The following is a 57,671-nucleotide window of genomic DNA, read 5'->3' on the forward strand; positions in this document are numbered from 1 at the left end:
GATGAGGCCGACGAACCAGATGGGGCCCGCGGCGGCGGTGGCGGCGCCGCACAGCAGGATGACGCCCACGGCGGTGGCGGCGCGGATGAGGGGGATGTTGGCGCCCAGGGTGGCGGCCAGGTCGTCGCCCAGGGCGACGGCGTTGAGGGAGGGGCCCAGGCACAGGGTGAGGACGATGCCCGCGATGAGGAAGGGCGCCACCTGCCAGAAGACGTCCAGGTCGCGTCCGACCAGGGAGCCGACCTGCCAGAAGCGGATGCGGTCGAAGACGAACTCGTTGAGGACGAACACGCCGTGGATGAGGCCTTGGAGGACGACGGCGACGGCGGTTCCGGCCAGGGCCAGGCGTACGGGGGTGGCGCTGGAGCGTCCGCGTGAGCCCAGGGCGTAGACGGCGACGGCGGCCAGGGCGGCGCCGACGAAGGCGGGCCAGACGTAGCCGGTGCCGGTGGCGCCGAAGGCGATGACGGCGATGACCACGGCCGCGGCGGCGCCGGAGTTGACGCCGAGGATGCCGGGTTCGGCCAGGGGGTTGCGGGTCAGGGCCTGCATGAGGGCTCCGGCCAGGCCCAGGGCGGCGCCGACGAAGACGCCGATGACGGTGCGGGGGACGCGCAGGCTGCGGATGACGTCGTGGTCGTAGGAGCCGTCGTAGGCGGTCAGTGCGGCCCACACCTCGGCGGCGGGGATGGGTTTGGTGCCGATGGTGACGCTGAGCAGGGCGCACAGGGTGAGCAGGCCCAGGGCGGCGACCAGCCCGAGGGGGCGGATGATGCGCCTGGTGAGTGTGGGGCGCGTGAGGGTGGGGGCGCGCAGGGCCACGGCTTCCCCGTTCGTTGTGGCGTGGGTGGTGGACGCGGCTGCCCTGGTGGGGTGCAGCCTGGGGGCGGCACCGGTGCACTGCGCGCCGCCTCGGACAGGTTAGCCTTACCTTCATCCCGTTCGCACGGAAGGGTGCCCGTTATGCCCGAGTTGTCGCGTCCTGTGCGTGCCCTGGCCACACTAACCGCCCTGGCGGCACTGACCCTGTCCGGCTGCGCCGCCCCGCCCTCCTCCCCCCGCACCGACGACGGGCCCACGCGCACCGTACAGGCCGCCAACGGCGAAGTGGAGATCCCCGCCGCACCCCAGCGCGTCGCCGTCCTGTGGCGCCCCACCCTGGCCGCCGTCACCCTGCTGGGACACGACGTGGCCGCCACCACGGGCACCCCCGGCGCACCCGAACAGGGCCTGGCCCCCTTCCTGCCCCCGGGCGCCGACGGCGACGCCCTGACCCTGGTGACCAACTCCCCCGCCGAGGACGACGTCCAGCTCGAAGCACTGGCCAACGCCGCCCCGGACCTGATCATCGGTGTCCGCACCCCGTCCGGCGCCCAGGCCCAGATGCTGTCGGACCTGGAGGCCATAGCGCCCACGGTCCTGTTGGAATGGGAGGGCACCGGCTCCTGGCAGGCCCACCTGCACCAGGTCGCCGAGGTGCTCGACGCCCCCGAACAGGCCGAGCGGGCCGCGGCCGAGTACGAGACGGCGCTGGAGCGGGCGCGCGAGCAGATCACCGGGGCCGGGGTGGACCCGGCCGCCACCGAGGTCTCGCTCGTGCGGTTGCAGGGTCCCAGCGAGATACGCCTGGAGACGCCCGCCTCCTTCCCCGGACAGGTCGTCCAGGACCTGGGCCTGGCCCGCCCCCGGGGCCAGCACCAGGCCCAGGGCGCCACCGACTTCATCGCCCTGGGCTACGAGCACCTGGAACGCGCGGACGGCGACGCGGTGTTCGTCCTGGCCGGATCGGGCTACCCCGACGCGCCCCGCACCTTCTCCGAGGGGGTGTGGTCCAACCTGCGTGCGGTGCGCGACGCCCGGGTGTACCGCATGGACCACGACGTGTGGGGCGCGGCCAACCACCACGCCGCGCACCGCGTCGTCCAGGACGTGACCGAGGCGCTGACCGGACAGACCGAACCCGCGGTGTGAGGGTCAAGGTCACAGATCGGGCGAACCCGCCGGTAACCCCGGGCGCGCCCGCCATCGTGGACCCACACGCCACGCACTGACCCCGCCCGGCGGGACGACTCCTCGCCCCGCCGCAGCACCGCGCGCGGCACAGCACCCGCCGGGCCCGCGTCGGGCCCCGCCCGCCGAGGGGACCTGATGAGGGACCGCACCGCGTCGATCGAGTCGATGAAGCAGCTCACCCGGGTCTGGCGCACCCTGGTGCTGGACCGCGACCCCCACGCCGACGTGCGCGACCTGCCCGGCCTGGCCGTGCGCTGGGCCGACTGCCGCTTCGCCTTCTGGAACTGCCTCACCCTGACCGGCCTCGATGTGGACGCCGCGGACCTCGAACGCGCCCTGCACCGGGCGGAGCGGGTGATGCGCACCAAGAGGCACCCCGGTTTCCTGTGGCTCTTCGAGGACCTGCTCGACCCGCGGGCGCGCGAGCACCTGCGCGAGGCGGCCCACCGGGCGGGACTGGAGCACGCCTTCGGCGGCGTCGGCATGGCCGCGGACCTCGCCCACCTACCTGAACCCTCCCACCCCGACCTGACGTTCGTACGCGTGAGCACCGACGCACACCTGCGCTCCTACGCCGACCTGAACTCCCACGCCTACGGCTTCACCCCGCAGGAGGGCCGCGACGGGCTCGTGGGATCCACCCTGTGGAAGGACGGCATCCACGCCTACCTGGGCATGCGCGAGGGCGAGCCGGTCACGTGCGCCGCGGCGGTGCGCGCGCCGGACTGCCTGTTCGTCGTGCTGGTGGCCACCGCACCGCGGTGGCAGCGCAGGGGCTACGCCGAGGCCGTCACCCGCAAGGCCCTGCACGAGGGCGCCCGGGCCAGCGGCCTCAGACGCGCCGTACTACAGGCGACCGAGGCCGGAGCACCCGTGTACCCGCGCCTCGGTTTCACCGCCAACTCGCCGGTGCACTTCTACCGGCTGCGCGACTGACCGCACCGCGCGGGGCACGCGCCCCACGCCCCGCGCCTCAGGTGAAGATGTCCCAGCCCATGCGCACGAGCAGGGCGATGACCACCACCAGCAGCACCGCCCGCACGAACCCCGAACCCCGCCGCAGGGCCATACGCGCCCCGATCTGGGCGCCGATGATGGTGCACACCGCCAACCCCAGGCCCAGCAGCCAGTCGATGTGCCCGCCCAGGCCGAAGACGACGAGCGCCCCCAGGTTGGTGCACACGTTGACGATCTTGGCCGAGGCCGAGGCCTCGACGAAGTCCATGCCGACCACGGCGGTGAAGGCGATGATGAGGAAGACGCCGGTGCCCGGGCCGATGAGGCCGTCGTAGAAGCTCACCCCCAGGCCCGCGACGGCCACCACCGCCAGGGCCCGGTTGCGGGTGCGCAGGCGGCGGTCGGAGGCCACGCCCATGGCGGGGCGGAAGTAGACCATGAGGGCGACCCCGGCCAGGACCACCATGATGACGGGTTTGAGCACGTCGGCGGTGAGCGCGGCGGCCATGGCCGCGCCCAGCCCCGAGCCCAGCAGGGCCAGGGCGGCGGTGGGCACGACCACGCGGCGGTCGATCCTGACCTTGCGGGCGTAGGCCAGGGCGGCGGAGGTGGTGCCGAAGACAGCGCCGAGCTTGTTGGTGCCCAGCAGGGTGGCCAGGGGTGTGGTGGGCGCGGCGACCAGCAGGGCGGGCAGCAGGAGCAGGCCGCCTCCGCCGACGACGGCGTCGACCCAGCCCGCTGCGACGCCGACCAGCAGGAGCAGGCCGAGGATCTCGGGGTCCATCTACCGCGCGCGCCCGAGGGAAGAGGTGATCATGGGTTCTTTTCGTGGCGGGGATGGCTGACGCACGCAGCCTACTCTTCGCCTCGGGGCGGGTGTCGTCCCAGGGTGTCCTTCGCCTGTGGCTTCGCGCCGGTGCGCGCGACCGGGAGGGGGTGGCGCGGGTGCCGGGGGCGGGTTCACGAGGGAAGGGGTGAACCCGCCGTGCGTCGCTGCGCCCGCCGGGCCCCGCTCCCGGGACGTCCGCCCAGGGGAGGGACGACGTCGTGGGCGCCCGGCGAAGGCGGCGCTCAGGCCCGCGGGGCCAGCGCTCAGACGGTGATGGTGATGTTGTCGATGATGTCGTCGAGGAAGCCCTCGTCACTGAAGAAGTGCAGGGGGCGGGAGAACCCGGTGGACACGGAGTCCGCCGAGGCCGGGGCGGCGCCGACCAACAGGACGGTGGCCAGGGCGGCACCGGCGGCGGCACCAGCCAGGGCACGTTGCGTCAAGCACATGAAAACCACTCCATGTCACGTTGGGTGTGCATTTCGCTGCCGATGGTATCCATTTGGTGAGTGTCGCGCTGACTTTTTCGCGATCAACAGCAGTACACGGCCCACGACGTGCGAAGCGGCGACGCCCAGGGACAGGGGGCGCCGCCGCGGTTTGAGGAAAAGCGCAGGTCAGAACCGTGATCGAGCGAACCAGTCGCGGGCCCGCTCCAAGACCTGGGGCGCCACCTGATGCCCGCCGGGGTGCTCCTCGGCCCGTACCCGGGCCCCGCGTTCACGCAGCTGGTCGGCCAGCAGGCGCGCCTGGTCCACGGTGGTGATCGGGTCGGCCGCGCCGAAGCCCAGGAACACCCGCACCCCCGACAGGTCCACCGGGTCGGGCCGGCGCCCCTGGAGCGGGGCCCCGGCCGCGAACAGGGCGGCGCCCCGCAGCAGGTGCGGGTGGAGCAGCAGCAGGGCGGCGCCGGTGTTGGCCCCGTTGGAGAACCCGCTGACCACGACCCGCTCCGGGTCCAGGTCGTAGGCGCGCACGGCCTCGGTGACGAAGGCGGCCAGGCCGGCGGTGCGCTCGATGAGGTCCTCGACGTCGAAGACGCCCTCGCGCACCCGGCGGAACCACCGGTTCATCCCGTTCTCGTCCACCGTGCCGCGCGGTGAGAGCAGGGCCGCGCCCGGGGCCAGGGCCCGCCCCAGCGGCAGGAGGTCGTGCTCGTCGGCGCCGGTGCCGTGGAGCAGCAGCAGGGTGGGCGCGTCCGGGACGGTGGCCGGGGTGAAGACGTGGACGAGGTCGTCGACGCCGCTCACCGGCCGGTCTCCAGGGCGGGCAGGTGGGCGGCGATCTGCTCGCGGTCGGGCTCCAGCCACGGCGGGAGCCTGAGCGATCGGCCCAGTTCCAGCAGCGGCTCGTCGTAGTCGAACCCGGGGCCGTCGGTGGCGATCTCCAGCAGCACGCCGCCGGGCTCGCGGAAGTAGATGGAGGTGAAGTAGCAGCGGTCGCGGACCTCGGTGACGCCCACGCCGTCGGCCTCCAGGCGCTGGCGCCAGGCCTCCTGGACGGGACCGTCCGGAGCGCGGTAGGCCACGTGGTGGACCGTCCCGGCCGCGACCAGTCCGCGCGGCGCGCGGGGGTCGGCCACCACGTCGACGATGGTGCCCACGCCCCGGCCGGAGGCGTTGGTGTGAAAGCGCGTGCGCCCCCCGCTCTCATCCGCCAGGTGGAAGCCCAGCTGGTCGCCCAGCATCTGGACGGTGCCCTCCACGTCCTGCTCGGTCAGGGTCACCGCGCGGATGCCGCGGATGGCGTGTTCGGGCGGCACCGCTCCCCCGTCCCAGGGGTCGGTGTCGTGGTGGTCGGCGCTGGCGGCCAGTTCGATGACCAGGCCGTCGGGGTCGCGCAGGCTCAACACGTCCTCCTCACCGCGCTCGGCGGGGCGGGTGGCCTCCACGTCCAGGGAGGCCAGGTGCCGGGCCCACCAGCCCAGGGAGCCCTCGGGCACGGAGAAGGTCGTGGTGGTGGCCTGGCCCGCGCCCACGCGTCCGCGGGGCGCGCCGGGCCAGGGGAAGAAGGTCATGATGGTGCCGGGGTTGCCCGCGCGGTCGCCGTAGTAGAGGTGGTAGGTCTGGGGCGAGTCGAAGTTGACCGTGCGCTTGACCATGCGCATGCCCAGGGCGCGCAGGTAGAAGTCGGCGTTGGCCTGCGGATCGCTGGCGATCGCGGTCACGTGGTGGATTCCCGCGGGGCGCACGTCCATGTCCCTCACCCTTCGTCGAGTTCGCCGGGGCACCTGCCAATGTAGTTTAAATTTAAACTACCACGGTGGTGTGCTCCCTCCCCACACTCCCCCCAAGACGGCCCCGGGGACAAGCACACCGCCCGCGCGGCGCCAGGGCGCGGCACCGGGCGGTGACGGCCCCTACCGCAGACGGCGCAGACGCAGACCCGCCGCCGCGGCCGCCCCGCACAACACCAGCGCGAAGACCACCGCGCCACCCCAGCCCACGGCGTCGTAGACCAGACCGCCCAACCAGCCGAACAGGCTCGACCCCAGGTAGTAGGCCAGCGTGTAGACCGCCATGGCCTGGGCCCGCCCCCGCACCGCGCGGGTACCCACCCACGCCGAGGCGGTGGCGTGCGCACAGAAGAAACCGAAGGTCATCACCAACAGGGCGGCCAGCAGACCCGGCAGGGCCGTGGCGAACATCCCGCCCAACCCGGCGGCCATCGACACGGTCGCCGTGGTGAGCACCGCGTACCCGCCCCAGCGCGCGGTGGCACCCCCCGCCACCGCCGAACCCAGCATCCCCGCCGTGTAGGACAGGAAGAGCAGCGAGGCCGCGGCCTGGGAGAGCCCGAAGGGCTCGGCCATCAGACGAAAACCCAACAGGTTGTAGACCGTCATGAAGGCGCCCATGAGCAACAGGGCCTGGGCGTAGAGGGCGATGAGCCCGGGCGTGGTCACCGCCGCACGCAGGCGCCCGCCCATCCCGACCCCGCCCGACCCCCGCGACGGCGACGCCTCACCCCGCACGGCGGCGGTACGCGGAACGCGCGGTCGGCGGGGCAGGACCAGCGCGAACACGGCCAGCGCGACCAGGGCCAGCAGGGTGTTGGCGGCGACCCCCCACTGCCAGCCGCCCAGATCCGCGGCGAACCCGGCCAGCAGACGCCCGCCCATCCCGCCCAACGGGTTGCCCGCGATGTACAGGCCCGTGGCACGCGAAGCGTCGGCCGGGTGGATCTCCTCCGACAGGTAGGCCACCGCAGCGGCCGGCACCCCGCCCAGAGCCGCACCCTGCAACGCGCGCAGCACCAGCAGCGGCCACAGATCGGCGACGAAGGGAATCACACAACCCAGCAGCGTCGCGGCCACCAGGGAGACACCGATGACACGGGCACGACCGAAACGGTCGGCCGCCCCGCTCCAGACGAGGGTGAACCCGGCCAGACCGCCCGTGGCCAACGACACCGCGAGCGCGGCCTGGGAGGCCGAGGCACCGAAACCCTGCGCGATCGCGGGCAGGATCGGCTGGACCGCCCACAACTGGGCGAAGGTCGCCACGGCGGCGGCCACCAGCGCGATGACCGTACGCCGGTAGGCGCCGGTCCCCGCACGGGGACGGGTGTCGCAATCAGGCGGCGAGGCACTGGTCAGGCTCATACCGTCCACGCTAGAAAGACCGGTTTCATACGTCCAATGCATGCTTTGGCGTTGACCCATACTGGAACGCATGGAACGCAGTGAACACGACGACACCGACGCCCTGGCCCAGGTCCTGGCGCCCCGCCTGCGCATGGTGGCCGCGGTGGCCGCCACCGAGCACATCACCCAGGCCGCCGAGGCGCTGGGCACCCCCCAACCGACCCTGAGCCGGGCCCTGGCCCGAACACAGGAGGAACTGGGCATGGCACTGGTGGAACGCACCGGACGCGGAGTACGGCTGACCCGCGCCGGAAGACTGCTGCTGCCGCACGTGGAACGAGCCCTGGCCGACCTGCGCCAGGGCCTGGCCGAACTGACCGGAGCCGAGGAGGGCCGGGTCGCGCTGACCTTCCTGCCCACACTGGGCGTGGAGGTGGTCCCGGCACTCCTGCGGGACTTTCGCGCCCAACACCCGGGAGTGCGCTTCTCCCTGACCCAGGAACCGTGGTCGGAGTCCCTGCACAGACTCACCGCCGGCGGCGCGGACCTGGCACTGACCTCACCACTGCCCTCGGGGCAGGGACTGGCGGCGGCCACACTCCACACCCAGGTACTGCGCCTGGTGGTGCCCGAACAACACCCGCTGGCACAGGAACACCACATACCGGACGCCGGGGCGACGGGCGAAGAAGAGAGCGCGACCCCACCCCCGGTGGCGGTGACCGCCGCGGCACGCGAGGAGTTCATCCTGCTCAAACCCGGGCGGGGCGTACGCCACCTGACCGACCGCATCGTGGAACAGGCGGGATTCACCCCCCGCGTGGCCTTCGAGGCCGACGACATCGCCACCGCACGCGGACTGGTGGCGGCGGGACTGGGGGTGTCCGTGCTCCCGGCCCGCCCCAAGGGACCGCTGAGCGGGACGGTGGAACTGGACATCGAGGGCGTGGACGCCCGCCGCCCCATCGGCGTGGTCTGGCCCCAACAGGGGTCGGGCGGCGGCTACCACCCCCCCGCGGTCACGCTGTTCCGCGACCACGTGCGGCGGGTGGGCCCACGCGTGATCCCCGACCTGACCGGGTAACCGGGTAAGGGCGCACCCGCCCACCGCCCCCACCACCCGGCGGCGACCCCGCCCGGACCCGCGCTCGCGCGAAAACCACTGGTGCGCGGCGGGGAAGCCGCGCGAGCATCACCCCATGACGCGCACACCACCCTCCCACCCGCCCCGCCCCGTCGCCCTGGTCACCGGCGTGGGCCGCACCATCGGCATCGGCTCCGCCGTCGCCCGCCGCCTGGCCGCCTCCGGATGGGACGTGGCCTTCACCCACTGGAACGCCTACGACGCCCGCATGAGCTGGGGCGCCGAACCGGACGCGACCGGCACCATCCTCAACGCCCTGACCGAGCACGGCGCCCGCGCCGTGGCCATCGAGGCCGACCTGGCCGACACCGCCACCGCCGCACACGTCTTCGACACCGCCCAGGAGCGGTTGGGCCCGGTGAGCGCACTCATCATGTGCCACTGCGAGTCGGTCGACTCCGGACTCCTGGAGACCACCCTGGACAGCTTCGACCGCCACTTCGCGGTCAACGCCCGCGCCACCTGGCAACTGGCCCGCGAGTTCGGCCTGCGTTGCACAGCAGAGCACGGAACCGGGCGCATCATAGCCCTGACCAGCGACGACACCGTGGGCAACCTCCCCTACGGCGCGAGCAAGGGCGCCCTGGACCGCATCGTGCTCTCCTGCGCGCGCGAGCTGGCCCACCTGGGGGTGAGCGCCAACGTCATCAACCCCGGCCCCGTCGACACCGGCTGGATGTCACCGCAGACCAGGGCCGACTGCCTCCAGCACACCCCGCTGGGGCGCCTGGGCACACCCCAGGACACCGCGGACCTGGTGGAGTTCCTGTGCTCACCCCGCGGGCGGTGGATCAACGGCCAGCTCCTGACCAGCGACGGGGGCATCTCCGCCTGACCCGGCCCCCGCTTCCGGGCGCGGACCCCCGCGCCCGGAAGCGCCGGGAAGGGACGACGACACCGACCAGGACCGGCCCCGGACTCAGCCCCAGAAACCGAAGCTGTACAGCAGACCGTTGGTCGCCGCGATCGCACCCAACGCCAACACCGCACCCGTGACGAACGACGTACGCAACGACCTGACCAGGTACTCCAACGACACCAGGTTGTTCAAGATGAAGTACCCCAGCATCATCGCGTGCCAGAAGGACTCCCACCGGAAGGGCTCGAACGCGTACGGCGCCCCCGTCCACACCTCGGTCTCGGTGGTGAACCACGCCCACGCCAACGCCGCCCCGTACCCCAACGGCACCTGGATCAGCGGAATGATCAGCAGCGGCAACAGCTTGACGAAACCCCACAGGCCCGGCTGGTCGGCATGGCGCGCCTGGTCCTGGGCGCGGCGCGCGGCCTCCTGCTCGGCCCGCACCCGCTCACGGTGGGCCCGCTCGGCCTCCTGACGGCGCCGGTGCTCCAGCCGCTGCTCCTCCGCCCGCCTGCGCTGCTCCTCCTGGTGGCGCTGCTGCTCCTGCATCCGGCGCTGGCGCTGCTCCTCCTGCTGACGCAGCTGCTCCTGCTGCTGGCGACGCGCGTCCGCGGCCGGGTCACGCCGATCGCCGTACAGGTCGGCGTAGGCGTCCTCCTGGCTGGGCCGGTCCGGCTGCCGGTGACCCGAAACCTCCTCCCGCCCGTGGGGAGCACCGCCCTGACCGTGAGCCGCCCCCTGGCCGTAGGCCGTGGCGCCCTGACCGTACTGGGCGGTCGGCGGAACCTGCTGCCCCGACGGGAATCGGGCCGTGGCCCCATACCCCTGCTGCTCACCCCACACCGAGGTCGCACCGCCCTCGTGCCCCGGCGCCTGCGGCGTGACCCGGGTGGCCGCCTCATCACCGAACACACCCGCACCGGCCGCAGCTCCCGCCGCACCGCCCACAGCAGCAGCACCACCCTGCCCCAGCACCTGCGTGCGCTGGTGCTGACCGGTGACACGCCCATCCCCGTCCGCGGCCGCCAACGCCCCGTTGACCTTGGCCACCTGCTCCTGAACCCCCCGCATCACCGCCGCGGGCAACCAGGTCGGCCCCGTGGCCACATCACCCAGGTAGTCCAGGATCTCCCCCGGCCCCGGACGGCCCTGCGGATCCTTGGACAAACACGCCGCCACCAGATGACGCAACGACTCGGGCACACCCGACAGATCCGGCTCACGGCTGATGATGCGCATGACCATGGTGGGCATACTGCCCTCACCGAAGGGACCCGTCCCCGCCGCCGCGTAGGCCAGCACCGCACCGTAGGCGAACAGGTCACTGGCCGGGGTGAGCGTCTCCCCCTGCACCTGCTCCGGACTCATGAACCCCGGCGTACCGATCACCGACTGCGTGGCCGCCGTACCGTCGGTGGCACGGGCGATACCGAAATCGATCACCCGCGGCCCGTCCTCGGCCAACAGCACGTTGCCGGGCTTGAGGTCACGGTGGATCAACCCCACCCGGTGGATGTCGGCCAACGCCTCGGCCAGACCCGCCGCGAGCACCCGCACACTCGCCTCCGGCAGCGGACCGTGATCGTGCACCGCAGTATCCAACGGCAACGACGGCACGTACGAGGTGACCAGCCAGGGCACCTCGTCATCGGGACCCGCGTCGATCACCGGCGCGGTGAACGCACCGCTGACCTGACGGGCGGCGTTGACCTCACGGGCGAAACGCTCCCGGAAGGAGGCGTCGGCGGCCATGTGCGGATGGATGCGCTTGACCGCCACCGCACGCCCCCCGGCCGAGCGGCCGAAGAACACCTGGCCCATGCCGCCAGAGCCCAAGCGGCCGATCAGCCGGTACCGGCCGATACGTTCCGGGTCACTGGGATCGAGCCTAAGGGACACTACAGCCTCCACACACGACGTTCCGCCACCCCCGGGTGCCAGAGGATGACCACCGCCTCCCCCGGTGCCCGAGCACCCGCCGGAAAGACGCCTGCCCCCAACCTATCGGCGGGCGCACCCCCAGCCTCCCCCGCGAACCCCGGCGTGTGCGCCGATACGCGCCCCCGCACCCCCGACACCGCCCCGACCCGCACCCGTGACGCCCCGCCCACCCCCGGGCTCACCCCACCCCGACCACCCCACACCCGCACAACCCCGACCACCTGCGACAACCCCACCACCACACCCCACCCGACAACGCCGCACCCCAACGACGAACCACCCCGCAAAGTTCCCCCCTGACCGCAGGCGGCCAACTCACCCACCCGCATGACCAGGCACCCCCCACCCGCCTAGGGTCGAAAAAACACGCGACAGGAGAACACGCCATGCACATCCCCGACACCCTGCGCACCGACGCCCACCTGCGCCTGGCCCACGCCGCCTCCTGGACCGCCGCCCAGACCGGCGACCACCCCAGCAGACTCCTGCACTACCCCTGGCGCGACAACCCCTACCCCACCTACCAACGCCTGCGCGACCAAGGCCACTTCGCCACCAGCAAACTCGGCTTCCGCACCGCCAACACCTACCAAGCCGTCAGCGCCCTGCTACGCGGACGCGAATTCGGCGTCCAACCCCCCGACGGCACCACCCCACCCCAACAATTCGACATCCTGGACCTGTCCTTCCTCATGAAGGACCCACCCGAACACACCCGCCTGCGCCGACTCGCCCGCCCCGCCTTCAGCCCCCGCCGCATGGGCGAGTACGAAACCCACATCACCAAGATCACCCACGAACTCCTGGACAGGGCCACCGCCAAGGGCCGCTTCGACCTCATGCGCGACTTCGCCCAACCCCTGCCCATCGCCGTCATCAGCCACCTGCTCGGCGTCCCCGCCTCCCAGGACGCCGAGTTCGTCCGCATCGGCCACGCCCTCGGCAGCGCCCTGGACGGCGCCCGCTCGGCGCGTCACCTGCGCGGCATCCACCAGGCCACGGCACAATTGGACCCGCTGTTCACCCGGCTCATGCGACAGCGCCGCGCCGACCCCCGCGATGACGTGGTCTCCACCCTGGTCACCCAGGCCGACGACGGCCACCTCACCGCGACCGAACTGAGCACCATGTGCCGCCTGCTGCTGATCGCCGGGTTCGAGACCACCGTGAACCTCATCGGGAACGGGGTGATGGCCCTGCTGCGCCACCGCCACCAGTGGGAACGCCTCGTCGCCGACCCCGACCTGGCCCCAGGCGCCGTGGAGGAGATCCTGCGCTTCGACTCACCCGTCCAGATGACCAGCCGCTGGGTCCACACCGACACCACCGTCCAACGCCAACCCCTGCGCCGCGGCGGCTACGCCATGTGCCTCATCGGAGCCGCCAACCGCGACCCCGCGCGCTTCACCGACCCCGACCGCTTCGACATCACCCGCCCCGACGCCGCCGACCACCTCTCCTTCTCCAGCGGCGTCCACTACTGCCTGGGCGCACCCCTGGCCCGCCTCGAAGGCCGCATCGCCCTACGCGCCCTGGCCGAACGCCTCCCCCACCTGCGCCCCACCGCCCCACCCGTCCGCCGACCCACCACCGTCGTACGCTCCCTGTCAGCCTTCCCCGTCACCACCGGCACCCGGTAGAAGGTGAGAGCCGACCAGATGCCCAGCACGGCCTCCTCACCATGGCGCCCGCTCACCCGCGGACGCGGAGCCCTGCTGACCGCCGCCGCCCTGTGCGCGATCATCCTCCTGGTCACCACGATCCTGGCCCTCACCCTGCCCGCCCAACCAGAATCCGCCGGCGCCGGCCAACTCCCCCACCTGGCCCGCCAGAGCGACATCGACCTGGGCGTCGCCGTGGCCGTCAACCCCCTCGTCCACGACCGCGAGTACCGCTCGGTGGTCACCGAGCACTACACCTCCCTGACCGCCGAGAACACCATGAAATGGGAGTACGTCCAACCCCAACGCCACACCTTCGACTGGAGCGGCCCCGACACCGTCGTCGACTTCGCCGAACGCAACGACCTCACCGTGCACGGCCACACCCTGCTCTGGCACAACCAACAACCCGCCTGGCTCGCACAAGGCACCTGGACCCCCGACGAACTACGCCAGGTCATCCGCGAACACATGCGGGCCCTCATGGGCCGCTACCAAGGACGCGTCACCTCCTGGGACGTCGTCAACGAACCCTTCGAGGACAGCGGCCCCCGCCTACGCGACAACCTCTGGCACCAGGTCCTGGGCGAGGACTACATCGCCGAGGCCCTCACCATGGCCCACGAGATCGACCCCCAGGGCCGCCTCTACATCAACGAGTTCGGCATCGAAGGCGGCGGCCCCAAGACCGACGCCCTCCACCGACTGGTCACCGACCTGCTCGACCGCGGCGTCCCCCTGCACGGCATCGGCTTCCAGAGCCACCTCATCCACGGCCACGTCCCCGACGACCTCGCCGAACAACTACGCCGCTTCACCGACCTGGGCCTGGAGGTCAGCATCAGCGAACTCGACGTACGCATCCCCGAACCCGTCCCCAACGGAGCCCTCCAGGACCAGGCCCGCGAATACGCACAGGTCGTCCAAGCCTGCCTGGACGTACCCCGCTGCGTACGCGTGTCCGTGTGGGGAGTCAGCGACCAGCACTCCTGGATCCCCGAATGGTTCCCCGGCTACACCGCCGCACTGCCCTTCGACGACTCCTACGCACCCAAACCAGCACTCAACGCCATGGTCCAGACCCTCTCCCGCCGACACCCACGCCCTCCGGCGCACTGAGCACACACCCCACCCGCTACCGTCGAACCCCACAACCGACAACGAACGAGGTGTTCGGTATGCGTTAGACCCGTGGCCCCCCGGCGCTCCTTCGTCACCAGCCGAACCACGACGACGAAGGACACACCACATGCACGACGACACTCCCCCCATCCGCGTCCCCGAAGCCCTCGCACCCCTGCTGGACCGCTACTTCGGACCCCAGTGGACCCAAGGGCTGCCCGAACTCACCCGACGCCAGCTCAGGCGATGGGACCTGCACCCCGTGGGCGCGCCCATGCACGGCATGGTCGCCCTCGTCGTCCCCGTACGACTCCCCCACGGGGACTCCGCCGTGCTCAAGATCCAGCCGGTGGACGAGGAGAGCCGGGGCGAACCCGACGCCCTGCGCACCTGGAACGGCGACGGCGCCGTACGCCTCCTCCAACACGACCCCGACACCGGCGCCATGCTCCTCGAACCCCTCGACCCCACACGCACACTCGACCCCGCCCCCATCGACCAGGCCCTCACCACCATCGGCACCCTCCTGGCCCGCCTCACCGCCCACCAGGCACCCCAGGGCATGCGCACCCTGGCCGACACCACCCGTGCCCTGGTCACCAGGGCCCAGCACCTGGCACCACGCCTGCGCACCGCACACGAACGCGACCGCGTGAACGCACTCGCCGCCCGCGCCCGCGAGATGGCGCCCGAAGCCGGAGACCGGCTCCTGCACTGGGACCTGCACTTCCAGAACGTGCTCGCGCCCCTGCCCGGCACCGACCGCGAACCCTGGCTCGCCATCGACCCCAAACCCCTCGCCGGAGACCCCGGCTTCGACCTCTTCCCCACCCTGCACAACCGCTGGGACGAAGCCCTCGCCACCGGCGACCCCCGCAAAGAAACCCGCCGCCGCCTGGACCTGGTCACCGAGGCCGCCCACATCCCCCGCGACCGCGCACACGCCTGGACCCTCGTCCGCGTCCTCCAGCAATGCGTCTGGGCCGTCGAGGAAGGCGAACCCGCCCTACCCCGCGTACCGGTGACCATCGCCGAAGCCCTGGGCGCATAACCGCCACCACCCCGGCCGTCCCCGACGCACGAGGTCGTCGTCGGGGACGGCCGGGGCGGACCAGGAACACCACCGCAGCACACCCCGCCGTATGGCGGCACACACCCGCCACACGGCACTGCCCCGCACCCACACCCGCCCCCGACAATGGTGACGCGCGACACACCACCAACGGAAGGCACCCGTGACCACACCACCCCGCCCCGCCCTCGACCCCGAACTCGCCGCCGCCCTCACCCTCCTCGGCGACGAGATCACCCCCTCCATCACCCCCGACATGATCCCCGCCCTACGCCAACGACGAGCCCGCCTCCTGCCCACCGACACCACCCTCCACCCCGCCTACACCGAAACCCCGCACCACGCCCCCAGCCACGACCACACCCCCATCCCCCTCATCCACTGGCACCCCACCCACACCACCACCCCCACCGGCGCCCTCTACTGGATCCACGGCGGCGGCATGATCATGGGATCCCACCGCGGCACCGAGATCCCCGGCCTCCTCGAAACCGCCCACGAACTCGACCTCGCCCTCATCTCGGTCGACTACCGCCTGGCCCCCGAACACCCCCACCCCACCCCCGTCGAGGACTGCTACGCGGGCCTGACCTGGATCACCGACAACGCCGCCGACCTCGGCCTGGACCCCACACGCATCGTCATCGGCGGAGGCAGCGCGGGCGGCGGCCTCGCCGCCGCCACCACCCTGCTCGCCCGCGACCGCGGCGGCCCCGCCCTCCAGGGACAACTGCTCATCTGCCCCATGCTCGACGACCGCAACGACACCGCCTCCTCCCACCAGATGGCGGGAACCGGCGTATGGGACCGCACCTCCAACGCCACCGGCTGGGCCGCCCTGCTCGGCCCCCACGCGGGCGGCCCCGACGTCTCCCCCCACGCCGCACCCGCCCGAGCCCAGGACCTGTCCGGCCTACCCCCCGCCTTCCTGGACGTGGGCTCCGCCGAGACCTTCCGCGACGAGGTCGTCGACTACGCCTCCCGCATCTGGCAGGCGGGCGGATCAGCCGAACTGCACGTGTGGCCCGGCGGCTTCCACGGCTTCGACGGCATCGCCCCCCAGGCCGCCCTCAGCCGCAGCGCCCGCGCCCAACGCCTGCCCTGGCTGCGCCGGATCACCGGAGCCTGAACCCGGGCACCATGAAGGCATGAGAGAGCTCGTGGGCAGGATCTCCGCGCTGGACCCCGAAGCGGGCGCCGCCGTCAAGGTGATCGCCTACTTCGACGAACTCGCCGGAGCCGGAATCGAACCCGTCATCCGCGGCGCCGCCGTCCTGACCGGCGCCCCCGCCGGGTTCGCCCACCCCGGACGCGGCCTCGCGCTGCGCGCCGACCCCGCCGGAGAGGTCCGGCGCACCGCCGCCGACCCCGACCCCTCCTGGCACTCCGTCGGGGTCGGCGGCGGCGTGCTGTGGCTGGAACGCGCCACCTCCGGCCCCGGCCCGGTGGAGGCGATGGTCCTCGAACGCGCGGCCGCCGCCCTGCGCGCCCGGCTCGAACACGCCCCGCCCCCGACGGGCGGACGCACGGCCCTGGCCCGGGCCCTGGTCGACGTTGACCTGCCCGAGGAGCAGCGCGCGCGGGCCGCCCGCCGGTACGGGCTCGCCCCGGGGTCCCGGGCCCGCGCGGTGGCCGACCACGGCGGCGGCGTGCGCGTCCTGGCCGCCGCCGAGTCCCCGGGGGCTCGGCGGGCGGGGGTGGGACCGGCCGTGGAGGCGCTGGCCCTGCCCTCCTCCTGGCACGACGCCCGCAAGGCGCTGCGCTTCACCGCCCGGGGCACCGGCGCCGACCCGGGCCCGCGCGTGGTGTTCGCCGAGGAGCTGGGCGGGCTGCTGCTCCTGGCCGACACCGTGCGGCCCGGCGGCGAACCGGTACCGGACGTCGCGGCCCTGGAACGGGTGGCACGCGAGGCCCCGCCGCTGCTGGGGGTCCTGGACGCGGTGGCCTCCTCCCCCAGCCTGCGGGCGGCGGCCCGGGCGCAGGGCCAGCACCACTCCACGCTCCAGGAGGGCCTGGGGCGGGCCGAACGCCTGCTGGGCTGGCCGGTGCGCGAGGTGTCGGGACGGCTGCGCCTGCAGGTGGCACTGGCCCTGCGCCGGTTGTACTGCAATCTCTGATTGTCGTCCTTGTTTTTCTCCCCCAAGTGAAGTGATTGAGAGAAGCAGGCACCTTTACGACGTAGATTCAAAGATGCGAACGACACCCTCGCCGCAGGTCAGCGCACCCCTGGCGAACGCTCCTACTCCACGACGGTGATGCCCAGGGCGGCCAGGATCGCGCCCGCCTGCACCGGACCGATGCTGGCCCCCCGCAGGTACCCGGCCTGCTCCAGGGTGGGCTCCCCCAGATCGGCGCCGCGCAGGTCGGCTCCCGCCAGCTTGACGTTGACCAGGTTCGCGCCGCGCAGCCGCGAGTCCGTCCACACCGTCTCGCGCAGGTCCGCGCTGGCCAGGTCGGCCTCGTCCATGCGCAGCCCCTCCAGGGTCTGCCCGCGCAGCACCAGGCCCTTGCAGCGGGCCAGCATGAGGTTGCAGTGCGCGAAGGTGTAGCCGATCCCCCGCAGCGAGTTCAGCGCGGCCCCGGTCATCCGGCAGCCGGTGAAGGCGGTATCGGTGAGCAGGGCGCCCTGCCAGCGGGTATTGGCCAGGTCCACCCGCTCGAACCTGGTCTCGGTGCACTCGGCGTGCGAGAACACCGCCCCCGAGGCGCTGCCCCCGGTGAACACCGCGCCCTCCAGGACGGCCCGCTCCAGGCGGGCCCCGTCCAGGCGGCAGTCGCGGAAGACGGCGTCGACCAGATCGGCGTCGCGCAGGTCCGCCTCGGTCAGGTCGCAGCGGGTGAACACGCGCGGCGCGTCCAGGGGCCGGGACAGCTGGTCGCGCAGGTCGGCGCCGTTCAGATCGGCGTCGGTGGTCTCGGGGAGAAGGAGGTCGGTACTCATCGCCAGCACCCTAGCGGTGACCCGCGACACGCGTACTCCGGCGCGCCCGCCCCCGACGCGGGCCGCCCGGTGCGGGCCGCTCCCCTCCCCCGCCCGCGGTCCTCCCCCGCACCGGGTCAGTCCCGGAGCTTGAGCGCCAGGAACAGGTCCACCCGGTGCTCCAGGCTGCTCAGATCCCGCCCGGTCAGCTCCTCCACGCGGCCGATCCGGTACCGCAGCGTGTTGACGTGCACGTGCATCGTGGCGGCGCAGCGCTGCCAGGACCCCGAGTGGGCCAGGAACTGCTCCAGGGTCCGCACCAGCTCCGAGCGGTGGTCGCGGTCGTAGGCCAGCAGCGGGCCCAGCAGCCGCTCGCGGTAGGAGGACTGCACCTCCTCGGGGACCGAGGCCAGCAGCAGTTCGTGGGAGTCGATCTCGGCCCCGGCGATCACCCGGGACCGGCCGCCGCGCAGCTCGGCCAGGCGGCGGGCGTGGCGGGCCTCCACGGCGGCTCCGCGCAGGTCGGGCACGCCCCGCACCGCCGAACTGAGTCCGATGGCCAGCCGGTGGTCGAGCAGGCCGCCCTCCAGGACGCGGGCGCGGTGCAGCAGCGCGGCGCGGACCTCCTCGGCGCGTGCGCGGGCGTCGGTCCCGGCCACCGGGACGACGGCCAGGGCGTCCTCGTCGCCGGTGACGACTGCGCCGGGGCGGTCGGCGACCAGTTCGGAGAGCACGCGCCGGGCCAGGTCGGGCACGCGCGGCTCGGGCAGCATGACGGCGCTGACCACGACGTGGCTGCCCTGGCCGCCGGTCGGGTCGGTGCCGCGCAGGAGTTCGGTGACCTCGTCGAAGCGCTGGGCGGCCAGCAGCCGGGGCAGTCCCTCCAGGTGGCGGGCGTCGGTCAGGGCGCGCTCCTCGGCGCGGCTGCGGGCGAGCCCGGCGATGGAGACGAGTTCGGCCACCGACTCGTGCTCCTCCTCGGTCCAGGAGGCGTGGTCGCCCTCGCAGACCACCAGCCAGGTGGCCAGGGGGTGGGACTCGCGGGCCTGGACGGGCAGGAGCGTGAGGGCGCGGTCCTCCCGTTGGGGGGTGCGGACGGTGTGGGGCAGGGTGGGGCCGGTCAGGGCGCGGGCGGCGATCCACTCGCGCTCGTCCCCGGGCAGGGGCCCGCCGGAGGCGGCGATGTGGCGGCCGGTGCAGGACAGGACCCAGGCGGCCCGCCCGGTCTGTGCGGCGGCCTCGGCGAAGGCCCGGGGGAAGTCGGCCCCGGCGGCGACGTCGGCCATGAGGCGGCGGTGGCGGTCGCGGGTCTCGGCGATGGTGGTGAAGCGGTGCTGGGTCAGGGAGCGCAGCACCTCCTCGGTGACCGCGCCGAAGGAGGTCTCCGGGGGCACCTCCACCAGGGGCAGGTCGTGCTCGCGGCAGGCCTCCACCAGGTCGGCGGGGACCTCGCCCAGGGCGGTCCCCGCGCCGAGGGCGACCGCCCCGGCCCCGGCGACGGAGGCCACGAAGGTGCGCGAGTCCTCGGGGCGGGTGCGCCACATCATCCCGGTGAGGACGAACTCGCCGCCGCGCAGGTAGCGGGCGGGTTCGAGCAGGTCGGTGGTGTAGGCCCACCGCAGGGTGCGGTGCGCGTGCTCGGCCCCCGACAGGAATCTCAGGTGCAGCCGTGTGACCGCGAGCAGCTCGCTGATCCGCATGAACGTCCCTCTGTCGCTCGTGTGGGCGGCGGGCGCCCGGGTGGTGAGGCGGTGGATGTTACTCCGGTGACGCCACTTGTAGGAAACGCCCAACGATAACCGTTCGTTCCGCGGGCACTTCATGTCATCACTTGCTGGTAGTGACCGCGCTCCCAGTGGTGTACTTCACAGCATCGGCGAGACCCACCAGGGAAGACGCGACCGACAGACCGCGCCGGGCCGCGAGCGAGCGGCGGCACGACCATGGCGACAAGAGGACCGAGCATGGAGTTCCTGAGCCCCTCCACACTGGAGGAGGCCCTTGAGGCCAAGAGCGCCCTGCCCGAGGCGGTGCCCATCATGGGCGGCACCGACGTGATGGTGGAGCTCAACTTCGACAAGAGGCGGCCGCCCGCCCTGATCGACCTGACCCGGATCCCGGAACTGGCCGAGTTCGGACCGGACGGGGAGCACACCCGTCTGGGCGCGGGCGTGTCCTACACCAAGGTGATCGAGCACCTGTCGGAGCGGGCCCCTGCCCTGGCCAGGGCCTCGCGTTCGGTCGCCTCCCCGCAGATCCGCAACCGCGGCACCGTGGGCGGCAACCTGGGCGGCGCCTCGCCGGCCGGGGAGGCCCACCCGCCGCTGCTGGCCACCGACGCGGTGGTCGAGCTGGCGTCGGTGCGGGGCAGGCGCCGGGTGCCCGCCCGCGAGTTCTACCTGTCGCTGCGCACGACCGCGCGCCAGGCCGACGAACTGATCACGGCGGTGCTGCTGCCCGAGCCGACCGGCCCCCAGCAGTTCGCCAAGATCGGCACGCGCAACGCGATGGTCATCGCGGTGACCTCCTTCTCCCTGGCCCTGGACACCGAACGCCGGACGGTGGGGACGGGCGTGGGCTCGGCCGGCCCCACACCGCTGCGCGCGGAGGCCGCCGAGCGGTTCCTGGCGGCGGAGTTCGACTGGGAGGACGGCCGCCCGCTCGCGGATCCGGTCGTGCGCGAGTTCGGCGCACTGGTGGCCGCGGCCGCCCGCCCCATCGACGACCAGCGGGGCAGCGCCGAGTACCGCAGGCACGCGCTGTCGGTGATGGCGCGCCGCGCACTGAGCTGGTCGGTCACCGACTACCGGAAGGGAGCCACGCGATGCGCGTGAGTTTCAGGGTCAACGGCGAGGACGTCACCGCCGACGACGTGTGGGCGGGCGAGAGCCTGCTGTACGTGCTGCGCGAGCGGCTGGGTCTGCCGGGCAGCAAGAACGCCTGCGAGCAGGGCGAGTGCGGTTCGTGCACGGTCTACTTCGACGGCGTGACGGCGTGTTCGTGCATGATCGCCGCCGGGCAGGCGCAGGGGCGCGAGGTGCGCACCGTGGAGGGCCTGTCCGAGGGCGAGGGGGCCGAGCGCGAGCTGGGCACGGTGCAGGAGGCCTTCGTGGAGGCGGGCGCGGTCCAGTGCGGGTTCTGCACGCCGGGCCTGCTGGTGCAGACCGACGACCTGCTGGAGCGCACGGTGGGCGCGGGGCTGCCCGCGCCGGAGGACGCCGAGATCCGTGAGGCGCTGGCGGGCAACCTGTGCCGGTGCACCGGGTACGAGAAGATCCTCGACGCGGTGCGCCTGGCCGCCTCGCGGCGGGTCGGGAGCGGGTCGTGAACGCGGTGGAGGGCTTCGTCATCGAGGGCGCCCACGTGGTGACCGTGGACGGCGCGGAGTACGCCGGCGGCCACGTGGTGGTGCGCGCGGGCCGCATCTCGGCGGTGGGCGCGGGACCGGCCCCCGGGGCCGAGGGGCTCCAGCGCGTGGACGGGCGCGGGTGCCTGGTCACGCCGGGTCTGGTCAACACGCACAACCACCTCTACCAGTGGGCGACGCAGGGGCTGTTCGCCGACGGCACGCTCTTCGAGTGGCTGGTGGGCTCCTACGAGATCTGGGGCCGTCTGGACGCCGACGTGGTGTCGGGGACGACCTCGGCCGGTCTGGCCCACCTGGCGCTGTCGGGGTGCACGACCGCCTCCGACCACCACTACGTCCATCCTTCGGGCCGCGGCGACATCGTGGCCGCCGAGGTGGAGGCCGCCCGCGAGGTGGGCGTGCGCCTGGACCTGGCCCGCGGGTCGATGGACCGGGGCCAGAGCCAGGGCGGTCTGCCGCCGGACGCCGTGGTGGAGTCCTTGGAGCGGGCCCTGGCGGGCACCGCCGAGGCGATCGACGCCCACCACGACACCGCGCCCGACGCGATGACGCGGGTGGCGGTGGCCCCGTGCTCGCCGTTCTCGGTCTCGCGCGGGCTGATGGTGGAGAGCGCGGCGCTGGCCCGGGACCGGGGGGTGCGGCTGCACACCCACCTGGCCGAGACGCTCGACGAGGAGGAGCAGTGCCTGGAGGAGTTCGGGTGCACCCCCGTGGAGTACGCCGAGAAGCTCGGCTGGCTGGGCCCGGACGTGTGGTTCGCGCACGCCGTGCACCTGTCGGACGCGGCGATCAAGCGGATCGCGTCCACGGGCACCGGGGTGGCGCACTGCCCCACCTCCAACGCCCGCCTGGGCGCGGGGATCTGCCGGGTGCCCGAGCTGCTGGAGGCGGGCGTGCCGGTGGGCCTGGGCGTGGACGGCCCGGCCTCCAGCGAGCTGACGCCGCTGGCCGGTGAGATGCACCAGGCGCTGTTGATGGCCCGCGCCCGCAGGGGCCCCACGGCGCTCAGCGCCCGCCAGGCGCTGGAGATGGCCACCCTGGGCGGGGCCCGGGTGCTGGGCCGCGACGCCGAGCTGGGCTCCCTGGCGGTGGGCAAGCTGGCCGACATCGCCCTGTGGCGGGTGGACGGGTTCGGCTACGACGTGATCGGGGACCCGGTGGTGGCGGCGGTCTTCGGCCCCACCCCGCCCCTGGAGCGGCTCTGGGTCGGCGGGAACACCGTCGTCGACCGCGGTGAGCTGCGCACCCTGTCCGCGGAGACCGCCGCCGCGCGCGGCCGCGCGGCGCACCGCGCCCTGACCCAGGAGGTGAGCCGCTGATGGCGGCGACGACCCGTACCGTGACGGAGCTGAGCAGCACGACCAGGGACGGGGTGGGCTCCAGCCCGCGCCGCCCCGACGGAACCCCGAAGGTCACCGGCGAGTTCGCCTACTCCTCGGACATGTGGATGGAGGACATGCTGTGGGGGGCGACCCTGCGCAGCCCCCACCCGCACGCCGAGATCCGCGGCATCGACGTCACCGAGGCGCTGAAGGTGCCCGGGGTGCACGCGGTGCTCACCCACGAGGACGTGCCCGGGAACAAGCGCTACGGGCTGGAGTACCAGGACCAGCCGGTGCTGGCCTTCGGCAAGGTGCGCTACAAGGGCGAGGCGGTGGCGATCGTGGCCGCCGACCACCCCGAGACCGCCCGGCGGGCGATGGAGCGCGTCCGCGTGGACTACGCGGTGCTGGAGCCGATCAGCGACCCCCGGCGGGCCGCGCTGGACCCCGACTGCCCGCCGGTGCACGAGCCGGGCACGGTCCCCGACCACCCCGAGTACAACCCGCGCGGCAACCGGCTGCGCTACCAGCCGGTGCGCACGGGCGCGTTCGCCGCCGTGGCGGGCTCGGCCGAGCGCGAGGGCGAGGTCCTGGAGCGGCTGCGCGCCGAGGCCCACGCGGTGGTGGCCTCCGAGTACGAGGTCGGCATGCAGGACCAGGCCTTCCTGGGCCCGGAGTCGGGCATGGCCGTCCCGGCCGAGGACGGCGGGGTGGACCTGTACGTGGCCACGCAGTGGCTGCACGTGGACCAGCGCCAGATCGCCCCGGCGCTGGGGCTGCCCGAGGACAAGGTGCGGCTGACCCTGGCCGGGGTGGGCGGGGCCTTCGGCGCCCGCGAGGACCTGTCGATGCAGATCCACGCGGCCCTGTTGGCGCTGCGCACGGGCAGGCCGGTCAAGTTCGTGTACAACCGCGAGGAGTCCTTCTACGGGCACGTGCACCGGCACCCGGCCAGGATGCGCTACGAGCACGGGGCGCGCGCGGACGGCACGCTGCTCTACGCCACGGCGGAGATCATCGTGGACGGCGGCGCGTACGCGTCGGCGACCCCCGCGGTGGTGGGTGTGGCCTCCTCCCTGGGCATCGGCCCCTACGAGGTGGAGAACGCGCTGGTGGACGCCTACGGGGTGTACACCAACAACCCGCCGTGCGGCGCGATGCGCGGGTTCGGCGCGGTGCAGGCCTGTTTCGCCTACGAGTCGCAGATGGACCGGCTCGCCGAGGAGCTGGGCATGCACCCGGTGGACCTGCGGATCAAGAACGCCATGTCGCAGGGCTCGCGGATCATCACGGGCCAGGAGATCGACATGCCGCTGCCGATGGCGGAGATGCTGGAGCGCTGCCGCGCCCTGCCGATGCCGCCCGAGCGCGACGCGCTGGCCGATCCCGCCGACCAGCGCACCCTGCCGGGCGGGGTGGCGGGCACCACGCGCGGCGAGGGCGTGGTGCGCGGTGTGGGCTACGGCCTGGGGCTGAAGAACCTGTGCTTCTCGGAGGGGTTCGACGACTACTCCACGGCGCGGGTGCGGCTGGAGGTGGTGGGCGGCGAGCCGGTGGTGCTGGTGCACACGGCGGCGGCCGAGGTCGGCCAGGGCCTGGTGACGGTCAAGGGGCAGATCGCCCGGACCGAGCTGGGCGTGGAGAGGGTGGTCATCGCCCCCGCCGACACCCAGGTCGGCTCGGCGGGATCCTCCTCGGCCTCGCGGCAGTCGTACATGACCGGCGGCGCGGTCATGACGGCGTGCGCGTCGGTGCGCGCCGAGGTCTTCGCGCTGGCCCGCGAGCACGGGATCGTGCCCGAGGCGCTGCCCGACACCGACCTGTCCCTGGACGGGGGCAAGCTGGTGTCGGCCACGGTCGGCGCGCTGGTGTCCCTGGCGGACCTGCTGGGGGAGTCGGCGCGCGGCGGAACGGTGGTCGAGCACACCCGCGAGTACCACCACCGGCCCACCGAGATGCTCGACCCCAAGCTGGGCCAGGGTTCCTCGCACAACCAGTTCGGGATGTGCGTGCACCGGGCCGTGGTGGACGTGGACGTGGAGCTGGGCCTGGTGAAGGTGGTCGCGCTCGACGCGGTGCAGGACGTGGGCCGGGTGCTGCACCCCCAGCAGCTGGCGGGGCAGATCCAGGGCGGCTCCACGCAGGGCCTGGGCCTGGCGCTGATGGAGGAGGTGCAGGTCAAGGACGGGGAGATCCGCAACCCCTCGTTCACCGACTACCTCATCCCCACCATCTTGGACACTCCGCCGATGCGCATCGACGTGCTGGAGCGGCCCGACCCGCACGCGCCCTACGGGCTGCGCGGCGCGGGTGAGCCGCCGACGCTGTCCTCGACCCCGGCCATCGTGGCCGCGGTGCGCGCGGCCACCGGCAGGGCCCTGACCCACGCTCCGGTGCGCCCGGAGGACATCGTGGGCATCGACCTGTAGCCGCGACCGGCGGCGCGGCGGTGCGCTCCCCCGCCGCGCCGCCCCCATGAACCGCCCGCCCCGGATTCGTCGGCGCCCCGGCACCGGGGCGGGTGCCCCACGGCAGGACGGCGCCGTCCTGCGCACACCCTCGCTTGAACACGAAGAGTTACAACCCCCCTACACATGGCGATGGCTGCCATGCTCATCTCCCTCCAGGAGGGGACATGACCCGACTCAAGGACTCCGGCCCGCACCCGGGTGCGCGGAAGCCCACGGCTCGATCCTGGCTCGACCGCTTCTTCTTCGTCAGCGAGCGCGGATCCACCTTCGGGCGCGAGGTCCGCGGCGGACTGACCACCTTCATGGCGATGGCCTACATCATCGTCCTGAACCCGATCATCCTCAGCGGCGTCTCCGACGTGAACGGCGACGTCCTGTCGGCGGGCCAGCTGACCACCATGACCGCCCTGTCCGCCGGGCTGGTCACGATCATGATGGGGGTGGTCGGCCGGGCGCCGATCGCCTGCGCCGCGGCCCTGGGGGTGATGGCGGTCGTGGCCTACCAGGCCGCGCCCGTGATGGCCTGGCCCGAGGTGATGGGCCTGGTCGTATGGCAGGGCGTCGCCATCATCCTCATGGTGGTGACCGGCGTGCGGACCGCGGTGATGAACGCGCTGCCGCACGACCTCAAGATGGCCATCGGCGTGGGCATCGGCCTGTTCGTGGCCCTCATCGGGCTGGACAACGCCGGCTTCGTCAGCGCCGGGGAGGGCGGCGGACTGCTCCAGATCGGCGCGGCCGGGGCCGGCGGCCACCTCGACGGGTGGCCGATCCTGGTCTTCGTGTGCGGTCTGGTGCTGGCCAGCGTCCTGCTGGTGCGCGGGGTGCCGGGCGCGATCTTCTACGGCATCGTCGGCGCGACGGTCCTGGCGATCGCCGTGCACTACGCGGCGGGCCTGGACGCCCGGGACTGGGGCGGGGCCGGCCCCGAGCTGCCCGGCAACCCGTTCGCGGCCCCCGACTTCGGCCTGCTGCTGCGGGTGGACATGTTCGGCGCCTGGACCTCGGCCGGTGCGACCACGGCGGGCGTCATCCTGTTCACCCTGGTGCTGGCCGGGTTCTTCGACGCCCTGGGCACCATCCTGGCCATCGGCACCAAGGCCGACATCGCCGACGCCAGCGGGCACATGCCCCGGGTCAACCAGATCCTGGTGACCGACGGCGCGGGCGCCGTGGCCGGGGGTCTGACCAGCTCCTCGGCGACGCTGGTGTTCGTGGAGTCCACGGCGGGGGTGAGCGAGGGCGCCCGGACCGGTCTGGCGAGCGTGGTGACGGGGCTGTTCTTCCTCGCGGCGATCTTCCTGGCCCCGGTGTTCGGCGTGGTCCCGGCGCAGGCCGCGGCGGTGGCGATGGTGCTGGTGGGCGCCATGATGATGATGCACATCAGGGAGATCGACTGGTCGGACATCGCCGTGGCGATCCCGGCCTTCCTGACCATCGCGATGATGCCGTTCACCTTCGACATCGCCAGCGGGATCGGCATCGGGATCATCTCCTACACGCTGGTCAGGTCGGCCCAGGGGCGCGTGCGCGACGTGGGCTGGCTGATGTGGGTGCTCTCGGCCGTGTTCGCGTTCCACTTCTCCATGCACGCGCTGGGGCTTTGAGCCGGATCCGCCGAGGGGGGAGGCCGGGCCGCCGAGGGGGCGGCCCGGCCTCCCCCCTTTTTCGCCGTGGACCGGCCGGAGCCGCGCTTGCCCGGAGCAGCCACGGAGCCGCCCGGGCCGGAAGTCGTGGCCGCGCGGGGCCCGGTGACTCGTTGACAGCGGTCGGCGACACCCCTAAGTTGACAATGTCAACTTCGGATCGAGGGAAGCCACCCCATGAACGTTCGAGTCAACGGCGTCTCCTCCCCCGCCCCCGACTCCCCCGGCACCACGGCGGCCGAGCACATCCGCGACCGCCTCGGCCTGACCGGCACCAAGATCGCCTGCGGCACCGGGGTCTGCGGCGCCTGCACCGTCCTGGTGGAGGGCGCGCCCACCGCCTCGTGCCTGCTGCCCGCCGACCGGCTGGAGGACCGCGAGGTCACCACCGTGGAGGGCCTGGGCGGCGACCACCCCGTCCAGCGCGCCTTCGCCGCCCACGACGGGATGCAGTGCGGCTACTGCACGCCCGGGTTCGTGGTGGAGGCCTCCGCCTTCGTCGACTCCTGGCGCGCCGAGCACGGCGACGTCCGCCCCGGCCGCGACCGCGTGGCCGACGCCCTGGCCGGGCACCTGTGCCGCTGCGGCGCCTACGAGGGGATCTTCGCCGCCGTGGACGCCGCCTGCGCGGGCGAGTTCGACACCGAGCCCGAGCAGGCGCCACCGCGCGCGGACGCCCTGGCCAAGGTCACCGGCCGGGCCCGCTTCAGCGCCGACCTGGCCCCCGAGGGCACCTGGGAGGGGGTGATCGTGCGCTCGGCCCACGCCCACGCGCGGGTGCGCGCCGTCGACCCCGGCGGGGCGCGGAGCGCGGCCGCCCGCCGCCCCGGGCCCGGACAGCCCGTGGACCCGCACCCGGTCTTCACCGACCTGCTGGGCGAGGAGCGCACGGTGCGCTACGTCGGCCAGCCCATCGCCGCCGTGGCCGCGCCCACCGCGGCACTGGCCCGCGCCGCCGCCCGGGCCGTGCGGGTGGACTACGAACCCCTGCCCGCCGTGCTCGGTGTCGAGGAGGCGCGCGCGCAGGACGCCCCGCGGGTCTACCCCACGCGCGCCGAGCGCCAGGCCGCCCCCTCCAACGCCGAGGGCCCCGGCCTCCCGGGCCGCTGGGACGGCAACACGCGCGGTCCCACCACCGTCGGCTGGCGCGGCGCGACCGCGGTGCGGCGCCTGCGCACGGCCGCCGAACGCCGGGATCCGCGCCTGGTGGCCCAGGAGTACACCACCGCCGTGCAGGTGCACAGCCCGTTGGAACCCCACGTGTGCGTGGCCTCCTGGGACCGCGACGGCTCGCTGACCCTGCGCGCGTCCACCCAGGCGGTGTCCAAGGTCGCCCAGAAGGCCGCCGAGCGCTGGAAGCTGTCGCCCGAGCGGGTGCACGTGCTCAGCGAGTACGTCGGCGGCGGCTTCGGCGCCAAGGCCAGCCTGTCGGTCGACATGGTCGCCGCGACCGAACTGGCCCGGCTGGCCCACGCCCCGGTGCGCGTGTCCTTCGACCGCGCCGAGGAGCTCACCGACGCCGGGCACCGTCCCGGAACCCGCACCCGGGTGGCGCTGCTGGCCGACGGCTCCGGGGACCTGGCGGCGCTGACCGTGGACTCCCACGGCGACGGCGGCGTCTCGGTGGGCTCCACCACGGCCGTCTTCGGGCTGTTGATGTACGGGCGCTCGCCGCGCCGGGCCCGCGACTTCGACGTGGTCACCCACCGCCCGCCGGGGGCGCCCATGCGCGCCCCCGGCGGTGCCCCGATGTCCTGGGCCGTGGAGCAGGCCGTGGACACGATGGCCCGCCGGCTGGGCGAGGACCCCCTGTCCCTGCGCCGCCGGTGGGACGGCAACCCCAAGCGCCGGGCGCTGTACGAGCGGGCCGCCGCCCTGGAGCTGTGGCGCGGGCGTCCGCGCGGTGCCCGCACCGGCCGGTTCCGGCGCGGGGTCGGCGTCGCCGCCTCCAACTGGCTCTACCTCATGGGCCCGAGCGCGAAGGTCGAGTTGTCGGTCCGCGACGGCGCGGTGGTGGTGCGCTCCGCCACCCAGGACATCGGCACCGGGATCCGCACGGTCCTGGGCGAGGTGGTCGCCGAGCGGCTGGGCATGTCCGCCGCCGACGTGCTCGTGGAGATCGGCGACAGCTCCTCGGTGCACGGCACCGGTTCCTTCGGCAGCCGCACCACCACCTCCATGGGACCCGCCGCCGCCGACGCCGCCGACCGGCTCCGCTCCGAGCTGCGCGAACGCGAGCCGGGGGTCCCCGCCTCGGGTCCGATCCCCGAGCACGCCCTCAAGGACGCCCTGGCCGCCGCCGAGGGGGTGCGGGTGGTCGGTGAGAGGGGCCGGGACCGCCGGGGCGCGCTCACCCCGAACATGGACGACCTGGCCGTGGGCCGGGGCATGACCGGCGCCGTGCACGTGATGGAGGTGGAGGTGGACACCCTGCTGGGCCGGGTGCGCCCCACCCGCTGCTGGGCGGGGCTGGCGGTGGGACGCGTGTACGCCGAGCGGCTGGCCCGCAACCAGGCCGAGGGCGCCGTGGTGCAGGGCGTGGGGTACGCGCTCTTCGAGGAGCGCCGCCACGACCCGGCCACCGGGGTGGTGCTCACCGACAACCTGGAGGACTACCGGCTCCCGGGGATGGGCGACGTCCCCGAGACCGAGGTGCACTTCCACCAGGAGGGCTTCGAGCACGCCGCGGGCGCGGGGGTGGGCCTGGGCGAGATCTCCCTGGTGGGCGTGGCCGCGTCCGTGGCCAACGCCGTGCACGACGCCACCGGCTGGCGCCCCCTGGACCTGCCCATCCGCCCGGACCGACTGCTGGAGGGACTGCGTTGACCGCGACCACACGCCCCGCGGGGCTGGAGGAGGCCCTGGCCCGGCTGGAGGGCACGGGCGCCCGTCCGCGCGCCGGGGGCACCGACCTGACGGCGTGCCTGGCCTCGGGGGTCCTGGAGCCCGCGCCCGTGGTCGACCTGACCGGGGTGCGCGAGCTGCGCGGGGTGGAGTGGCGCCCCGACGGCTCGGCCTGGGTGGGCGCGCTGACCGGTGTCGCCGAGCTGTCCGCGGACCCCGCGCTGGCCGCGGCCTATCCGGCGCTGGCGGCCACGGCGCGGGCGCTGGCCACGCCGCAGGTGCGAAACGCCGCGACGCTGGGCGGCAACCTGCTCCAGCGCAACCGGTGCTGGTACCTGCGCAACCCGGCCTTCGACTGCTTCCAGACGGGCGGGGACTCCTGCCCGGCGCGCGGGGGCGACCACCTGTACGGGGTGGTCGTGGACCGGGGCCCGTGCGCGGCCCCGCACCCGTCCTCGCTGGCGGTGGCGCTGCTGGCCCACGACGCGTCGGTGCTGGTGGCGGGCGGGGGGCGGACCGAGATGGCGGTGGCCGACCTCTACGACGCCGCCGACCCGACCCGCGACCACGTGCTGGAGCCCGGCCGGGTGCTGGTGTCGGTCGGGCTGCCGGTCCCGACCGCGGGCGAGCGGTCCGCCTACCGCCGTGCCACCGGGCGCTCGCGCGCGGAGTGGCCGCTGGTGGAGGCGGTGGTACGCCTGGCCCTGGCGGACGGGGGCGCGGTGACCTCGGCGGCGGTGGCCGTGGGCGGGGTGGCCCGCACTCCGCTGCGGCTGCCGGAGGTGGAGGCCGCCCTGGTGGGCGCGCGTGCGGGCCGGGCGCTGGACGGGGGCGTGGTCGAGGCGCTGGAGGGTCTGGCCGGCCTGTGCTCCCCGCTGCCCGCGACCGGGTACAAGGTGGAGCTGCTGGGCGCCACCGTGCGCGACGCCCTGGAGCGGGCCCTGGACGCTCCGGGCGGCTGAGGCCCCGGACGGCCGAGGCCCCGATCGGACGTACGGCCCCGTTCCCGCGCGACGCGGGGGCGGGGCCGACGCCGTGTCCGGAACACACGCTTTTCGGATACGGATTCCTTTCCAGGAAGACCACCCCTACCGCGCACTTCACGCATAAGGGACCACCGGGGGAATCTGTCGCTCCCGGCCGCGCCGAACACACGGGGGCGCGCACGTCCGACGGCGGTGCGACCGCCGAGGAAAATCGGATTCCTCCCGTCTCCCAGGGACCCGGACACCTCCTCTTTTCCCTCACGACTCAGAAAGGAGAAAGGGGACAAAAATACATTTTGGCGCCGCGTTCCACACCAGCAACAACAGAGGGGAGCAGAACCCGAAAGCCGCTGTGAGCAGCACCGATATTCTCCCCCACGCCTCCCATGACCCTCGCGTGCGCACGTGTTCGCGCAGCCCCCACGGGATTCTCCTCCGACCTTCTTGACACAGAAGGGAACGGATGCAAAATTGATGCAGTCGGACCACGGAACACCGCCCTCCCGCGGAAATACCGCGCCATTCCCCCCAGCGCCCGGTCGGCGGGAAACGAGAACGCCCTCCCGCCCCCGCGCCCCCATGCCCCCCGAAACAGGACCAGCACGGCGATCCCCCCGACGACCCGGCGGTCGTCCACCACCGAAGCGCGAATCACGGGTGACACTTTGACGCATGCGTTGTCCCAGGACGTGTCCGCGGCCGAGCGACGAGAGCGCTTCGCCGAGTCGGGGTACCTCGTCCTCCCCGGCCTCCTGCCCGAGAACCTCCTCCACCGGCTCCTCCCGGAGGTGGACCGCTGGGTGGACGAGGGGCTGCGCGACCGCTCGATCGCCGCCTGCCTCGACCCGGACGGGGGCGACCCCCGCCCGGCCCTGGAGCTGGAGCTGCCCGCCCACGGCGAACTCCTCACCCACGGCCCGCTGCTGGAGGTGATCGCCGAGCTGCTGGAGGCGCCCTTCGTCTTCCACCACCTGCACAGCGCCAGGCACGACCCGGACACCGGGGGCAAGCCCTGGCACCACGACAACGAGCCCAACGACCTCGGGGACCCGGGCCTGGTCATGGTGCACGCCCTGCACTACCCCGTGGGCCTGGACGAGAGCATGGGGAGCCTGGCCGTCCTGCCCGGGTCCCACCGCGAGGAGGCGGACAAGACCGCCCGCGCCCACCTGGGCACCTCGGAGCTGCCGGGCGAGGCCGTCCTCGACCGGCTCCCGCCCGGTTCGACCGTCCTGCTCAACTCGGCGCTGTTCCACGCGCGCAGGCCCGCCCCGCGGACGACCCGCCGCCCCCGCTACTTCGTCGACGCCTCCTACTGCCAGACCGGCGCCCGGTGGCGCCCGGTCAAGCCCTACTGGCGGCACATGCTCACCCGCGCCCGCGAACTCGGCCTCGACCGGGGCGGATGGCCGGAGCTGTTCTCACCGCGGCACTTCACCGACTACACCCCGGTATGAGGCTCCGGAGCCGGCCCCGGGCCCGACGGTGACGGACGCCCCCGCCACGGGGCCGCGCGAACCAGACAGCGGAGACGGAGCGGAGACGATGACGCACGTGTTGCGATCCACCCCCACACTGCCCGACATGCTCACGGAGGGGAGTCGGGCGCACCCGCTCCGTACGGCACTGACCGACGGCGTGCGCTCCCTCAGCTACCGCGACCTCGACGCCGTCGCCGAACGGGTCGCCGCCCGCCTGGCCGCACGGGGCCTGGGCCGCGGCGACCGGGTGGCCCTGCTCGGGCCGCGCGACGCCCGGCTGTGCGCGCTCCTGCACGGAGTCCTGCGCTCGGGCGCGGCCGCGGTCGTGGTCGACCCGGAGTGGAGCGCCGCCGACGTCGCCGCGCGTCTGGACGACGTCGCGGTCGCCCACGCGCTCACCGCCGACCCGCACACGCGTGCTCCCGGTGAGCGCGACACCGAGGTCCTGGACCCCCGGCCCCCGGCGGCGAGCGCCCCCGCACCCCGCCGCGTCCCGGGCCCGGCCTCCGACCCGGCCTACCTCTCCTTCACCTCGGGTTCGAGCGGGCGGCCCAAGGCCGTCACGGTCACCCACGCCAACGCGGCGCACTACGCGCTGGCGCTGCGCGACCGCCTCGGCCTCACCCGCGCCGACGCGCCGGTGTTCGCGCACGTGACCACCCTGGCGGCGGACCTGGGCCACACCTCCTGGCTGCTCGCCCTGGCCACCGGGGGCCGGGTGCACGTCGTCCCCGACCGCGCCGCCCGCGACCCGCGGGCCCTCTGGGACTCCCTGCGCCGGGCCCGGGTCTCGGTGCTCAAGACGACCCCGTCCCACATGGCGGCCCTGGTGGAGGAGCGTCCCCCCGCGCAGGAGCCGCTGCACACCCTGCTGCTGGGGGGCGAGGCGCTGCCCCGGTCGCTGGCCTCGGACCTGATGGAGGGCGGTGTCGCCCACCGGGTGGTCAACCACTACGGGCCGACCGAGACGACCATCGGCGCCACCTGCCTCGTCGCCCGCTCACGCGCCGACCTTCCCGGCGACGAGCCGACGGTCCCCATCGGCGCCCCGATCGGCGGGGCGCGGCTGCGCCTGCTGGACGCCGAGGGGCGGGAGGTCCCCGACGGCGCCGAGGGCGAACTCCTCATCGGCGGCCCCGGGGTCACGGCGGGCTACTTCGGTCGTCCCGAGGAGACCGCGCGCCGCTTCGTCGGCCGGGGCGGGGAGCGGATGTACCGGACCGGCGACGTGTGCCGCCGCCGCCCGGACGGCGACCTGGTCTTCGTCGGCCGCACCGACCGCGAGGTCAAGGTGCGGGGGTACCGCGTGGATCCGGTGGGGGTCGAGCGGGTGATCGAGGGGTTCCCGGGGGTGGGGCGGTCCGCCGTGCTGGCCCGGGAGACACCCGCGGGGACCGCCCTGGTGGCCGCCGTGCGCCCGACCGGCGCGCGGGAGGAGTCGGAGCTGCTCGACGCGCTCCGCGCCCACCTGCGCGAACGGCTGCCCGGGTACGCGGTGCCCCAGCCCGTCGTCGCGCTGGACGCGTTCCCCACCGGTCCCAACGGCAAGCTCGACCGCGCGCGCCTGGCCGAGGCCGTGGACGCGGCCCTGGACGCGCGGGCCCGCCGCACCGCCCCGGACGGGTCGGCCCCGGACGCACGGCCGCTGGTCCGGGCCATCGCCGAACTGTGGGCGGGCGCGCTCGGACTGCCCTCCGTCGGACCGGGCGCCGACGTGCTCGAACTCGGCGGGGACTCCCTCCTGGCCATGCGCACGGTGGCGTTCCTGCGCCGGACCGGCCTGCGCGTGGCCTTCGAGGACTTCTACCGCCACCCCACCCCCGAACTCCTGGCCTCGGCCGCCCGCCCCGGCGCGGGGGACCCGGCCGAGCGCGCACCGCACCGGGAGCACGCCCGGGCGCTGGCCCCCGCCCAGCGCTGGCTGCTGCGGCAGCCCCTGGCCGACACGCGCCACTGGAACCAGTCCGTCCTGCTGCGCTGCGCGGCGCCCGTGGACGCCCCGGCCCTGTCCGCGGCCGTGGGGGCCGTCCTGGAACGGCACCCGGCCCTGCGCACCCCCGTCGGCCCCGGCGGCCCCGGGCGGCCGCGGCCCGCGCGGGACCTGCACGCGGTGTCCTTCTCACGGCTGCCCGGGGAGCCCGGTCGCGCCGCGGGGATGATCGACGGCGCGTGCACCGAACTGCACCGGGGCCTGGACCCGGACTCCGGGCTCCTGCTGCGCGCGCACCTGTTCACCGGCCACCCCGACGGCGGGGACCGGCTCGCGGTGATCGCCCACCATCTGGCCGTGGACGGCCTCTCCTGGCGGATCCTGCTGGACGACCTGGCGCACGCCTACCGGTCGGCGCTGTCCGGGAAGGAGGGGGGCCTGCCCCCCACGGCCGACTTCTACCGGTGGGCGGCCCGGGCCCCGCGCGCGCCCGAGGCTCCCGAGACCGCGGACCACCCGCCCCGGGGCGGGGCCGCCCCCGAGCGGGCACGGCCGACCGCCCTGGTCTGGAGCCTGGACGGGGCGGCCACCGACCGGCTCGTGCACCGCCACGGGCACGGCCAGGACCTGGAGGCGTTCCTGCTGGCGGCCTTCGCCGACGCCGTGCTGGGGCGCGGCGGGCGCACCCGGCTGGAGGTGGAGGTGGAGACGCACGGGCGCGACACCAGCGACGCGGGGCACGCCTACATGGACACCGTCGGCTGGTTCACCGCCGTGAAGCGGGTCGGGCTCGACCGCGCCGACGGCGGCCGGGCCCCGCGGGCGACGGCGGTCCGGCGCCTCCTGCGCGGGGCGCCCGAGCTGCCGATGGACTCCCCCGGCCCCAGGCCCGAGGCGGGGTTCAACTTCCTGGGGGCGTTCCGGCCGCCCGGCGACCCCTCCCTCGGCTGGACCGTCGCCCCCGAACAGGCCGGGAACGCCCGCTGCTCGGGGGGCGACCCCCTCCAGCGCCTCCGGCTCACCGCCCGCGTCGTCGAGGGCAGGCTGGTGGCCGACCTGGTGTACGCCTGGCCCGACCTGACCCACGGGGACGCGGCGGGCGTCCTCTCCGACTTCGGCCGCCGCGTCGCGGCCGAGGCCCGGGCGAAGCCCCCGGCGCACAGCAGGTCGCCGGTGTCCACCTCGGGGCAGCCGATGCTCCACGGGGCTCCCCAGCACGGCGCGGCCGTGCGGGTGCTCCGCGAACCCGCGCGGGTCCTGCTCACCGGGGCCACCGGCTACCTCGGCACGCACCTGCTCGGCGCGCTCCTGGAGCGGGGGGCGGAGGTCACCTGCCTGGTGCGCGCCGACAGCGACGCCGACGCCGTCCGGCGGGTCGGCGCCGGGTCGGGCGGCGTCGACGCCGTGGCCGGAGACGTCACCCGGGAGGGCCTGGGCCTGTCCGGGGACGGGCTGCGCCGCGTCAGGGGGGTCCACGCCGTCGTGCACGCCGCGGCGGACGTGCGCCTGGTGGCCCCGCCCGACGAACTCGAACGCGTCAACGCGACCGCGGTCCGCGCCCTGGTGTCCTGGATCGACGCCGAGGTCCCCGGGGCGCGCCTGCACCACCTGTCGACCCTGGCCGTGTGCGGTGGCGTCGAGGGGCCCGCGCGCCGCTTCAGCGAGGCCGACCTGCGCATCGGGCAGAGCTTTCGCACCCCCTACGAGAGGACCAAGTTCGCGGCCGAGGAGATCGTCCGCTCCTGGGCCGCCTCGGGCCGCCAGTGCTACGTCCACCGCAGCGGCCACATCGCCGCGCACAGCCGCACCGGGGCGTTCCAGAGCAACGTCTCGGACAACCGGGTCTACCAGCTCGTGCGCGGGTACGTCCTGGCCGGAGCGGCGCCCAGGCGCCCGTCGACCTCCTTCGTCTTCTCCCACGTGGACACGGTGGCGGCGGGGATCGCGGCGATCGCCACGCACCCGTGCGCCGCGCCCGGCGCCTACCACGTCGAGTCGCCCCACCAGGTCCCCCACGACGAACTCGTGGCCTGGCTCGCCCGGCACGGCTACCCGGTCGCGCTGACCGGCGACGAGGCGTTCGCCGCGGCGCTGGCCCGCGCCGAGCCCGACCACCCGACGGAGATCCGCCTGGCGTCGGCGTGGTCGCAGATGGAGGAGCGCAACGTCGTCGTCGACGGTTCGCGCACCGTGTCCCTGCTCGACCGTGTCGGTGTGCGCTTCGCGGCCCCCACCCCCCGGTGGTGGTCCGCGGCCCTGGGGTGGGCGGCCCGGACCGGTTTCCTGCCCCCGGTCGCCGTCCACGACGGCGCCACCGCCCGCTGAACGCTTCGCGAGACACCCCGCGAACCCGCCTGACGAAGGGAACGACCCATGTCCGATGACACCGTGACCGACCTCGGATGGAACACCGAGGCCCTGGAGGAGCGGCGCGCGCTCTGGTCGCTGCCGCTGGCGAAGGAGGACACGCGGCTGCTGGCGGAGGCCGCGGCGGCCGGCAGCTGGGACGGCGCCGAGGAGGTGCGCGACAGGCTACGCGCCTTCGCCGTCGAGAGCGTGCGCTCGGTGGGGTTCGCGCACGTGCGCGGTCTGGTCTCCCCCGACGCGCCCTACGCCGTGAGCGAGGCGGTCATGCTGTTCGTACTGCGCGAGCTGGGCCAGGTGATCCCGCAGAACGCCCGGGGCGACCTGACCCACGTGCTCCGCGACCAGGACGGCGACGGGGCCACCGAGCTGGGCTTCCACTGCGACACCTGCGACGTGCTCGTCCTGCTCTGCCTCCAGCCCGCGGTGGACGGCGGGGGCGACACCAAGCTCGCCAGCGCGCGGACGGTGCGCGACACGGTGGCGGGTGAGCGCCCCGACGTGCTCGCCACGCTGGAGCGGGACTGGACCTTCGACCGGACCGGCCGCGCCGGGCAGCAGGTCGTCGTCTCCCCGATCCTCTTCGTCCAGGAGGACGGCTCCGTCGGCTGCTACTACCAGCCCCGCACGGTGCGGACCTCGCCCGAACGGGGCGGGCCGCCGCTGAGCGAGGACCAGTGGGAGGCCCTGGGCTTCCTGGACGAGGTCCTCTACCGCCCCGAGATCGCCTTCCGCCTGCGCCTGGAGGCGGGCGAGCTGCTGCTCATCCGCAACAACCGGGTCATGCACGGGCGCTCGCCCTACGCGGACGTGCCCGGTCCGCGGGCCCGCCGCGTGCTCAGGGCCTGGATGAGCACGGAGGTGCTGTGACCCCCCGTCCGCGCGGCGGCGGGGTCGCCGTGGTCACCGGCGGCGGGAGCGGGCTGGGCCGGGCGGGCGCCCTGGCCCTGCTCGCGGACGGGTGGTCGGTCGCGGTGGCCGGACGGCGCGCGGACGCGCTCGACGAGACCCTGGCCCTGGCGGGGGCGGACGCGGAGCGGATGGCGGCCGTCCCGACCGACATCAGGGACCCCGACGGGGTCGCGTCGCTCTTCGCGGCCGTGCGCGAGCGCTTCGGCCGGGTGGACCTGCTGTTCAACAACGCGGGCGCGGCCGTGCCGCGCAGGCCGGTCGAGGACATGCCCCTGGACGACTGGGACAGGGTGATGGGCACCATCGCCACCGGCGCCTTCCTGTGCTCGCGCGAGGCCTTCCGGGTGATGCGGGACCAGTCGCCGCGGGGCGGGCGCATCATCAACAACGGAGCCCCCTCGGCCCATGTGCCGCGGCCGTACACCATCGCCTACACCGCGGCCAAGCACGCCCTGCTGGGGATGACGCGCGCCCTGGCTCTGGACGGGCGCAGGTACGGGATCGCCTGCGGGCAGATCGACGTGGGCAACGTGGCGCCGGTGGACGGGGGGCCGCAGCCCGCGGCGGTCCAGGCCGACGGGACGAGGGCCGTGGAGCCGGTGATCCCGGTGGAGCGGTTCACCGACTCGCTGACGCTGATGGCGTCGATGCCCCTGGACGCCAACGTCCAGTTCCTCACCGTCCTGCCGACCGCGATGCCCTTCGTCGGGCGGGGGTGAGGGGCCGGTGTTCGTCAGCTCCCGCTCCTTCGAGGAGTACCGGGCGATGTTCGCGCTCTCGGACCGGGACCTGTCGCTGCGGATCCTGGACTGCCCCGGCGGGGCTGCGGGGTTCGTGGCCGGGGCGCGGGGTACGGACGCCGTCGCCGTGGACCCCGAGTACGCCGGTGACAGGAGGGCGCTGGGCTCGCTGGCCCTGCGCGAGGCCGAGCACCGGCACTCCCTCGTCGCGCGGGGGGCGGCGGATTTCGTGTGGACGTGGTTCGGCTCCCCCGAGCGGTACACGCGGTTGCGGACCCGGGCCGCGCGCGCCTTCGCCGCCGACCTCGCGGCGCGGCCGGAGCGCTACGTGGCGGGCGCCCTGCCCGACCTGCCCTTCGCCGACCGCTCCTTCGACCTGGTGCTCAGCTCGCACCTGCTGTTCTCCTACGGCGCGCGGCTCGACGAGGACTTCCACCGGTGCGCCCTGCTCGAACTGGTGCGCGTGGCCCGGTGGCAGGTGCGCCTGTTCCCCGTGGTGCTGCACACCAGCGGGGAGAGGTACGGGGCGCTCGACCGGATGCGGGAGTGGCTGGAGGGGCGGGGCGTGCGCACCCGGCTGGAGCGGGTCGACTACGCGTTCCAGCCCGGGGGCGACGAGATGCTCCTCCTGGACGGCCTCTGCGGCGCCGCGGAGCCGCGGACGTCCCGGGAGGGGCGGGGCCGCGCCTTCGGACTGGACCCGGTGCGCTGGCGCCACCTGGAGGCGGGGGCGTAGCCGCCCGGGCACCGCCGCGACGCGGCGGAGGCGCGGGGGCGGAGGCACGGGCCTTCGCAGGGCCCCGGAAGAGGGGAACGGGCCGGGGCCGCCGGGAACGGCGGCGCCCGGCCCGGACGCGTCGGCGGGGTCAGCCGCGCAGCAGCGCCTGGTGGGCCAGCTCCCGGCACGCGACCGCGAAGTCCAGCCCAGCGGCGGCGGCCCCCATCGGGAAGGTGGAGGTCTCGGTCAGACCCGGGGCCACGTTGGTCTCCAGGAAGGTGACGCGGCCGTCGGTCCCCACGATGACGTCGGTGCGGGACAGGTCCCGCAGCCCCAGGACGCGGTGCGCGGTCAGCGCCACCTCGGTGGCCTCGGCGACCGTGGCGGGGTCCAGGCGCGCCGGGCAGAAGAACTCGGTACGCCCGGCGGTGTAGCGGGCGGCGTAGTCGTACACCCCGCCGTCGGGCACGATCTCCACCGGCGGCAGCGCCACCGGCCCGTCGCCGGTGTCGAGGACGCCCACCGCCAGCTCGGTGCCCTGCACCTGCTCCTCGACCAGGGCCGAGTCGCTGTAGGCGAAGCACGACACCAGGGCCGCCGACAGCTCCTGCACCGAGCCGACCGGCGCCGCGCCGAACGCGGAGCCGCCCCGGTCGGGCTTGACGAACAGCGGCAGGCCCAGCCGGTCGGCGAGCCGGTCCATCAGCGCCGGGGCGCCCAGGTCGTGGAAGGCCGACTTGGGCAGGGCGGCGCCGCGCGGCACCCGCACGCCCTCGGCGGCCAGCAGCGCCTTGGCGGCGGGCTTGGAGTAGGCCAGGCGGCAGCCCCCCGGCCGGGCGCCCACGTAGGGCACCCCGACCAGTTCCAGGACCTCCCGGATGGCGCCGTCCTCGCCCGCGGCCCCGTGCAGGACGGGGAAGACCACCTGCGGCGGGTCCTGGACGAGGCGGTCCAGCAGGGTGGAGTCCACGTCGGCGACCTGGACCTCCACGCCGAGCCTGCGCAGCGCCTCGGCGACGCCGCGCCCGGAGTGGACGCTCACCTCGTGTTCGGGGGACAGGCCCCCGGCCAGGACGAGAACCCGGTCAAGGTCTGCCACGGCGCGGACCTCCTTCTGTGCTGCTGTCATGATGGGGTGCCCTCATGGGGTGTCAGGGCAGGTCCGGAGCGGGGGCCTGTGGGCCGTCGGTGCTCGGGGCCAGGGTGGTGCCGAACGTATCACGCAGGTCGATCTCACCCTCGATGGCTCCGACGAGGCGGCGCACTCCCTCACGGATCTGCTCGGGTGTGGGGTAGCAGAAGCTCAGGCGCATGTTGGCCCGGCCGCGTCCGTCGGCGTAGAAGCCGGTGCCGGGCACGTAGGCGACCCGTTCGGTGACGGCCCGGGGCAGCATGGCCTTGGCGTCGATGCCCTCGGGCAGGGTGGCCCAGACGAAGAATCCGCCCTGGGGGCGGGTCCAGGTGCAGCCCGCGGGCATCATCGCGGTCAGCGCGTTGAGCATCGCGTCGCGGCGTTCGCCGTACATGGTGTTGAACGACTTGATCTGCTCGCGCCAGGGGAAGGTGTTGAGGTAGCGGCGCACCACCAGCTGGTTGAAGGTGGAGTGGCTGAGCATCGCCGACTCGGCGGCCAGGACGAGCTTGGCGCGCACCGCGGCGGGGGCGAGCGCCCAGCCGATGCGCAGGCCCGGGGAGAGGGTCTTGGACAGCGATCCCAGGTAGATGACGTTGCCCTCGCTCTGGGAGTAGAGGGTGGGCTCGGGGTCGCCGTCGTAGCGCAGCAGGCCGTAGGGGTTGTCCTCGACGATGAGCACGTCGTGGCGTTCGCAGGCCTCGGTCACCCGCGCGCGCCGCTCGGCCGTCATGGTGATCCCGGCGGGGTTCTGGAAGTTGGGGACGGTGTAGAAGAACTTCACCGGCCGCCCGTCCAGCTCGGCGCGGACGAGCGCCTCCTCCAGCTCCTCGGGGATCACGCCCTGCTCGTCCATGCCGACGTGGCGGATGTCGGCCTGGAAGGCGGCGAAGGTGTTGATCGCGGTGACGTAGGTGGGGGCCTCGGTCAGCACGATGTCGCCCGGGTCGACGAAGACGCGGGTGATCAGGTCCAGGGCCTGCTGGGAGCCGACGGTGACGATGACGTCGTCGGGGCTGGCGGTGATGCCCTCCAGCGTCATGTAGTCGCAGAGCTGCTCGCGCAGTACGGGGTCGCCCTGGGCGGAACCGTACTGGAGGGCCGCCGCGCCCTCCTCCGAGACGACGTCCTTGACCAGTTCGCCGATCTGGTCCAGGGGCAGCGCCGCGACGTTGGGCATGCCCCCGGCGAGGGAGACCACCTCGGGGCGTGAGGCGACGGCGAAGAGTGCGCGGACCTCCGATGCGACCATGCCCTGTGCTCGGCGTGCGTAGCGGCCGACGTGCGGGTCGATACGCGAACCCTGTTGGCTGGGCTGCTGCTCTCGGTGGTCAGCGGACACGGTCCACCTCCGAAGGAAGGTCGTTCTGTGGGGCAGGGCGGGGAGCCGTCCGGGAACTCTCCGCGTTCCCGGGTTCGACGCCCTCGCCGTCCCCGCGGTTCACACCCCGTCCACGGGAGCGGGCGCGGTGCCCGGGCTCGCGGGTGGGGCGGTCGGGTGGGCTGGGTCGCGGGTGAACACGACCCGGTAAATGCACCGAGTCTAGCCCAGCCTCGGAGGACGGGCACGGAACGGGCCCCCGCGTGCTGTTCGCCACACCGGTCACACCCGCTCCCCTCGTCACGTCCCTTCCGGTGGACTACCCGTCCGCGTCGGGGTCCACGGGGGGTGGGGCGAGAACATGGGCCGCTCTTTATCCCTGCCATCGGCCGGTGCCCGCGGGGCGGAGGAGTTCGCGCGGGCCGCGGGGCGCGGTCTCCCGGAGAACCGTCCCGGTGGAGCCCTGTCCGCCCACCGGGACGGCGGCTCACCGTGGGAGGTATGGCGCGGGGGCGGGTCCCCCTGAACCCGCCCCCGCGCATCGGCACGCCCCGGGGAGCCGGGCTCCCGCGAGGGGCGTACCGTCGGCGCGATGGCCCCAGGGGGTTCCCCCGAATCCCCGTGGTCGGCCATCCGAGCCCGGTGGCGCCTCTGCGTTACTCTCCCCCGGAACCCCCCTCAAGGTCCCAAGGCCGTGGAAGCGCCACGCTTTCCGTCCGCGGTCCGCCGCCGGGCCCTCTCTTGCCCCGCGGCGGCCACCGACTCCGGGCCGCGCACGCACAGTCCATCGCACGCCGCACGACACGGCAACGGTTGCACTAGGTTGCGGTGCCATCGCGCAGAGCCATGGGACAGTCGCCGTCGCGGAGCGCGTCCCGCAGCGCGCGCACCCCGGGGGCCACCGACCCGGGCAGCAGGTCCACCGGCGAGGGGGGCGGCACCACCCGCACCCGCACCTCCCCGCTGAACCGGTAGGGGCGGCTCTGGATGATGCCGCCCAGACGGCGGCGCACGCGCGAGAGCTCGGCGCGCACCGTCACCACGTGCCCGCCCGCGCCGAACACGTCCTGGGACAGCTGCGCGCCGGTGCGTCCGCCCCGGTGCACGGCCAACAGCAGCAGCAGCTCCGCGTGGCGCGGGGTGAGCCGGTGCGCCCACTCCCCGCTGGGCCCGGCGACCACCATCCTGGGCGAGGGCCGGGTCAGGTCCAGGGTGACCGTGGAGGGCGCGCTCTCCGCCGCCGGACGCGGGCGCAGCAGCCATCCGCCGGGCAGGGGCTCCAGGGCGCACTCCCCCAGGGCGGGCAGCCAGGCGGTGCCGCTCTCGCGCTGTTTGGGCAGCAGCACCCTGCGGACCGGCTCCATGTGGACGGCGGCCGCGGTCCACCCGGCCTCGTCCACCACCAGCGCGCGCTCGCTCATCCCGGCCAGCAGGGGCGCGGCCACCGAGCGCAGCCGCTCCAGGTGGGTGTGGTGGAGGCTCTGCAGGTGCGCCTCGGCCAGCTGGGCCACCGCGCTGACCAGGGCGAGGGTGGAGGGGTGGATGGTGGAGACGGGGCCGGTGACGTCGACGGCGCCGAGCAGGCGGCCGTCACGGGGGTCGTGGATGGGGGCGCAGGCACAGGTGAGGGCGTGCAGGCTGCGCACGAAGTGCTCGGCGGAGTAGACCTGCACGGGCCGCCCCACGACCAGGGCGGTGCCGATGGCGTTGGTGCCGGTGCTGCCCTCGTTCCAGAAGGCCCCCTCGACGAGTCCGACGCGGTCGCCGAGGGCGCGGATGCGGTGGGAGCCGTCGCGCCACAGGATCTGCCCGGAGGCGTCGGTGACCAGCATGATGTGGTCGGCCTCGTCGGCGACCGAGACGAGGGAGCGGCGGATCAGCGGCAGGACCTCGGCGATCGGGGAGGCGTCCCGGTGCCGTTGGAGTTCGTCCAGGCGGACCATGCGGGGCGGCGGGGCGCTGTCGGGGTCGATCCCGAAGCGGCGCGTGCGGGACCAGGAGTCCTCGATGACCGGCCGCAGGGTGGCGGGCGCCGGACGCCCGGCGAGCGAGGCCTCGTGCACGCGCCGGAGCAGGCGGGCGTGCTCGCGGGCGTCGGCCCCGGCCGGCAGGGCCGTGTCCAGCGGCGGAAAAGACATGCGGTCCCCTGAGCTCGCGTTCGCAACGGCGTTCATCAATTTTCTCGGTTCGGCTTCGACAGGGTTGAGGGAACGGAAATATACACATCTTTCGGAGGCCGCTCTCGCTTCCGCTTCCGTTTCATCACCGGATTATGCCCCATCGCGCACCCCGGGGCGGACGGGGATGCCGTTGCCGCGGGGAAGCCGCAAACCCCGTGGCGCCCGCGCGTATCCGGCGCGGCGCCCGCGTCCGCTGCCGCCGAAAGGCCGTGGACGCGTCCTCGAAAAGGGGACCGGGATCGAACGGAACAGCGGAATTGCCGAAAACGGCCGGTAATGCCGCAACGGCACTTTCCCGGACACATGTCCGTGTCCCCGTGGGGGCCGGCTCCGGGGTCGCGTCGGGCCCGGGGCTGCGGAGCCCGGGTCAGTGCCGCCAGCGGGTGAGCGCGAACCACAGCCGCATGCGCTGCTCGGCGTCGGCCAGGTCCACGCCCAGGTCGCGCTCGATCCGCCCGATCCGGTAGCGGACGCTGTTGCGGTGGGCGCCCAGGTCGGCGGCGGCCCGGTCCCAGTTGCCGTGCCGGGTGAGCCAGACCCGCAGGGTGCGGCGCAGCAGGCGCGCGGAGTCGGTGTCCTCGGCCAGCGGTCCCAGGACGCGCCGGGCCAGGTCCTCGCCTCCCCCCGGCCCCAGGAGGGCGTCGAAGGGGTCGGCGGGCTCCTCCAGCAGCGGCCCGCCGACCGCGCGGGCGCGGGTGAGCAGGGCGGCGGCCCGGCGGTCCGCGGCGGCCAGCTCCGCCGGGTCCACCGGCCCGCTCAGCGCGCCGATCCAGCCGTGGTCGAGCAGCCGGTCCAGGTGGGCCCGGTGCGCGGCCTCGCCCCGGTCGGCGAGGACGGCGCGCAGGTCCTCGCCGGGGCCCGCGTCCAGCAGCCGGGTGCCCAGGGGCAGCGCGGCGGGGGCGGTGTGGCGGCCCCGCCCGGCGGGTCGGGCGCGCAGGACCCGGTAGGCGCCGGTCTCCGCCGACCCCGCGCAGGCGTCCGTCGGGGCGGTGAGTTCGGCCAGCAGCGGCACGGCCGCGCCGGTGAGCCCGCCGTCCAGGAGCAGGCCGGTGATCAGGCGGCCCGGGGCGGGCGGGGCGCCCCGGGAGGCGCGGGCGAGCAGGTCCAGCAGGGCGGTGGCGGTGCGCAGGACGGCCCGGTCGGTGACGCCCAGCGGCTCGGGGCGGCCGACCAGGACCACGCCGTGCTGCTGCGGCGGGGTGCCGACGGTGTGCAGGAAGACCTCGTCCCCCCGCACCCGGGCCTTGGCGCCGCGCGGACCGCGCGGCCGGGTGAGCCGGTCCGCGAGCCCGTGCAGTTCGGGGTCCAGCTCCGCCGGGGCGCCCGCCGTGCGGTGGGCACCGCCCGGCACGGCGGGCGACGGGCGGGCCAGGACCGCCCAGCCGCCCAGGGCGTCGGCCAGGACGCGCAGGACCCGGTCCACGGGGGCGTCGGCCGTGACGGCCAGGGCCAGGGCCTGGTGCGCCTCTCCCAGGCGGCGCAGGTCGCGCAGGTGCAGCTCTTGGAGTTCGGCGCCCACGGCCTGGCTGACGGCGGCGAAGGGTGTGGGGCGGGGCACCTCCACCAGGGGCAGCCCCCGTGCGCGGCACTGCTCGACCAGTCCGGCGGGGACGGTGTCGTGCACCGGGGTCACGCCGAAGCCGAGGGCGCTGACCCCCGCGCCGACCAGGGAGTCCACGTAGCCGCGCAGCCCGGCGGGGGCGGCGGGCAGGTTGACGCCCGCGGTGAGCAGCAGTTCGCCGCCGCGCAGGTAGGCGGCCGGATCGGCCAGCTCGCTGGCCACCGCCCAGCCGATCCCCGGGTCCCCGGCGGCCACGAGGGTGGTCAGCCCCAGATCGCCGCGGCCCACGACGGTGCTCAACGGGACCGTGTGGCCCTGCGCCCCGCTCTGTCCCGCCACCCCTGAACCCCCTTCGCGAACCGGCCCGCGTCCCCGCCCGGCCGGCCGGAGAGGACAGGTGCCCCCCGGGTGCCGCGTTCGGGCGCGCTGACCGTGTGCCCTGGATACCTCATCCAGTACAACGCACCTTTGTGGATGGTTCGTCCACTGGAGGAGACCGCGTCGACTGCCTAACCTGACCGGGGTTCGTGTGATCCGCCCCGACATGGCCGCCTTCGTTCCCCCGAGCCCCTCCGCCCGCGCCCGGAGTGTCCGGGCAGCCGCCGCGCGGCGGGACGGCCCCGGTCCGGCCGCAGGGGGGCCGAACGCGGGCGGCGCGACCGACGCGGGCCCGTACGCGCCCGCGGACCGTACCGAACACCGCACCGACGACGAGAAGGACACCCGTGAACGCACCGATCGGCCCCACCGACTCCAGCCTCGTACCGCGCTTCGCCGGACCGGCCACCTTCGCCCGGCTGCCCCGCATCGACCAGGTCGGGCACGCCGACATCGCCGTGGTCGGCGTCCCCTTCGACACCGGCGTGTCCTACCGCCCCGGCGCGCGCTTCGGCCCCTCGGCCATCCGCGAGGCCAGCCGCCTGCTGCGCCCCTACAACCCGGGCCTGGACGTGTCCCCGTTCGCCTCCGCGCAGGTGGTCGACGGCGGCGACATCGCGGTCAACCCCTTCTCGATCGGCGACGCGGTGGAGACCCTGGACCAGGGCGCCTCCGAGTTCGTGCGGGCGGGCACCCGCCTGGTCACCCTGGGCGGCGACCACACCATCGCGCTGCCCCTGCTGCGCTCGCTGTACCGCCAGCACGGGCCGATCGCCCTGCTGCACTTCGACGCCCACCTGGACACCTGGGACACCTACTTCGGCGAGCCCTACACCCACGGCACCCCGTTCCGCCGCGCCGTGGAGGAGGGGATCCTGGACACCGAGGCCCTGTGCCACGTGGGCACCCGCGGTCCGCTCTACGGCAAGAAGGACCTGGAGGAGGACCGCCGCTTCGGCTTCGGCATCGTCACCTCCGCCGACGTCATGCGCAGGGGCGTGGACGAGGTCGCCGACGCGCTGCGCCAGCGCATCGGGAACCGCCCGCTGTACGTGTCGGTGGACATCGACGTGCTCGACCCGGCGCACGCGCCCGGCACCGGCACTCCGGAGGCGGGCGGCCTGACCAGCCGCGAACTGCTGGAGATCCTGCGCGGACTGGCCTCCTGCAACCTGGTGGGCGCCGACGTGGTGGAGGTCGCCCCGGCCTACGACCACGCGCAGATCACCGCGACCGCCGCCTCGCACGTGGCCTACGACCTGGTCAGCGTCCTGGCGCTGAACCACCAGGGCTGAGTCCGCGCGCCGCGGCGGCGCCGACCCGCCCCGTCCGGGGCGCCGGGGGTCAGACCTCGGCGCCCTCGCGGCGGGCGCGCAGGTGGGCCCAGGTCAGGTCGGTGACGTGCCGGGCCATGGTCTCGGGGCTCTCCTCGGGGTGCTCCAGGAACCAGTCGGCGAAGGCGTCGGCGGTGCTGACCGCGATGCGCGCCAACAGCTGGGCCTCCTTGGGGTCGAGGTCGCCGTAGCCCTCGCGCGTGCACGCGGTGACGAGGTCGGCCACCTCGGCCGTCACGCGGTTCCGGAGCCGCGCGGACTCCCCGGCGAAGGGCTCGCCCCGCAGGTCCGCGTGCCGGTACAGCACGGTCCAGCTCGCGCGGTTGCCGGTGACGAAGACGAAGAAGGCGCGCATGCCCCGGTGCAGGGGGTCCTCCCCCGCCGGGGCGTGCGGATCGTGCGCCGCGGCGCGCACGGCCTCGATGAGCCGGTCGGTCTCACGGCGCACGCAGGCGGTGAAGATCCGTTCCTTGGAGCCCAGGTACTGGTACACGGTGGGCTTGGAGGTCCCGGCCGCCTCGGCGATCTCCTCGACGCTCACGGTGTGGTAGCCGCCGCGCGAGAACGCGGTGACGGCGGCGTCGATCATCTGCTCTTCCCTGAGCCGACGCGGGAGTCTGCGCTGTGTGCTCTTCACGCACTCAGACTTTATTGCGGCGGGGGCGCCCGGCCAGGGGCGGTGGTCCCCCGTACGCGGGCCCGCCCGCGGTCCGCGGCGGGCGCGCGTGCGTGACCTGTGGCGTTGGCCCGAGGGGCCCGTTTCGCGGTGGTATTTCCCACACCGGCCCGGCCCCGCGGCGGACCGCGCAGTGGCGGGTCCACGCATCGGCGGGCCCGGGCGCCCCTGCCCCGGGCATCCCTCACACGGGGGCGTCGCGCAACACCAGGGTGCAGCACTTGGCGCCGCCCCCGGCCCGGCGCAGCTCGTCCAGCTCCACGGGGTGGACGGCGTAGCCCAGGGACCGCAGGCGGTCGGCCAGGGCGGTGGCCTCCGCCGCGATGACGACGTTGCGGCCGTCGCACACGGCGTTGAGGCCGAGCACGGCGGCGTCCTCCTCGGTGGCCAGGAGCGCGTCCGGGAAGAGCGAGCGCAGCACCCGCTGGCTTCCGGCCGAGAAGGCACCGGGGTAGTAGGCGACCTGGTCCCCGGAGAGGGTGAACAGCGCGGTGTCCAGGTGGTAGAAGCGCGGGTCGGTCAGCTGGAGGGTGACGACGGGGCGGCCCAGGAAGCGCTCGGCCTCCTGGTGCGCGGCGGCCTCGGTCCGAAACCCCGTGGCGGCCAGGACCACCTCGTCCAGGGTGAGGAAGTCGCCCTCGCCCTCGTTGACGTGCTTGGGCTCGCGGGTCTCGGTGTAGCCCGCCTGGCGGAACCAGTCGAGGTAGGCCGGGCCCTCGGGGGTGCGCTCGGCGCTGGCGAAGCGCGCCCCGTAGACCCTGCCGTCCACGACCAGCGCCCCGTTGGCGGCGAAGACCATGTCGGGCAGGCCGTCGACGGGCGCGATCTCGCTGACGCGGTGCCCCAGGGAGAGGTAGAGGTCGCGCAGCCCCTCCCACTGCCGGATGGCGCGTGCGCGGTCGACGCCCGCCGCCGGGTCCATCCAGGGGTTGATCGCGTACTCGACCGCGAAGTAGGTGGGGCGGCACATGAGGTAGTGCCGCGGAACCGCTGCCGGACCGACCGGTCGAGCCATGGGACCTCCCGTACACCGCGCGGGACACTGGGCGGCCCCGGTGGCGCGTGGGTTCACGGCGCCGCGGGTCCGCACGGACGAAAGGGGACATACCCCTCTGCGGCGCGAGTGCAACGCGGCGCGGCCCTTCCGGGAGGGCCGCGCCGCGCCGGGTCAGGCCGGGGAGCAGGCCGCGCCGTTGAGGGCGAAGCCGGTCGGCGCACCGGAGTCGCCGGTGTGCGTGGCCTGGTAGCCGATGCCCACACTGGCGCCGGGGGCGATGACGGCGTTGTAGGAGGCGTTGGCGGCGGTGACCGCGCCCTGGCGCGGACCGTAGGAGGCGTTCCAGCCCGAGGTGATGGTCTGGCCCGCGGGCAGGGTGAAGTCCAGGGACCAGCCGTCGACGGGCTCGGTGCCGGTGTTGGTGATGGTCAGCGAGGCGGTCAGGCCGGTGTTCCAGGCGTTGGCGGTGACGGCGACGGCGCAGTCCCCGTCACCGGGCTCGGGGTCCGGACCGGGGCCGGGACCTGTGTCCTGGTCGAGGCCGAAGAAGGTGATGGCGCGGGCCGCCATGCCGTTGGCCATGAGGTTGTGGCCCACGCCCCGCATGCTGACGGCCTCCACCGGGGCCCGGTCGCCGGTGGCGCCGTAGCGGGTGCGGGTCCAGCCGGGCTGGGGCTGGTCGGTGGCCGCCGGGGTCTGGCCGAGGCCGTGGACGTCGGTCCACTGTTCGATCTCCTCGGTGAAGTTGGCGTAGCGCAGGACGTCGTCCTCGGTCCCGTGCCACAGCTGCATGCGCGGACGCGGTCCGGTGTAGCCGGGGTAGGAGTCGCGGACCAGGTCGCCCCACTCCTGCGGGGTGCGGTCGATCGTGCCGGTGGAGCAGGCGTTGTTCCAGCCGGAGCCGTCGGTGGTGGCGAAGCAGCCGAAGGGCACACCGCTGAAGGCGGCTCCCGCCGCGAACACGTCGGGGTAGTTGGCCAGCATGACGTTGGTCATCATGGCGCCGGAGGAGACGCCGGTGACGAACACGCGCTCGGCGTCGGCGTCGTGGGCGTCGACGACGTGGGCGACCATCGAGCGGATGCCGACCGGGTCACTGCCGCCGCCCCGGGTCAGCGCCTCGGGCGAGGACACGTCGAAGCACTGGCTGCTGCGCGTGACGGAGGGATAGACGACGATGAACCCGTACCGGTCGGCCAGCGAGGCGAACTCGGTGTTGGCGTGGAAGACGGGTCCGGTTCCGGTGCACCAGTGCTGGGCGACCAGGACCGGGGGATCGTCGGTGACGCTGTCCGGCACGTACAGGTACATGCGCAGACCGCTGGGGTTGGGGCCGAAGTCCTCGACCTCGGCCAGGGCGGCGGCCGAGGCCGGGGGCGCGGCGAACAGGAGTGCGGCCAGCATGGGCAGGACGGCGGCGGCGAGCGCGCCGACCGCCCTGCTGACGGGGCGGGTGCGGGTGTGGGTCACGTGCGGGGCCTTCCCGACGGCGGGGGGTGGGGGGACACTGCGCCGCCCGCGTGCGCACCGGTCGCCCCCACGGGCCGTTCCCGGTGGGCGCGGACTCCGCGTGCGGCGCTCCGGTCCCGGTGGCGGCCCGGTCGGCGGCGGACGGACGCCCGACCGGCGGGTTCGGCCGACGGCGGGGGCACAGGGCGCTCCGGCGGGGTCGCCGCCTGTGTTGGGAGCGCTCCCAACACTGTCCGTCCGCACGGGGTATCCGTCAACCCCGGTAAGCCCCCTCGCGAAGGGCCGCCGCCGGGCCGGGCCGGGACGTGCGCGGGACACGCGCTGGTGGCGGGGCTCCGGCCCGGACCCCGCGGGGCGTCCGGGGCACTCCGTCCTGGAACCGGGCCCCTCGCGGCGGCGAGGGGCCCGGTTCGGCGCGGTCCTCAGCGGCGGGCTTCGGCGCCGTTCAGCCCCACGGCCTCCTCCAGCTGCTCCCGGCTCATCTTCGACCGGCCCGGCACGTCCAGCTCCGAGGCCCGCTGGAGCAGTTCGCGCTTGGTGGCCCTGCCCTCGCCGCGCCGCTCGGCCCGGGCACCGCGCGCTCCGGCGCCCCGGGGCTCGCGCGCACTCCCGGCCCCCTCCGCCCCGGTGGACGCGCGCGGGCCGCGCGACCGCGCGCCCCGGGTGCGCTGGGCGGGCAGGCTCTGGCGCAGGGCCTCGCCGAGGCCGTCCGCGTCCTCGGGGGGCACGGCCTGCTCGGGCCGGTGGGTGAACGTCCTGCCCCGGGCCTTGGCGCGCACCAGTTCGGTCAGGCGCTGGCCGTAGCTGTCGGAGTAGTCCTCGGGGTCCCACTCGATCGACAGGGACCTGACCAGCTCGCGGGCCAGTTCGAGTTCGCTCTTGGCCAGTGCGGCGTGGGCCACGGGCGGCATCACGTCGTCGGGTTCGCGGACCTCGTCGGGCCACCACAGGGTGGAGGCCGACAGTACGCCCCGGTTCGGTTCGATCAGGACGGGGTACTCGCGGTCGCGCAGGACGATGGTGGCCACGCCCGTGCGGCGGGTCTGCTCCAGGGCCGTGTACAGCAGCTGGTAGGCCTTGGCGTCGGCCGCTGCCCTGGGCGCGACGTAGTAGGTGGAGGCGTACCACAGCGCGTCGACGGCTCCCTGGGACAGGAAGCCGGTCAGCTCCATGGTGCGCGAGCCGTGCGGGAGGATCTCCTCCAGCTCCTCCGGTTCCAGGACCACGTACTCGTCCTCGACCCCCGTGCGGGCCCCGCGCACGACGTCCTCGCCGGCGACCTCCTCACCCGTGCGCTCGTTGACGCGGACGTAGCGGATGCGGTCGGCCGTGCCCCGCTCGAACTGGTGCAGCACGGGCCCCCTGCGCTCGCGCGCGCTGTAGAGGCGCACGCCGACGGGCACCCTGCCGAACATGAGGGTTCCCACCCAGACCGGATTGACCATGACCCCCTCCTCTGCCCCCATCATTACCGTTACCAGGCAAAATGTCGGTCGACAACGGCAAAGGACCCCCAAGGCGGGAAGGACCGCGGCCATCGGTGGGAACACGGGTCCGCACGCCCCGGATCCTTGACCGACCGGTCGGTATTGCTACTGTCGCCGCAGTCCGTGATTGGAGCCTCCCATGAGTACGACCGTCAGGGCCGCCGTCTTCTCCGAGCGCGGCGCCCCTCCCCGGATCCGCGACCTGGTCCTGCCCGACCCCGGCCCCGGCCAGGTGCGGGTGCGCCTGGCCGCGGCCGGTGTGTGCCACTCCGACCTGTCCCTGTCCAACGGCACCCTGGCGCAGAAGTGGCCCGCCGTGCTGGGCCACGAGGGCGCCGGAACCGTCGACGCCGTCGGCGGGGGCGTCACGGAGGTGGTCCCCGGCCAGCAGGTGATCCTGAACTGGGCCCCCTCCTGCCGCGAGTGCTGGTTCTGCCGCCAGGGCGAGCCGCACCTGTGCGAGCACGCGCTGGACCGCACCGCGCTGCCCTACGCCGAGCTCGCCGACGGCACGCCCGTCTACCCCGGCCTGGGCTGCGGCGCGTTCGCCGAGGCCACCGTGGTGCCCGCCTCCGCCGTCGTGCCGCTGCCCGACGGGATCGACCCGGCGGTGGCCGCCGTGCTGGGCTGCGCGGTGCTCACCGGCTGGGGCGCGGTCAACAACTCCGCGGGCGTGCGCGAGGGCCAGTCCGCCGTGGTGCTGGGCCTGGGCGGGGTGGGCCTGTCGGTGCTCCAGGCCGCGCGTCTGGCCGGGGCCGACCCGGTGGTCGCGGTGGACGTCTCCCCCGCCAAGGAGGAGCTGGCCCGTTCACTGGGCGCCACCGAGTTCCTGCTCGCCGACGAGACCCTGGTCAGGGCCGTGCGCGCGCTGACGGGCAGGCGCGGGGCCGACCACGCCTTCGAGGTGGTGGGGTCGGCGAAGGCGGTGCGCTCGGCCTGGGACGTGACCCGGCGCGGCGGCACGGTCACGGTGGTGGGCGTGGGCAGGGCGGACGACGAGGTGTCCTTCAACGCGCTGGAGCTGTTCCACCAGGCGCGCACGCTGCGCGGGTGCGTGTACGGCTCCAGCGACCCGGAGCGCGACGTCCCGCTCATCGCCGAGCGGGTGCGGTCGGGGGAGCTGAAGCTGGCGGCGATGGTCACCGACGAGATCCCGCTCGAAGGCGTGCCCGAGGCCTTCGAGCGCATGGCCCGGGGCCGGGGCGGCCGGTCGCTGGTGCGCTTCGGAGGCTGAACACGGCGGGCTCCGGCGTCGCCGCCCGCGCGCGTCGCCGCCGGAGCCCGGGGTGCGCGGCCCGTCCCGGTCAGCGCCCGGACCGGGAGGGTTTGTCACCTTCTGACAAATCCTGTGGCGCACGACACACCTTGCCCTTGCCGCGCCGCCGCGGCGGCGGCACAGTCGTCACCATCGCGCACACCGTGCCCCGGGCACGGCCGACCCGAAGGGAACAGCATGGGGAGTAGCGGAGACGACCGCGCCGACGTCATCGTCGTCGGCGCCGGGCTCGCGGGCCTGACCGCGGCCGCCGAACTGGCCGACGCGGGCAGGAGCGTGCTCCTGCTGGACCAGGAGCCCGAGCAGTCCCTGGGCGGCCAGGCGTTCTGGTCCTTCGGCGGGCTGTTCCTCGTGGACTCCCCCGAGCAGCGGCGCATGGGCATCAGGGACTCCGCCGCGCTGGCCATGCAGGACTGGACGGGCACGGCGGGGTTCGACCGCCCCGAGGACGCCTGGCCCCGCCGGTGGGCCGAGGCCTACGTGGACTTCGCCGCCGGGGAGAAGCGCTCCTGGCTGCACCGGCAGGGGATACGGTTCTTCCCCCTCGTGGGCTGGGCCGAGCGCGGCGGCTACCTGGCCGACGGCCACGGCAACTCCGTGCCCCGGTTCCACATCACCTGGGGCACCGGCCCGGGCGTGGTCGCGCCGTTCGAGCGGCGGGTGCGCGCGGCGGCCGAGCGCGGCCTGGTCTCGCTGCGCTTCCGCCACCGGGTGGACGAACTGGTGGTCACGGGCGGGACGGTCACCGGCGTGCGCGGCGCGGTCCTGGCCCCCAGTGACGCCAGGCGGGGCGAGGCCAGCGGCCGCGAGGCGGTGGGCGACTTCGAGTTCTCCGCCCAGGCGGTGATCGTCACCTCCGGCGGGATCGGCGCCAACCACGACCTGGTGCGCCGCAACTGGCCCGAGCGCCTGGGCACCCCTCCCGAGCACATGCTCTCGGGGGTGCCCGAGCACGTGGACGGGCGCATGCTGGCCATCACCGAACGGGCGGGCGGGCGGATCGTCAACCCCGACCGCATGTGGCACTACACCGAGGGCATCCAGAACTGGGATCCCGTCTGGGCCCGGCACGGCATCCGCATCCTGCCGGGGCCCTCCTCGCTGTGGCTGGACGCGACCGGCAAACGGCTGCCCGCGCCCTACTTCCCCGGGTTCGACACCCTGGGCACCCTGGAGCACATCATGCGCAGCGGCCACGAGTACACGTGGTTCGTGCTCTCGCAGAGGATCATCGAGAAGGAGTTCGCCCTGTCGGGGTCGGAGCAGAACCCCGACCTGACCGGCAAGGACCTCGGGCTCGTCCTCAAGCGGGTGCTGCCGGGCGCGCCGGGGCCGGTGGAGGCCTTCAAGCGCAACGGCGCGGACTTCGCCGTCGCCGACCGGCTGCCCGAGCTGATCCGGAGGATGAGGGAGATCGCGGGCGACGACGTGCTCGACGCCGACACCGTCACCCGCGAGGTGGTGGCCCGCGACCGGGAGATGGTCAACACCTTCACCAAGGACCTCCAGGTGACGGCGATCCACGGGGCGCGCAACTACCGGGGCGACCGCCTGGCCCGGGTGGCGTCCCCGCACCAGATCCTGGACCCCAAGGCGGGCCCGCTGATCGCGGTGCGCCTGCACGTGCTCACCCGCAAGTCCCTGGGCGGCCTGCACACCGACCTGGACGCCCGCGTGCTGCGCGCGGACGGCACGCCGCTGCCGGGGGTGTACGCCGCGGGCGAGGTCGCGGGGTTCGGCGGCGGAGGGGTGCACGGCTACCGGGCGCTGGAGGGCACCTTCCTGGGCGGCTGCCTGTTCTCGGGCCGCACGGCCGGTCGGGCCGCCGCGGCGGCGCTGGGCTAGCGCGCGCCCCTCCCCGGGCCGTCGTCCCCGCCAGGGGCCCGCGCGCGGCGGCGCGGCCCGGGGCAGACGTCCTGGGGGTCAGCGCGCCGGACGCCGGGCGTACGCCGGTCCGGGCGCCCCGCGACCCGGACCGGCCGCTCCGGCGGCGCCGTCACTTCCCCGGACCGTCCTCCTGCTCGGGCTCCGGCTGCTCCGGCTCGGGTCTGCGCGGTCGGCCTCGGCGGGGGATGGCCCCCGCCTCCTTGGGCATCCGCCCCGCGTCGTCCAGCGCGCGGCGCAGCAGGAACTCGATCTGGGCGTTGGTGCTGCGCAGCTCCTGCCCGGCCCACCGCGCGAGCGCGTCGTGGACGGCGGGGTCGAGCCGCAGCAGCACCTTCTTGCGCTCGGGCACTGCCACCTCACGCGGTCACTGGTACAGGGTTCCGGCGTTGACGACGGGGCTGGCGGGGCGGTCGGAGCACAGCACCACGAGCAGGTTGCTGACCATGGCGGCCTTGCGCTCCTCGTCCAGTTCGACCACGCCCTCCTCCGACAGGCGGACGAGTGCGCGGTCGACCATGCCCACGGCCCCCTCCACGATCTCCTGGCGGGCGGCGATCAGCGCGCTGGCCTGCTGGCGCTGGAGCATGGCCTGGGCGACCTCGGAGGCGTAGGCCAGGTGGGTGAAGCGCGTCTCCACGATCCGCACCCCCGCCGCCTCGACCCGCTCGCCGACCTCCCGGGACAGCTGCTCGGTGATGAGGTCGGCGCTGCCGCGCAGGGAGCGGCTGGTGTCGGTGTCGTAGGAGTCGTAGGGGTAGTTGCCCGCGATGTGGCGCACGGCGGCCTCGGTCTGGATGGAGACGAACTCCACGAAGTCGTCCACCTCGAAGGAGGCGCGGGCGGTGTCCTCCACCTGCCAGACGATGACGGCGGCGATCTCGATGGGACTGCCGGAGGCGTCGTTGACCTTCATCACCGAGGTCTCGTGGTTGCGGATGCGGGTGGAGACGCCCTTGCGGACGGTGAAGGGGTTGACCCAGCGCAGGCCGTCGGTGCGGACGCTGCCGACGTAGCGGCCGAAGAGCTGGACGACCTTGGCCTCGTTGGGCGCGACCATCTCCAGCCCGATGAAGAACAGGAAGCCGACCACGGCGAGGACGACGCCGACGGCCACCAGGGGCACGGGCAGTCCGACGATGGGCGACAGCGCGACGGCGACGCCGAGGAGGAAGAGCAGGATGCTGACCACCGCCATCACCATGCCGTTGACGCTGGCGGCGGGGTGTTCTCGGTACTGGGGCGCCGGGGTGGGGACCTGGCCGGTAGCGGTCATCTGAGGTTTCCGTTCTCTTCTGGGTGATGACGCGAGCATAGCATTGTGATATCACTTTTAAAAGACATCCGGCCCGCCAGGGCCCCGAACCGAAGGAGGCGTGGACGCGATGAGCGCCGACACCCCCCGCCTGCGCCCACCCCGCCACCGGGTGGACGGACGCGCCGTCCGCTGGTGGACCACCCGGTCCCTGGCCGTGACGGTCGTCCTCACCGCGATCCCCGTGGTGCCCGCGATCATCTGGGAACCGCCGCGCGCGTGGTTCCTGGCCGCCGCCGCGGTGGTCGGCGGTATCGGACTACTGATCACCGCGGTCATGCCGCGGTGGCGCTACCGCGTCCACCGCTGGGAGGTCACCGACACGGCCGTCTACACCTCCAGCGGCTGGCTCTGGCAGGAGTGGCGCGTGGCCCCGATGTCGCGCATCCAGACCGTGGACACCGCCCGCGGCCCCCTCCAGCGGGCGTTCGGGCTCTCCAGCGTCACCGTGACCACCGCCTCCGCCGCGGGCCCGATCGAGATCACCGGCCTGGACCACGAACTGGCCACGCGCGTGGCCGACCAGCTCACCGACACCACCCAGGCGACCCCGGGGGACGCGACATGAGCGACGGACACCGCCCCGGCCCCGAGGAGTCCCCTCCGGTGCCCGGGCAGAGCGAACCACCCGCCCCGCGTGAAGGCGCCCCGGCCGGACCGGTCGGCGCGGTGCCGGGCCCCGCCCCGGCGGGCGCCGCGGCTCCCGCCGGGCAGCCCTTCTCCTCTCCCGCCGGGGATCCCGCCGCCTTCGCGGAACCCGTTCCCGCCGAGGAGACCCCCGCCACCGACTGGCAGCGGCTGCACCCGCTCAGCGTGTGGGCGAGCGCCGTCGTCGTCGGGCTGCTCCTCGTCCCGAGCGCGATCGTGGTCACCGTCGTGCTGGTGGTGGTCGGACAGCCCCTGTGGGCCCTGCTCCCGGTCCCCGCCGCCCTGGCGTTCACCGCGCTCATGACCTACCTCGACCTGCTGCGCCTGCGCGCGACCCGTTACCGGGTCACCGACGAGCGCATGGAGGTGCGCTCGGGCATCGTCGCCAAGTCCTACCGGTCCATCCCCCGCGAGCGTGTGCGCAGCGTCGACGTGGCGGCGCCGATCTACGTGCGGATCTTCGGACTGTGCTCGGTCACGGTCGGCACCGGCGAGCAGGTCGGGGCCGGGTCCGACCAGCTCCAGCTGCTCTACGTCACCGCGGGGCAGGGCGAGTGGCTGCGCCGCGACCTGCTGCGCCGGGGCGCGCCCGCCGCCGGCGCCGTGTCCGGTACCAGTGGGGCCGCCGAGGACGGCGCGGGCGAGGACGGCGAGACCGAACTGGCCCGCCTCGACCGCCGCTGGTTCGCCTACGCCCCGGCGACCACCGCGACCCTGGGCGTGGGCCTGGGCGCCATCGCCGGTCTGCTGGGCCTGAACGCCCAGACCGGCGGCGTGGGGTGGGACTGGCTCTCCGAGCGGGCCGACCTGCCCAGCGCGGAGGAGATGTCCTCGTTCGTGATGGGGCAGATCCTGATCGTGGTGCCCCTGACGCTGCTGGGTCTGCTGGTGTCCGGTGTGGTGGTCCTGACCGCCGTGGCCGTGGAGACCTGGTGGAACTACCGCCTCACCCGGGAGGCCGACGGGACCGTGCGGCTGCGCCGCGGCCTGCTGACCAGCGTGTCGCTGTCGGTGGAGGGGCGCCGCCTCAACGGGGTGACGCTGCACGAGCCGTACGTGCTGCGGCTGTCGGGCGGGGCGGACGTGCGCGCGGTGGCCACCGGGCTGGCCGCGGCCGACGACCA

At 74.3% G+C, this 57,671-nt stretch carries 45 protein-coding genes (2 of these 45 only partly in view); 26 read left to right on the plus strand and 19 right to left on the minus strand.

The annotated features are described in order from the left end of the window. Window positions 1-822 carry the 5' portion of a FecCD family ABC transporter permease gene (locus EV372_RS26025; protein ID WP_130398206.1) on the minus strand. Its footprint begins 213 nt before the window's first position, so 822 of the gene's 1,035 nt are visible here — the first part of the coding sequence; its start codon is at window positions 820-822; the stop codon falls past the left edge of the window. A gap of 141 nt (window positions 823-963) precedes the next feature. On the opposite strand from EV372_RS26025, the gene EV372_RS26030 reads away from it, so the two are divergent. Continuing rightward, window positions 964-1,971 carry an ABC transporter substrate-binding protein gene (locus tag EV372_RS26030; protein ID WP_130398207.1) on the plus strand — a complete coding sequence of 336 codons (1,008 nt, stop codon included), beginning with the start codon at window positions 964-966 and terminating at the stop codon, window positions 1,969-1,971. Window positions 1,972-2,148: 177 nt separating this feature from the next. Beyond that, window positions 2,149-2,949: a GNAT family N-acetyltransferase gene (locus EV372_RS26035; protein WP_130398208.1), complete on the plus strand. Its 801-nt coding sequence runs from the start codon at window positions 2,149-2,151 to the stop codon at window positions 2,947-2,949. 37 nt (window positions 2,950-2,986) lie between these two features. Here the strand turns inward: EV372_RS26035 and EV372_RS26040 are convergent, their stop codons facing one another. The 5 genes from EV372_RS26040 to EV372_RS26060 all read right to left on the minus strand — a co-directional run bounded on the left by EV372_RS26040 (window position 2,987) and on the right by EV372_RS26060 (window position 7,403). Beyond that, window positions 2,987-3,754 carry a sulfite exporter TauE/SafE family protein gene (locus tag EV372_RS26040; protein WP_130398209.1) on the minus strand — a complete coding sequence of 256 codons (768 nt, stop codon included), beginning with the start codon at window positions 3,752-3,754 and terminating at the stop codon, window positions 2,987-2,989. 308 nt (window positions 3,755-4,062) lie between these two features. After that, entirely contained in the window at window positions 4,063-4,248 is a 186-nt protein-coding gene (locus EV372_RS26045) for a hypothetical protein (RefSeq protein WP_130398210.1), read from the minus strand. Window positions 4,249-4,416: 168 nt separating this feature from the next. Beyond that, window positions 4,417-5,049, minus strand: coding sequence for an alpha/beta hydrolase (locus EV372_RS26050; RefSeq protein WP_130398211.1), 633 nt, complete (start codon window positions 5,047-5,049; stop codon window positions 4,417-4,419). Beyond that, a complete protein-coding gene (locus EV372_RS26055; protein WP_130398212.1) occupies window positions 5,046-5,996 on the minus strand; it encodes a ring-cleaving dioxygenase in 951 nt (316 codons plus the stop codon). The genes EV372_RS26050 and EV372_RS26055 overlap by 4 nt, the downstream gene beginning before the upstream one ends. 162 nt (window positions 5,997-6,158) lie before the next feature. Further along, a complete protein-coding gene (locus EV372_RS26060) occupies window positions 6,159-7,403 on the minus strand; it encodes an MFS transporter (protein ID WP_130398213.1) in 1,245 nt (414 codons plus the stop codon). Window positions 7,404-7,473: 70 nt separating this feature from the next. Here EV372_RS26060 and EV372_RS26065 point away from each other — a divergent pair, with 70 nt between their 5' ends. Together EV372_RS26065 and EV372_RS26070 are read left to right on the plus strand one after the other, a co-directional pair. Next, window positions 7,474-8,469, plus strand: coding sequence for a LysR family transcriptional regulator (locus EV372_RS26065; RefSeq protein WP_130398214.1), 996 nt, complete (start codon window positions 7,474-7,476; stop codon window positions 8,467-8,469). 115 nt (window positions 8,470-8,584) lie between these two features. Then, window positions 8,585-9,364 carry an SDR family oxidoreductase gene (locus EV372_RS26070; RefSeq protein WP_130398215.1) on the plus strand — a complete coding sequence of 260 codons (780 nt, stop codon included), beginning with the start codon at window positions 8,585-8,587 and terminating at the stop codon, window positions 9,362-9,364. Between the two features lie 84 nt (window positions 9,365-9,448). On the opposite strand, the gene EV372_RS26075 is transcribed toward EV372_RS26070, so the two are convergent. Then, window positions 9,449-11,302: a serine/threonine protein kinase gene (locus EV372_RS26075; protein ID WP_486484406.1), complete on the minus strand. Its 1,854-nt coding sequence runs from the start codon at window positions 11,300-11,302 to the stop codon at window positions 9,449-9,451. Between the two features lie 416 nt (window positions 11,303-11,718). On the opposite strand from EV372_RS26075, the gene EV372_RS26080 reads away from it, so the two are divergent. The 5 genes from EV372_RS26080 (at window position 11,719) to EV372_RS26100 (ending at window position 17,304) form a co-directional block, all read left to right on the plus strand. After that, a complete protein-coding gene (locus EV372_RS26080) occupies window positions 11,719-12,972 on the plus strand; it encodes a cytochrome P450 (protein WP_130398217.1) in 1,254 nt (417 codons plus the stop codon). Window positions 12,973-12,990: 18 nt separating this feature from the next. Next, the gene (locus tag EV372_RS26085) at window positions 12,991-14,112 is read left to right on the plus strand and encodes a glycoside hydrolase family 10 protein (protein ID WP_130398218.1); all 1,122 of its coding nucleotides are present in this window, start codon (window positions 12,991-12,993) and stop codon (window positions 14,110-14,112) included. A 130-nt stretch (window positions 14,113-14,242) separates the two neighbouring features. After that, window positions 14,243-15,166 carry an aminoglycoside phosphotransferase family protein gene (locus EV372_RS26090; RefSeq protein WP_130398219.1) on the plus strand — a complete coding sequence of 308 codons (924 nt, stop codon included), beginning with the start codon at window positions 14,243-14,245 and terminating at the stop codon, window positions 15,164-15,166. Window positions 15,167-15,350: 184 nt separating this feature from the next. Further along, the gene (locus EV372_RS26095) at window positions 15,351-16,316 is read left to right on the plus strand and encodes an alpha/beta hydrolase (RefSeq protein WP_130398220.1); all 966 of its coding nucleotides are present in this window, start codon (window positions 15,351-15,353) and stop codon (window positions 16,314-16,316) included. Between the two features lie 19 nt (window positions 16,317-16,335). Continuing rightward, window positions 16,336-17,304: a helix-turn-helix domain-containing protein gene (locus EV372_RS26100; RefSeq protein WP_130398221.1), complete on the plus strand. Its 969-nt coding sequence runs from the start codon at window positions 16,336-16,338 to the stop codon at window positions 17,302-17,304. Window positions 17,305-17,426: 122 nt separating this feature from the next. On the opposite strand, the gene EV372_RS26105 is transcribed toward EV372_RS26100, so the two are convergent. Then, on the minus strand, window positions 17,427-18,128 hold the full coding sequence (locus EV372_RS26105) for a pentapeptide repeat-containing protein (protein ID WP_130398222.1): 702 nt from the start codon (window positions 18,126-18,128) through the stop codon (window positions 17,427-17,429). 116 nt (window positions 18,129-18,244) lie between these two features. Beyond that, the gene (locus EV372_RS26110) at window positions 18,245-19,807 is read right to left on the minus strand and encodes a PucR family transcriptional regulator (protein WP_130398223.1); all 1,563 of its coding nucleotides are present in this window, start codon (window positions 19,805-19,807) and stop codon (window positions 18,245-18,247) included. Window positions 19,808-20,071: 264 nt separating this feature from the next. On the opposite strand from EV372_RS26110, the gene EV372_RS26115 reads away from it, so the two are divergent. The 12 genes from EV372_RS26115 to EV372_RS26170 all read left to right on the plus strand — a co-directional run bounded on the left by EV372_RS26115 (window position 20,072) and on the right by EV372_RS26170 (window position 38,906). Further along, the gene (locus tag EV372_RS26115) at window positions 20,072-20,941 is read left to right on the plus strand and encodes an FAD binding domain-containing protein (RefSeq protein ID WP_130398224.1); all 870 of its coding nucleotides are present in this window, start codon (window positions 20,072-20,074) and stop codon (window positions 20,939-20,941) included. Further along, window positions 20,932-21,435 carry a (2Fe-2S)-binding protein gene (locus tag EV372_RS26120; protein WP_130398225.1) on the plus strand — a complete coding sequence of 168 codons (504 nt, stop codon included), beginning with the start codon at window positions 20,932-20,934 and terminating at the stop codon, window positions 21,433-21,435. The genes EV372_RS26115 and EV372_RS26120 overlap by 10 nt, the downstream gene beginning before the upstream one ends. Continuing rightward, window positions 21,432-22,793 carry an 8-oxoguanine deaminase gene (locus EV372_RS26125; protein ID WP_130398226.1) on the plus strand — a complete coding sequence of 454 codons (1,362 nt, stop codon included), beginning with the start codon at window positions 21,432-21,434 and terminating at the stop codon, window positions 22,791-22,793. The genes EV372_RS26120 and EV372_RS26125 overlap by 4 nt, the downstream gene beginning before the upstream one ends. Further along, on the plus strand, window positions 22,793-25,225 hold the full coding sequence (pucD, locus tag EV372_RS26130) for a xanthine dehydrogenase subunit D (protein ID WP_130398227.1): 2,433 nt from the start codon (window positions 22,793-22,795) through the stop codon (window positions 25,223-25,225). The genes EV372_RS26125 and pucD overlap by 1 nt, the downstream gene beginning before the upstream one ends. A gap of 206 nt (window positions 25,226-25,431) precedes the next feature. Beyond that, the gene (locus EV372_RS26135; RefSeq protein ID WP_130398228.1) at window positions 25,432-26,874 is read left to right on the plus strand and encodes an NCS2 family permease; all 1,443 of its coding nucleotides are present in this window, start codon (window positions 25,432-25,434) and stop codon (window positions 26,872-26,874) included. 216 nt (window positions 26,875-27,090) lie between these two features. After that, a complete protein-coding gene (locus EV372_RS26140; protein WP_130398229.1) occupies window positions 27,091-29,739 on the plus strand; it encodes a molybdopterin-dependent oxidoreductase in 2,649 nt (882 codons plus the stop codon). Beyond that, window positions 29,736-30,719: an FAD binding domain-containing protein gene (locus EV372_RS26145; protein WP_130398230.1), complete on the plus strand. Its 984-nt coding sequence runs from the start codon at window positions 29,736-29,738 to the stop codon at window positions 30,717-30,719. The genes EV372_RS26140 and EV372_RS26145 overlap by 4 nt, the downstream gene beginning before the upstream one ends. Before the next feature lie 701 nt (window positions 30,720-31,420). Further along, window positions 31,421-32,200, plus strand: a complete 780-nt coding sequence (locus EV372_RS26150; RefSeq protein ID WP_130399123.1) for a phytanoyl-CoA dioxygenase family protein — start codon at window positions 31,421-31,423, stop codon at window positions 32,198-32,200. Window positions 32,201-32,288: 88 nt separating this feature from the next. Next, window positions 32,289-36,479 (plus strand): non-ribosomal peptide synthetase, encoded by a 4,191-nt coding sequence (locus EV372_RS26155; RefSeq protein ID WP_130398231.1) that lies wholly within the window; start codon window positions 32,289-32,291, stop codon window positions 36,477-36,479. 48 nt (window positions 36,480-36,527) lie between these two features. Beyond that, a complete protein-coding gene (locus EV372_RS26160) occupies window positions 36,528-37,388 on the plus strand; it encodes a TauD/TfdA family dioxygenase (RefSeq protein ID WP_130398232.1) in 861 nt (286 codons plus the stop codon). Beyond that, a complete protein-coding gene (locus EV372_RS26165; protein ID WP_130398233.1) occupies window positions 37,385-38,149 on the plus strand; it encodes an SDR family oxidoreductase in 765 nt (254 codons plus the stop codon). The genes EV372_RS26160 and EV372_RS26165 overlap by 4 nt, the downstream gene beginning before the upstream one ends. A 7-nt stretch (window positions 38,150-38,156) precedes the next feature. After that, the gene (locus EV372_RS26170) at window positions 38,157-38,906 is read left to right on the plus strand and encodes a methyltransferase domain-containing protein (protein ID WP_130398234.1); all 750 of its coding nucleotides are present in this window, start codon (window positions 38,157-38,159) and stop codon (window positions 38,904-38,906) included. A gap of 130 nt (window positions 38,907-39,036) precedes the next feature. Here EV372_RS26170 and EV372_RS26175 read toward each other — a convergent pair whose 3' ends face one another. From EV372_RS26175 to EV372_RS26190, 4 genes are all read right to left on the minus strand, one after another. Beyond that, window positions 39,037-39,987 carry a D-alanine--D-alanine ligase family protein gene (locus EV372_RS26175; protein WP_019607117.1) on the minus strand — a complete coding sequence of 317 codons (951 nt, stop codon included), beginning with the start codon at window positions 39,985-39,987 and terminating at the stop codon, window positions 39,037-39,039. 52 nt (window positions 39,988-40,039) lie between these two features. After that, window positions 40,040-41,272, minus strand: a complete 1,233-nt coding sequence (locus EV372_RS26180; RefSeq protein WP_130399124.1) for an aminotransferase-like domain-containing protein — start codon at window positions 41,270-41,272, stop codon at window positions 40,040-40,042. An 887-nt stretch (window positions 41,273-42,159) separates the two neighbouring features. Next, the gene (locus EV372_RS26185) at window positions 42,160-43,479 is read right to left on the minus strand and encodes a GAF domain-containing protein (RefSeq protein ID WP_130398235.1); all 1,320 of its coding nucleotides are present in this window, start codon (window positions 43,477-43,479) and stop codon (window positions 42,160-42,162) included. A 409-nt stretch (window positions 43,480-43,888) separates the two neighbouring features. Beyond that, window positions 43,889-45,421: a PucR family transcriptional regulator ligand-binding domain-containing protein gene (locus EV372_RS26190; protein ID WP_130398236.1), complete on the minus strand. Its 1,533-nt coding sequence runs from the start codon at window positions 45,419-45,421 to the stop codon at window positions 43,889-43,891. A gap of 386 nt (window positions 45,422-45,807) precedes the next feature. Between EV372_RS26190 and speB the strand changes: the two genes are divergently transcribed. Next, window positions 45,808-46,755: an agmatinase gene (gene speB / locus EV372_RS26195; RefSeq protein ID WP_130398237.1), complete on the plus strand. Its 948-nt coding sequence runs from the start codon at window positions 45,808-45,810 to the stop codon at window positions 46,753-46,755. A gap of 49 nt (window positions 46,756-46,804) precedes the next feature. Here the strand turns inward: speB and EV372_RS26200 are convergent, their stop codons facing one another. The 4 genes from EV372_RS26200 to ku form a co-directional block, all read right to left on the minus strand. Then, window positions 46,805-47,431, minus strand: a complete 627-nt coding sequence (locus EV372_RS26200) for a TetR/AcrR family transcriptional regulator (protein WP_197044323.1) — start codon at window positions 47,429-47,431, stop codon at window positions 46,805-46,807. Window positions 47,432-47,654: 223 nt separating this feature from the next. Next, window positions 47,655-48,485, minus strand: coding sequence for a dimethylargininase (ddaH, locus tag EV372_RS26205; RefSeq protein WP_130398238.1), 831 nt, complete (start codon window positions 48,483-48,485; stop codon window positions 47,655-47,657). A 153-nt stretch (window positions 48,486-48,638) separates the two neighbouring features. Then, a complete protein-coding gene (locus EV372_RS26210; protein WP_130398239.1) occupies window positions 48,639-49,937 on the minus strand; it encodes an extracellular catalytic domain type 1 short-chain-length polyhydroxyalkanoate depolymerase in 1,299 nt (432 codons plus the stop codon). Window positions 49,938-50,359: 422 nt separating this feature from the next. Beyond that, window positions 50,360-51,382, minus strand: a complete 1,023-nt coding sequence (gene ku / locus EV372_RS26215) for a non-homologous end joining protein Ku (protein WP_130398240.1) — start codon at window positions 51,380-51,382, stop codon at window positions 50,360-50,362. A gap of 181 nt (window positions 51,383-51,563) precedes the next feature. Between ku and EV372_RS26220 the strand changes: the two genes are divergently transcribed. Together EV372_RS26220 and EV372_RS26225 are read left to right on the plus strand one after the other, a co-directional pair. After that, window positions 51,564-52,658, plus strand: a complete 1,095-nt coding sequence (locus tag EV372_RS26220) for an alcohol dehydrogenase catalytic domain-containing protein (RefSeq protein WP_130398241.1) — start codon at window positions 51,564-51,566, stop codon at window positions 52,656-52,658. A gap of 219 nt (window positions 52,659-52,877) precedes the next feature. Then, the gene (locus EV372_RS26225) at window positions 52,878-54,545 is read left to right on the plus strand and encodes an FAD-binding dehydrogenase (protein WP_130398242.1); all 1,668 of its coding nucleotides are present in this window, start codon (window positions 52,878-52,880) and stop codon (window positions 54,543-54,545) included. 151 nt (window positions 54,546-54,696) lie between these two features. On the opposite strand, the gene EV372_RS26230 is transcribed toward EV372_RS26225, so the two are convergent. Both EV372_RS26230 and EV372_RS26235 read right to left on the minus strand, forming a co-directional pair. Continuing rightward, window positions 54,697-54,936, minus strand: coding sequence for a type II toxin-antitoxin system antitoxin (locus tag EV372_RS26230; protein WP_013153278.1), 240 nt, complete (start codon window positions 54,934-54,936; stop codon window positions 54,697-54,699). Window positions 54,937-54,951: 15 nt separating this feature from the next. After that, window positions 54,952-55,860, minus strand: coding sequence for an SPFH domain-containing protein (locus EV372_RS26235; protein ID WP_130398243.1), 909 nt, complete (start codon window positions 55,858-55,860; stop codon window positions 54,952-54,954). Window positions 55,861-55,969: 109 nt separating this feature from the next. Between EV372_RS26235 and EV372_RS26240 the strand changes: the two genes are divergently transcribed. Together EV372_RS26240 and EV372_RS26245 are read left to right on the plus strand one after the other, a co-directional pair. Continuing rightward, complete coding sequence (locus tag EV372_RS26240; protein ID WP_130398244.1) at window positions 55,970-56,467, plus strand: PH domain-containing protein; 498 nt, start codon at window positions 55,970-55,972, stop codon at window positions 56,465-56,467. Further along, window positions 56,464-57,671: the 5' portion of a PH domain-containing protein gene (locus EV372_RS26245; protein WP_130398245.1), read on the plus strand. It continues 697 nt past the right edge of the window; the window shows 1,208 of its 1,905 coding nt (coding positions 1-1,208); its start codon is at window positions 56,464-56,466; its stop codon lies off the right edge, out of view. Before EV372_RS26240 ends, EV372_RS26245 begins: the two co-directional genes overlap by 4 nt.

This window comes from Nocardiopsis sp. CNZ308 (assembly GCF_004217075.1).

What these genes read in the sequence shown, in the direction of transcription:
- EV372_RS26030 (WP_130398207.1), top strand. Translation starts at nt 964, where the DNA reads ATGCCCGAGTTGTCGCGTCCTGTGCGTGCCCTGGCCACACTAACCGCC.
- EV372_RS26035 (WP_130398208.1), top strand. Translation starts at nt 2,149, where the DNA reads ATGAGGGACCGCACCGCGTCGATCGAGTCGATGAAGCAGCTCACCCGG.
- EV372_RS26040 (WP_130398209.1), bottom strand. Translation starts at nt 3,754, where the DNA reads ATGGACCCCGAGATCCTCGGCCTGCTCCTGCTGGTCGGCGTCGCAGCG.
- EV372_RS26045 (WP_130398210.1), bottom strand. Translation starts at nt 4,248, where the DNA reads ATGTGCTTGACGCAACGTGCCCTGGCTGGTGCCGCCGCCGGTGCCGCC.
- EV372_RS26055 (WP_130398212.1), bottom strand. Translation starts at nt 5,996, where the DNA reads ATGGACGTGCGCCCCGCGGGAATCCACCACGTGACCGCGATCGCCAGC.
- EV372_RS26060 (WP_130398213.1), bottom strand. Translation starts at nt 7,403, where the DNA reads ATGAGCCTGACCAGTGCCTCGCCGCCTGATTGCGACACCCGTCCCCGT.
- EV372_RS26065 (WP_130398214.1), top strand. Translation starts at nt 7,474, where the DNA reads ATGGAACGCAGTGAACACGACGACACCGACGCCCTGGCCCAGGTCCTG.
- EV372_RS26070 (WP_130398215.1), top strand. Translation starts at nt 8,585, where the DNA reads ATGACGCGCACACCACCCTCCCACCCGCCCCGCCCCGTCGCCCTGGTC.
- EV372_RS26080 (WP_130398217.1), top strand. Translation starts at nt 11,719, where the DNA reads ATGCACATCCCCGACACCCTGCGCACCGACGCCCACCTGCGCCTGGCC.
- EV372_RS26085 (WP_130398218.1), top strand. Translation starts at nt 12,991, where the DNA reads ATGCCCAGCACGGCCTCCTCACCATGGCGCCCGCTCACCCGCGGACGC.
- EV372_RS26090 (WP_130398219.1), top strand. Translation starts at nt 14,243, where the DNA reads ATGCACGACGACACTCCCCCCATCCGCGTCCCCGAAGCCCTCGCACCC.
- EV372_RS26100 (WP_130398221.1), top strand. Translation starts at nt 16,336, where the DNA reads ATGAGAGAGCTCGTGGGCAGGATCTCCGCGCTGGACCCCGAAGCGGGC.
- EV372_RS26105 (WP_130398222.1), bottom strand. Translation starts at nt 18,128, where the DNA reads ATGAGTACCGACCTCCTTCTCCCCGAGACCACCGACGCCGATCTGAAC.
- EV372_RS26110 (WP_130398223.1), bottom strand. Translation starts at nt 19,807, where the DNA reads ATGCGGATCAGCGAGCTGCTCGCGGTCACACGGCTGCACCTGAGATTC.
- EV372_RS26115 (WP_130398224.1), top strand. Translation starts at nt 20,072, where the DNA reads ATGGAGTTCCTGAGCCCCTCCACACTGGAGGAGGCCCTTGAGGCCAAG.
- EV372_RS26120 (WP_130398225.1), top strand. Translation starts at nt 20,932, where the DNA reads ATGCGCGTGAGTTTCAGGGTCAACGGCGAGGACGTCACCGCCGACGAC.
- pucD (WP_130398227.1), top strand. Translation starts at nt 22,793, where the DNA reads ATGGCGGCGACGACCCGTACCGTGACGGAGCTGAGCAGCACGACCAGG.
- EV372_RS26135 (WP_130398228.1), top strand. Translation starts at nt 25,432, where the DNA reads ATGACCCGACTCAAGGACTCCGGCCCGCACCCGGGTGCGCGGAAGCCC.
- EV372_RS26140 (WP_130398229.1), top strand. Translation starts at nt 27,091, where the DNA reads ATGAACGTTCGAGTCAACGGCGTCTCCTCCCCCGCCCCCGACTCCCCC.
- EV372_RS26155 (WP_130398231.1), top strand. Translation starts at nt 32,289, where the DNA reads ATGACGCACGTGTTGCGATCCACCCCCACACTGCCCGACATGCTCACG.
- EV372_RS26160 (WP_130398232.1), top strand. Translation starts at nt 36,528, where the DNA reads ATGTCCGATGACACCGTGACCGACCTCGGATGGAACACCGAGGCCCTG.
- EV372_RS26180 (WP_130399124.1), bottom strand. Translation starts at nt 41,272, where the DNA reads ATGGTCGCATCGGAGGTCCGCGCACTCTTCGCCGTCGCCTCACGCCCC.
- EV372_RS26185 (WP_130398235.1), bottom strand. Translation starts at nt 43,479, where the DNA reads ATGTCTTTTCCGCCGCTGGACACGGCCCTGCCGGCCGGGGCCGACGCC.
- ddaH (WP_130398238.1), bottom strand. Translation starts at nt 48,485, where the DNA reads ATGGCTCGACCGGTCGGTCCGGCAGCGGTTCCGCGGCACTACCTCATG.
- ku (WP_130398240.1), bottom strand. Translation starts at nt 51,382, where the DNA reads ATGGTCAATCCGGTCTGGGTGGGAACCCTCATGTTCGGCAGGGTGCCC.
- EV372_RS26220 (WP_130398241.1), top strand. Translation starts at nt 51,564, where the DNA reads ATGAGTACGACCGTCAGGGCCGCCGTCTTCTCCGAGCGCGGCGCCCCT.
- EV372_RS26225 (WP_130398242.1), top strand. Translation starts at nt 52,878, where the DNA reads ATGGGGAGTAGCGGAGACGACCGCGCCGACGTCATCGTCGTCGGCGCC.
- EV372_RS26235 (WP_130398243.1), bottom strand. Translation starts at nt 55,860, where the DNA reads ATGACCGCTACCGGCCAGGTCCCCACCCCGGCGCCCCAGTACCGAGAA.
- EV372_RS26240 (WP_130398244.1), top strand. Translation starts at nt 55,970, where the DNA reads ATGAGCGCCGACACCCCCCGCCTGCGCCCACCCCGCCACCGGGTGGAC.